The organism is Rhodococcus sp. WS1, from assembly GCF_003797745.1.
GTDB lineage: Bacteria > Actinomycetota > Actinomycetes > Mycobacteriales > Mycobacteriaceae > Rhodococcus_F > Rhodococcus_F erythropolis.
This window is the reverse complement of the sequence record NZ_RKLZ01000002.1, coordinates 76909-134226: the sequence shown is the minus strand read 5'-3', so window position 1 is coordinate 134226 and position 57318 is coordinate 76909. Positions and strand designations below refer to the sequence as shown.

Below are 57318 nucleotides of genomic sequence, written 5' to 3'. Positions count from 1 at the left end.
CATGACACGAGGATTTTCGAGGCAAGCCGCCATCGCCGGGATCGGCGCCACCGAGTTCTCCAAGAACTCCGGCCGCAGTGAATGGCAGTTGGCGTGCGAATCCGTGATCGCCGCGCTCGACGACGCTCACATCGAGGCAGAAGAGGTGAACGGATTTGCACTGTTCACCATGGAGAACAATCCCGAGATTGCGGTCGCACGCGCTCTCGGGATCCCGGAACTGACGTTCTTCAGTCGTATTCCACACGGCGGCGGCGGTGCCTGCGCACCGGTTCAACAAGCCGCGCTTGCCGTCGCCAGTGGTGTCGCCGACGTTGTGGTCGTCTACCGTGCCTTCAACGAAAGATCAGGTCACCGATTCGGCGCCGGGCCACCACCCTTTGCGTACAACGCGTCGACGGACCAGGAGTATCGGAACTGGATCAACCCGTACGGGCTTCTGACGCCGGCGCAGCAGGAAGCCTTCCTCGCCAAGCTCTACATGCACAAGTACGGGGCAACCAGCGCCGACTTCGGTCAGATCTCGGTTCTCTCACGCAAGCATGCCGCGAACAACCCGAAGGCCTGGTTCTACGAACGCCCGATCACCATCGAGGATCATCAGAACTCGCGCATGATCGCCGACCCCATCCGCCTGCTCGACTGCTGTCAGGAAAGTGACGGCGGACAGGCGCTGGTCATCGTCAGCGCGGAGCGCGCCCGCGACCTGCCGCACAAACCAGCGATCATCAGCGGTGCTGCGCAAGGTGTAGGTCCACAACAGATTTCGATGAGCAGCTACTACCGCGAAGACATCGACAGCATGCCGGAAGTCGAACTCGTGGCGCGCCAACTGTGGGACCAGGCCGGTATCGGCCCGGACGACATCGATGCCGCAATTCTCTACGACGCCTTCACTCCGATGGTTCTGCTTCAACTCGAGGAGTACGGATTCTGCGGTCGAGGCGAGGCAAAAGACTTCATCGCCGACGGCAATCTCGAGCTGGACGGTCGCCTGCCGATCAACACCCACGGCGGTCAACTCGGTGAGGGATACATCCACGGCGTCAACGGTATTGCCGAAGGTGTACGCCTGATCCGCGGCACTTCCACCAATCAACCCACCAAAACTCTGGACAACGTGCTCGTGACCGGCGGCTCTCCCGTCCCGCACAGTGCGCTCGTCCTCTCGGCAGATCGCTGAATTTGCCGCCAATTCGAGAAAGCAGGAACCAGATGAGTGAGCGGATCACCTACGCCAGGGCTACACACGGCGAGGAAGAAATACAGGCGGTTGTCGACGTCTTGCGCAGCGGGCATCAAGGATTGCGCATCGGCAAGAACGTCTTCGAGATGGAAGAACGTATCGCGGCCTTGGCAGGCAAGAGGTTCGGCGTCATGTGCAACTCGGGATCCTCGGGTTTGTACTTGGCAGTCGAGCTGCTCGGACTGCCTGCGGGAAGCGAGATCATCACGTCGCCGTTGACGTTCTCCACCGACATCGCACCGATCGTGCGTGCCGGTCTGGTGCCGGTGTTCGTGGACGTGGAACCCAACACGTTCAACGTCGACGTCACCAAGATCGAGGCAATGGTCACCGAAAAAACCGGTGCCATCCTCATGCCGAACCTCGCCGGCAACTGCCCGGACTGGGACGTCATTCGTGATATCGCAGATCGCCACGGGCTCAAGGTGATCGAGGATTCGTGTGACGCGATCGGTGCCACGCTCCGCGGCACTCCCACCGGCTCCCGGGCGGACATCGTCGTCACCAGTTTCTCGATGGCACACATCATCACGTGCGCGGGAACCGGCGGAATGGTGTGCGTCGACGACGAAGCCAGCCGCGACAAGGCGCTCCTGCTTCGCCGCTGGGGCCGTCGCAGTGAGCCGAATCTGTTCGGTAGTACCAAGTCCGGCCGAGTCTTCCGTGAAGAACTCGACGGCGTCGACTACGACAACGACTTCATCTTCGAGCTCATGTCATGGAACTTCGAGCCCTCCGAACTCGGCGCAGCCTACGGTGTCGTGCAGCTCGACAAGCTGGAAGAGAACTACAAGACGCGTAAGGCAACGTTTGCGGCCTTCACGGCGGCATACGGCGCCCATCCTGAATTCTTCACGACGCCGGTAGAACTCGACGGTCTCGATACGGCGTGGCTGTGTTACCCGGTGATGATCAACGAGAACGCCCCATTCACGCGCAGCGACCTGCAGGAAGCCATCGAGGCCGACGGTATCGACACACGAACTGTGTGGAGCGGCAACGTCACTCGTCACCCGATGATGAACAACATCGAGTTCCGTCAGCCGGCCGAAGGATTGCCGGAAGCCGACGCGGTATTTGCCCGAGGAATGACACTCGGCATGAGTCACGGCCTGCGTGAAGACGAAGTTGCACGGATTGCGGAGAGCATCAATCGCTTCGCCTCGAAGTTCAAATAGCATGACGAGGCGCTTTGACGGCCGCCGAGCGCTTGTCACCGGTTCCAGTCGCGGAATCGGTGCGGGCGTCGCAGAGCGACTGGCAGCCGAGGGTGCCGACGTCGCCCTCGTGGCTCGGACGCTCGGCACGCATGCAACCCTGCCGGGCAGTCTCGAAGAGACTGCGGCTCGAATTGCCAAGTACGGAACCAAAGTCGAGATAGTTGTCGCAGATCTGACGGACGAGCAGCAGCGCGACACCGTTGTGCCGCTGGCGATCGAGAAGCTTGGCGGGACGATCGACATCCTGGTGAACAACGCGGCAGCGGCGATCTATCAGCCGCTGTCGGATTACCCACTGCGGCGACGACGTTTGATGTTCGAGGCAAATGTCCATGCACCGCTCGATCTGATGCAAGCCGTGGTGCCGGGGATGGTGGCAAACGGATACGGCTGGATCGTGAACGTGTCCAGTGGCACCGTCAAACCGTGGCAGGGCCCGCCGTTCACGTGGGTCGAACCGGGAACTGCCATGACCGTGTACGGCGCCTCCAAAGCAGCGCTCAACAGGATGAGCAACGGCATGGGCGTGGAACTCTACGGCCAGGGGGTTCGCGTCAACACGGTTCAACCGCGGGCAGCGGTGCTCAGTGAGGGCGCCAAAGTCCTGGTCGGTGAGACTATCCGGCCGGATCAGGTCGAATCTATGGAAGAAATGGTGGAAGCGGTCACAGCGCTGTGTGATTGCGACACCGAGTTCACCGCGCGCTCGAGCGTCAGCTTGGACCTGATCGACGAGTGGTCCCTGACCGTACGCGGTCTGGACGGAACGGCACTACGAACCGAGGAGTTGGCATGAAGCCCGTCATCGTGGACGCAGCACGAACGCCGTTCGGCAAGCGTGAGGGTTGGCTGTCCGGAGTCCACGCGGCGGAACTGTTGGGTTATGCGCAGAGAGGCGTGCTGGATCGGGTGGGCGTGGATCCTGACGCGGTCGACCAGGTCATCGGCGGCTGTGTGACGCCTCTCGGTGAGCAGTTCGGAAACATCGTGCGTACGTCCTGGATGCATGCGGGCCTTCCGTTGAAAGCGGGCTGCACCACGATCGACGCGCAGTGCGGAACTGCACAGCAGTCGGTGCAGTTGATCGCCGGGCAGATTGCCATCGGTGCAGTCGACGTGGGTGTGGCGTGCGGTGTCGAGTTGATGTCCCGAGCTCCGTTGACGTACAAGGTGGGTACCGGCCTGGGAACACCACGTCCGGAGTCGTGGTCACTCGATACCGTCGACCAGTACACCGCGGCCGATCGGATTGCTGTCAAGCGCGGTTTCAGCCGCGAGGATCTCGACGCCTTCGGGCTACGCTCGCAGCAGCGGGCGGCGGCGGCGTGGGAGGCAGGCCGATTCGACTCGCACATCATCGATGTGGTCGCTCCGGGCTCTGACGTTCCGGTTCATCGGGATCAGGGTTTGCGCGAATCGAGTCTCGAAGGGCTCGCGAAGCTGCGCACCGTTCAAGAGGGCGGATTGCACACCGCTGGAACGTCTTCGCAGGTCTCGGACGGTGCGAGTGCAGCTCTGCTGATGTCAGAGGAGCGAGCCAAGGCCCTCGGCGTGCGGCCACGGGCAAAGATACTGGCGCAGTGCGTTATCGGCGGGGACACCGAGTTCATGCTCGACGGTCCCGTCGACGCGGCAAACATCGTGCTCGGACGCGCCGGTCTGACGATCGACGACATCGATCTGTTCGAGGTCAACGAGGCATTTGCTTCGGTACCGATGTCGTTCGCGCAGGTTCACGGCGTCGATCCCGAATTGCTGAACGTCAACGGTGGTGCAATCGCACTGGGCCACCCGGCCGGTGCAACCGGAATCAGACTGTTGGCCAATGTCATCGACGAACTGGAACGCCGGAACAAGTCCATCGCACTGATCGCGATCTGCGCGTCCGCCGCAACCACCTGCCTGATTCTCGAACGCATCTGACAAGAACCGAAGATTGAGGAACCTGCCATGGCACTACCCCTGCTCGAAGATCACCGTGACCTGGCGGAAGCGGTAGCCGCATTCGCGAACCGCTTCGGCGGAATCGCCGATACGCGGAGCAACGTCAAGCGGTACACCGCCGGTGATCGACCGGACTCGTGGGATGGGTTGGTCCGTCAGGGCCTGCACGCAGTGCACCTGCCGGAGCAGTACGGCGGTGACGGGGCGGGTCTTGCCGAACTTGCAGTGGTAGTCGAGCAATTGGGTGATGCGCTCTATCCGGGACCGTACGTTCCGACGGTCATCGCGAGCGGCATTCTCGCAACAGCTGCGGGCCCGGCTGCGGAAACAATGCTGACCGAATTGGCCACCGGTGCAACCGGAGCAGTCTGTACAGGCGCGGGATTGCGCGCGGCTCGAAGCGACGCTGGGTGGACAGTGAGCGGTTCTGCCGACCCAGCTCTAGGTCTGCCCGGAGCTGATGTCGTTCTCGTGCGGGCGAACAGCGAAGACGGCGAGTTGTGGTTCCGGCTCGAACCGTCGACTTCCGCTGCGGTGGTGATCGAAGACGGGGTGGATCTGACACGGTCGATCGGAACACTGACGTTGACCGATCACCAGGTCGAGGCTGGGCTGATCGTCGACGGCCTCCAGGCGCACCGAACCGAACTGATCGTCAACACGGTGTTGGCTGCGGAGGCGAGCGGTATCGCCGGGTGGGCGCTACGGACCGCAGTCGACTATGTGAAGTCCCGGCAGCAGTTCGGCCGTCCGGTCGGAAGCTTCCAGGCAGTTCAGCACAAGGCGGCCATGATGTTGGTTCACTCCGAGATTGCCTGTGCCGCAGCGTGGGACGCCGCTCGATCCGAAGAGCACGACGAGGATCAGCAGAAACTTGTCTCGGCTCAAGCTGCGTTGGCCGCTTTGCCCGTCGGCATCGAGAACGCCCTCGAATGTGTAACTTTGCTCGGCGGAATCGGATTCACTTGGGAGCATGACGCGCATCTGTACTGGCGCCGGGCGATCAGTATCGCGGCAGTGGCGGGTTCCGAGGTGAAGTGGGCACACACATTGGGAGACCGGTCCGCCGATTCGGAACGGGATTTCTCCTTTGTCGACCCGGAAATGCTGCCGGAGTTACGAGAGCAGGTTCGGAGGGTTCTGGACGAGGTTGCGCTGCTGCCCGACGACGGAACCACCAGCGCGAGTTGGGCGCCGGCCAAGGGGAGCGCTCGACGCGCCCGATTTGCCGACGCCAAGCTGGTTGCCCCGCACTATCGGGCGCCGTACGGGCTCGGAGCGGGACCGAGGGAACAGGCCGTCATCGCACATGAATTCGCGATGCGAGGTTGGGCTCAACCGTCCACGGTGATCGGGGAATGGGTGCTGCCCACGATTCTCGAACACGGCAACGCCGAGCAGCAGGACAGGTTCGTCGAGCCTTCGCTGCGCGCCGACATCATCTGGTGCCAGCTGTTCAGTGAGCCGGGCGCGGGATCAGACCTGGCCGGTCTGAGCACGAAAGCGCGCAAGGTCGACGGTGGCTGGGTCCTGTCAGGTCAGAAAGTGTGGAACTCGGGTGCGCACGAGGCAGATTGGGGAGTATGCCTGGCGCGTTCCGACGCGGACGCTCCGAAGCATCGTGGGCTGTCGTACTTCCTGGTCGACATGACCTCGAAGGGCGTCGACGTACGTCCGCTGAAGCAAGCCACCGGCAAGTCGGAATTCAACGAGGTATTCCTCGACGACGTCTTCGTCCCGGACGACTGCCTGGTGGCCGAACCTGGGCAAGGGTGGAAACTTGCTGCGACAACGCTGTCCAACGAACGCTTGAGCATGGGCAGCACGCTGCACCACGGTTCGAGTCGATTGTTCCGTCAGGTGATTGCCGACGCGAGCCACGACTGCCCCCGCGAAGATGCAGTGGAAGGCCTCGGCCGCAGTATCTCTCGTGAGTTGGCACTGTCCGCGATGAATCTGCGCGGAGTGTCGGCGCGACTGGCGGGTCAGGAACCGGGCGCCGAGATCAGCGTGTCGAAGGTGTACAACGCCCTGGCGCAGCGCGAGGGCTCGCGGGACCTGTTGCGACTGCTCGGACCGCGCGCCGCAGTTGTCGACCCGTCGGCGAATTACGCGATAGACCACATCGGACTTCCCTCGATTCTGTTCGGCGGCGGAACCGTCGAAATCCAACTCAACGTCATCGCGCAGCGCGTACTCGGCCTGCCGCGTTCGTAGATCTTAGGAGCTTCACCATGTACTTGGATTTGTCGGAGGAGTCGAAGACTCTGCGCAAGGAATTGCGCGCATACTTCGCAGAGATCATCAACGACGAAGACCGCCGTGCTCTCGTGGATCAGACCGAAGGCGGCCCCGTCTTCGATCGCATCCTGCGCCGGATGGGTAAAGACGGTTGGCTGGGCTTGGGGTGGCCGGAGGAATTCGGCGGTCGGGGTGAGAACCCCGAAGCTCTGTATGTGTTCTACGACGAAGTGATTCGCGCGAATGCGCCGCTGTCACTGGTCACGCTGAACACCGTCGGACCCGCTCTGATCAAGCACGGGACGCAAGCTCAGAAGGACTTCTTCCTGCGTCCGATCCTGGCGGGTGAATTGATCTTTGCCATCGGCTACACCGAACCCAATGCGGGCACCGATCTCGCGGCACTCGAAACACGCGCCCGCATCGAGGGCGACGAGCTTGTCATCAACGGCAACAAGATCTTCACCAGTGCGGGTGTGTTTGCCGACTGGGTCTGGCTTGCCGTTCGCACCGATCCTGACGCGCCGACGCATCAGGGCATTTCCGTGGTCTTGGTACCGACCAATTCGCGGGGGTTCTCGGTCACCGAAATTCACACCGTGGGCGGAATCAGCACTTCGGCAACCTATTACGAAGATGTTCGGGTGCCGATCAGCAATGTCGTCGGTGAGCTCAATCAGGGGTGGAAGCTCATCACCAACCAGCTCAACCACGAACGTGTTGCCCTGGCAGCACGCGGTGGCATCGCCAACGAGCTCTTCGCCGAGGTGGTCGAGTGGGCAAAGACAGAACCCGCCGGTGACGGCCACGTCTACGACATCGGCTGGGTACGTGAGAAATTGGCGGAAGTCTACGCGCTGCTCAGCGCCGCCGACCTGATGAACCTGCGACTGGTGGCGGACGTCGCCGCCAACACCTTGGGCGGCGGGGATTCGGCCGCGGCCAAGATCTTCGGTACCGAAGCCGTCGTCAGTGCGTACGGCATGCTGCAGGAAGTGCTGGGCGCCAAGGGCTTACTGCGCCCCGGTACACCCGGAGCGGTACTGGAAGGGCGGGTCGAGAACCTGGGTCGGCGCGCCCAGAACAACACCTTCGGCGGTGGTACCAACGAAGTGATGCGTGAAATTGTCGCCGCAAAATGCCTGGGCATGGCGCTTGCTGCGCGTCGCCGGCCCGCTGCACAGAACGAAAAGAGCTGACATGGAATTCGAATTCGTCGACAACTTGTCCGCCGTGCGGGATCTGAGTGAATCGATCTTCTCGGCGAAGTCCGGAGTGGACCGACTGCGGGAAGTGGAGAGCACCAGCGGTTTCGACGCCGAACTGTGGAAGCTCCTCGCCGACTCCGACGTTCTGGGAATCGCTCTGCCGGAAGATGTCGGGGGAGCAGGACTCGGAATGCTCGGCCTGGCTGCGGTGCTCGAACAACAGGGCCGCCGGGTCGCCCAGGTGCCGCTCTGGTCGGTGATTTCCACGGCGGCGCTGCCGATTTCCGAGTTCGGCAGCACGGAGCAGAAAGCGTCGTGGCTTCCGGGACTGCTCGACGGCTCGGTGATCGTCACCGGCGCATTCGACACCGGCTACAACGCCGAGACGGCGGTTCGCGCCGAACCGGCGCCTGACGGTTGGGTTCTGTCAGGCCACGTCGACTCCGTGCCTGCCGCGGAGTTCGCGGCCGCGCTGGTCGTTCCGGTGACGATGCCGGACGGCAGTGTCAGCGTCATGATCGTGCCCACGGACCGGGACGCGCTGGTGCGTACACCGCTTGCGGTGACGAACCGCGAGAGCAACAGCGCTGTGCAGTTCGACGGGGTTGCGGTTACTGCAGCTGACGCACTTCCCGCAGACGGCGCGGTGGTTCGAGACTGGACGTTGCGGCGTGCACGGGTGGCTCTTGCGGCCCTGGCTACCGGCGTCTGCGAGGAAGCGCTGGGGATGACGGCGAAATACACCTCCGAGCGAGTGCAATTCGGTCGTCCACTCTCGACCAACCAGGCAGTTGCCGTCCGGGCCGCCGACGCGTACCTCGACACCGAGAGCACAAGGTTGACCACGCACCGCGCTGCCTGGCTGATGGACAGCGGAGTCGAGAGTGAAGCGGAAGCAGCTGCGCTGGTCGCCAAATGGTGGGCGTCGCGCGGCGGCCTGCGTGTGGTGCACGCGACCCAGCACCTGCACGGCGGAATCGGCGCGGACGTCGACTACCCGATTCACCGCTATTTCCTGTGGGGACGGCAGATCGCCTTCACCTTGGGGAGCGCGGGGGCGATAGGCGCCGAACTCGCCGATCAGTTGGAAATCCGAGCCCAGATCGGGGCGTCGGCGTGAATATCTGAGACGACAGGTTGCAGTCACGGGCAGCGCGTCGGCAATCATCGCGCTACTCTGCCCTTCGTGAATCGCACCAGTTCGTTCATCCGGCCGTTGGTTCCGCGGGATCCGCACGAGCCGCATCGGGTGGCGACGCCGCTCGAGCTGCTCACCGACCTCTGCTTCGTCGTGGCGGTCGCTCAAGCGGCCACCGGTCTGCACCACTCGATCAGCGAAGGGCACGCGGCTTCGGGCGTCGGGCACTTCGCGATGGCATTCTTCGCGATCTGGTGGACGTGGCTGAACTTCACGTGGTTCACCTCGGCGTACGACAACGACGACGGAATCGCCCGGCTGCTGACCATCTTCCAGATCCTCGGATCGCTGGTCCTTGCAGCCGGCATCGTCCGCTTCTTCAACGACGACGCCCTGCTCATCATCGTCGGCTACGTCATCATGCGAATAGCCCTGGTCATCCAATGGCTCAGGGTGTCGCGGAACGACCCCGAACATGCGCTCACGGCTCGTCGATACGCTCTCGGAATCGTGTTGGTCCAGATCGGTTGGATCGGTTTCTACTTCGTTCCATCCGCCATTTACGTCCCGACGTTCCTGGTGTTGGTTCTGTGCGAATTCGCGGTACCGATCTGGTCGGAGAAGCCGGGCATGACGCCGTGGCACCCGCATCACATCGCGGAGCGGTACTCGTTGTTCTTCATCATCGTTCTGGGCGAGACGATCCTCTCGACCACCATCGCGATTCAGGACGCGGTCGACGGTGAGCATCCGGCAGCGCAGGTCACCTACGTCGTGATCGGCGGCATTCTGATTGTCTTCAGCCTGTGGTGGCTCTACTTCCAACGCAATGCAGGCGAAGTGATCGGCGGTGACAACGTCTCACCCTTCGTCTGGGGGTTCGGTCACTACTTCATCTTCGCCGCCGCTGCCGCCATCGGTGCGGGGTTGGCCTCGCGCGTCGACTTCTGGACTCATCACGGTGACGGCAGCGCGTTGGTGACGGGTGCTGCCGTCACCGTTCCGGTCGCGGTCATCCTTGCCGCCCTGTGGTTCATCCACATTCGACTACATGACTCCTCGGTACGCACCCTCATGCCGTTCTCGGTCGCGATCGTCGTCGTGCTCGGTGGTACCTACACCGCGGTGCCCGAACTGGTTGCGGGACTGGCCTGCGCCGCGCTGTTGGCCGTGGAACTGGTTCTGACCGAGGGGAAATCCGAAACCGTCTGAGCGCTCATTCGGCGGCAAGGAATATCGCCTTGGTGACGGCGACGGTCTCCAGCGGTCCCTTCGACGGTCCGACCAGCACGGTCCACCGATCTTCGGAACGATCGATCGGATAGGTGCTTTCGGCCCATACGATGGGTGTATCCGTCCCTTGCCCTCGGCAGGAGTAGGCGCCCGCCAGACGGGGGTCGGATTCGGCAGAGGGCCACGAACCGCCGTGCCGGACGCGGCAGAGAAGGCCGTTCTCGAGTTCGAGCCCGAAGGGAGTCGGGTCGGCGGGCGGCGGATAGGCCTCGACGCCGTCCACGCCTCGAGCGGTGATCAGTTCTGTTCCCCAGGGAAATTGCAGGCAGAGAATCGAATCGGGCTCCGGGCCGACCCAACACGCGTCCGCCCCGTCTGCGGTGCTTCCGCAGGTGATGACTCCCGGCGTGACGGCCGACTGAGATGCTCCGTAGCACTCGCTGATCTTCATGGCCGGTGTCTTGACACTCCAACCGGATTTGGGTTTGCCGGAACCGTCGACGGCAACAAGATTCACGATCTCGGTGGGTGTACCGCCCGCCGATGATCCCGCAGTCGCGGGCAAGCACCGGCAGAGGACTATGCGGGTGATAGTTCCCTCATCCGCTTTCTTGCCTTCGGGTGTGAAGGTGATGCGATACCCGGTTCCTGCTTCGGAGTCGGCCGGAAAGACTGCAACCGATTCGCCGTCGGAATTGGTTGTGGCAGTGAAGGGACCGTACAGTTCGGCGGCGCGCTGCATCTTCTGGCCGACGGCCAGTCCGTCCAGTGTGACAGCACCGGTCCGGGGTGCAATTTCGACGAGAACGCCATCGGTAAAGGTCAATTCGCAGTCTTGCCATTCGACCACCACCGTTCCGGTCTTCGATACCGACGCCAGATCGCCGGCCGCTTTCCGTGCGTCCTCCACCGTCATGCCGATCCGAAGGTTACGGAAGCCGCTGGTGGAGAGTCGCTCCCGTGCGGATTCGGGATTCGAGGCAACCGCCAGCCGTGCGGTGAGTTGCGCTGCGTTGGCGGCGTCGATCGCCATGCCCCCGGTCGCGTCGGCGATGCACTTCAACTGGCCGGACGCAGCGGCGTCGAGCTTGAATCCGATTGTGTGGATAGTCAGGTCAGGATCGTGAGGTATCGCTTCCGTGGACTCACATGGAGGTTCGGTTGAGCAGGTGTCCTCTCCATCGGAGACGAGGATGATCGTGCGCTCGCCATCGGTCGGGAGTGCGGCGGCGGCTTGTTGAAGCGCAGCCATGATCGGCGTGTATCCCGACGCGGACAACCCGTCGATTCCCGCTGCGAATGCATTTCGATCGAGCGGTCCGAGTGGCACGACGGTCTTGATGTCGCGGCAACCCGCGTCCTTCTCGGCGTCGCTGCTACCTGTGGCGGTGCCGTACGCGATCAGACCGAGCGCTGTGTCGTCTGGAAGACCACTGACAAGAGTGTGAATCGCGTTCTTGGCGGCATCGATTCGAGGACCGGGAGCGTCGTCCTGCTTCATCGACCCCGAGGCGTCCAGGACGATGATGCTAGGCGCCGTTGCGCTCGCCTCTGAAACCGGATCAGCAGTGACACTTGCCTGCTGGGGCCCGCCTACTTCCTGGGTCCCACCTGCTTCTTTGGGCCCGCCACTGCCCTGCGTCGAACACCCGACGGCAATGATCGCAGTCGCCGCAATACAGATCGCCACACGAAGACGCATGGAATGAGGCTACGAGGTGCCGCCGCCCACCAACAGTCGTCCGAACGGACGACATGCTCAGCGAATCGCGAGCCGCTCCTTGCGGAGCTTGTCGACCTCGGGCAGATGCAGGGGTTCGAGCTCGTTGACGCCCAAGGCCCGCATGAGCAGGAGGTCCGCGAGTTCCGGATTCCGGGCCAAGGCGGGGCCGTGCATGTACGTCCCGATCACCGAACCCTGCACGACGCCTTCGAATCCGTCACCGACGCCGTTTCCGACACCATGGGTGACACGTGCGAATCCAGAGGCTGAGCTACCCAGAGTTGTTCCGCCGCGGTGATTCTCGAAACCTGAGAGAGGCGCGGTGAGCCCGTCGATCAAGGGCTTCGTGATGACCTCGCCGATGGAACGCTTCTCCTGCGGAGAGGTCGTGACGTCGAGCATCGAGACACCGTCGACGCGTTCGCCGCTGGAGGTTTCGTACCAGTTGCCGAGCACCTGAATGGCAGCGCAGATCGCCAGAACCGGTGCGCCGCGCTCGGCGGCGCGTTGCAGGCCAGGGTATTTCGCGAGATGGCGCGTTGCGAGTCGCTGGGCGGAATCCTCGGCGCCACCCAATGTGTACACGTCGAGCGAATCGGGGACCGGATCGCTCAAGGTGATGTCCACGATCTCGGCGTCGTAGCCGCGCATCCGCAGACGCTGACGCAGGATCAGGGCATTGCCGCCGTCGCCGTAGGTGCCCATGACGTCGGGGAGAACCAGTCCGATGCGAATTGTCGAGTCAGACATTGCGAGACTCCTTCGCGATGGCGGTGTTGAGGTCACGGAAGGCTGTGTAGTTCGCCAGTACCTCCACGCGTCCGGGAGGGCAGGAAGCGATGGCGCGCAACGGATCCGGATCGAGGGTGTGCTCGACGCCTGCGTACGTGAGGCGAACGGCGAGATCGGTTCCGCGTTCGCCGGCGGCCACTACCTTGACGCCTTCGAAGTGCTCGAACTTCACGTCCCACAGCCAGGAGAGGTCCTCGCCGTCCGGCACCTGACCGTTCACCGCGATCACCAGTCCGTCCACCGTGGGATCGATCATCGACAGCGCTTCCTGCCAACCGGCGGGATTCTTCGCGAGCAGCATGTGGACGGAGTGCGGTCCGACCTCGACGGTGCTGTAGCGGCCGGCGACTTCCTGGACCGTCGACGCGGCGGCAACTGCCCCGACCGGATCTGCGCCCAAAGCAGCCGCAGCAGCTACGGCCTGAGCGGCGTTACCGCGGTTGGCTTTTCCGGGGAGAGTCAACGTCATCGGAATCTTCAGGCCGTTGGGGCCGTAGAGATTGTCGTCGTCGAGCCACCAGGTCGGCTCGGGCCGCGCGAAGTCGGAACCGGTACTGCGCCAGTGCTTTCCCTCCCACACGATGGGTTCACCGGTGCGCGGGCAGCTGACGGAATCGCCGGCCCAGCCGCCGCCGGCAGCAACCCACACGACGTTGGCGGCGTCGTACGCCACGGAGGTGACCAGTACGTCATCGCAGTTGGCGACGATCACCGCGTTCGGATGCGCATTGACGCACGCGCGGAGCTTCCGCTCGATCATGTTGATCTCGCCGACCCGGTCGAGCTGATCGCGGCTGAGATTGAGCAGCACGATCACTTCCGGGTTCACGGCGTCGGCTACGTGGGGGACGTGCAGTTCGTCGACCTCGAGTGCTGCCAGCGTTGCGTCCGTACGCGCGGCCAGAGCGGCCACGATCCCGGCATCCATGTTGGCGCCGTCGGCCTGCGTGGCGACGTCACCGAGTGTCGCGAGCGCTGCGGCGGTCATACGCGTGGTCGTCGACTTGCCGTTGGTGCCCGTGACCACGACGGTGCGCTTGCCGCGTCCGAGCTGAGTCATGAGCGTCGGGTCGATCTTGAGGGCGATCAACCCGCCGATCATCGAACCCTTGCCGCGACCGGCCTTCTGCGATGCCCAAGATGCTGCTGCGGCAGCTCGCATGGCGAGCTTTCCGCGCGCTGTGATCGATAGTCCAGTTCCCACGGCCCGAGTTTGGCACAGGGCGTCGTCAGACGCCGAGTCGCGCCGGTGGTGAGGCTGCAGGTGTGTCCGAGAAAACAGTGTTCGCGGGCTTGCGCCTCATCTGTGCGGCACTCGCTCCGGCGATCACGATGACTGCCCCGACCAGGGACAACGGGCTCGGATCCTCGTGCAGGAACAGCCCGGATGCGCCGATTCCCACTACCGGTACCAGCAAGGAGAGCGGCGCCACCATGCCGGCGGGATAGCGGCCCATGAGCATCGTCCAGAGCCCGGATCCGGCGATGGTGCCGAGCAGAATGATGTAGGCCAGCCCGACCAGTGACGGCCAGGCGTCGGCGCTGAACGCGGTGCCGAGCGCGTGCCATCCGGCGGTGGGGCCTTCGACCACCGCTGACAGGGCGAGCATCGGCAACGGCGGGATGACGCACATCCACAGCATCAAGCGCATCGGTGCGGGCTCGCCGACGGTGTTCGCCGCGGCCAAGCGGCTGCCGAGATTGCCGAACGCCCAGGACAGGCCGCCGAGGAGCGTGAGGATCACGGGCAGCAGTGCCGCGTGGTGTGAACGGTCCCAGCCGATCAACGACATACCGACTACGGCGACGGCGATCCCGGAGACCTGCCAGACGCTGAGCTTCTCGCGGAGCAGGAACGCGCCGAGTAGGACGGTGAACGGCGCGGACGACTGCAGGACCAGTGATGCGAGACCTGTCGGCATCCCCGAATGCATCGCCCAGAAGAGGAAGACGAACTGGCCGAATCCGAAACCGAATCCGTAGAGCAGCAACCAACGGAGCGGTACCTGCGGACGCGGCACGAAGATGACCACCGGAATCGCGATGATCAGAAACCGGAGTGCAGCGAAGAAGAACGGCGGGAAATGATCCAGGCCGACGCGAATGGCCAGGAAGTTCAGACCCCACAAGACGATCACGGTCAGGCCGAGGAGACGGTCGCGGGGAGTCATGACGTTAATCGTGAGCCGTACGAAGCATCAGAACAAGCGAATATAGATGCACTATCCATGTAGTTTTGCTACATGGATATTCGTCACCGTATGGATGCCACGCGCTTGCGGATTCTCCGCGAGCTCGCCGACCGAGGAACCGTCGGCGCTACTGCTCTCGCTCTCTCGATGACACCGTCCGCCGTCTCGCAACAACTCAAGATCCTCGGCCGAGAGGCGGGGGTCTCGCTCCTCGAACCGGACGGGCGCACGCTGCGCCTCACCGACGCTGGTCGAGCGCTGGTGCTCCGCGCCGACGACGTGGTGGCGGCGCTCGACCGGGCAGCGGACGAGATGGCGTCGTACCGAGGCTCGCCGCGCGGCAAGGTGCGAGTCGCGTTCTTTCCCTCCGGAGCAGCTCTCCTGCTGCCCGGCGTCCTGACGGCGCTGAAGAACTCGGACGTGGACATCGACGCCCACGACGTCGACAAACCGGCGTCGGCCGTCCCTGGACTGTTGGCCGATCACGACGTGATCCTCACTCACCGTGACGAACGCGGCGCCGAGACCTCGTTTCCCCGGGTCAGCGTGCAACCGCTGATGCGTGAACCGATTGATCTGGTGCTGCGGCCTGATCATCCACTCGCCGAGCAGGATTCGGTCCGGTTGGAACAATTGGCCGACGAGAACTGGATCAGCGTGCGCGGCGGGTTTCCGGTCGACGACGTTCTGTTGTCCGTTGCATCCGTCACCGGGGTCCAACCTCGAGTCGCTCATCGGATAAACGATTTCCGAGTTATCGAAGAGTTGGTGGCGGCGGGCCACGGTGTGGCTTTGATGCCGCGTTACGCGATCACACATCCTGGAGTGTCGAGGAAACCGGTGGCAGGCGTGCGCGCTGCACGCGTTTATGAATTGGCAACTCGATTACACATCGACCGCAGCCCGGCTATCGGAGTGGTTCTCGACGCTTTTCGCGACGTCGCCCGGGCGGTCGGTGAATGAACGGCTGTCGGTGCATGAACGGCGGATGGTGAATGAATACGAAACGGGAGCGACACGATTAGTGTCGCTCCCGTTTCGGTAGTGCAATCCTCACTGATTAGTGAGGGCCTGAATCAGGCGAGGGCCTTGGCCTTGAGCGCTGCGAATTCTTCTTCGCTGATGGTGCCGGCGTCGAGAAGTGCCTTTGCATCTGCGATGGACTCGGCCGGGGACTTTCCGGCAACCTCACGGATGTAGCTGTCCTGTGCATTCTTGACCTGCTGAGCAGCCTCCATGGAGCGCTGGGCCATTCCGTCGCTTCGGACGATCAGATAGACGAGCGAGGTGAGCAGCGGAATGAAGAACAGGAAGACGATCCAGATTGCCTTTACCCAGCCGGAAGTCTTGTGATCACGGAATAGGTCGGTGATGATCGAGAAGAGCAGGATCAGGTACGCGATGAACGCGAAGCTGATGATGATCAGCCAGAGGAAGTCCCAAAAGGAATCCATTGTCGAGCCCCATTTCACAAGTCGGATTTGTCTGAGGTGACTATCTCACGTGCCGGGGTCGGCTGCATCATCCTCGATGGGTGAATCCTGTTTGTTAACTTCGCTAAGCGACTCTTTCGGGACCTATGTCATGCCGAAGCGGAAACGCGGACCGAAGAACTTCTGTGCCGTGAAAACAACCCTGGTCTCACCCGAAAATCGGGTGAGACCAGGGTTTGTTGAAGAGCCGGGTTCGTATTGCGTGAGTGTCAGCTCGCGCGGTTCACTGCCGAAACCACGGCGCGCAGCGACGCCGTCGTGATCGACGTGGCGATACCCACACCCCAGACGACGGTGCTCTGACCGTCCGGGCCAGTCACTGCGCACTCGACGTAGGCCGCGGCTTGGGCGTCGTCGCCGGCGGACATTGCGTGCTCGGAGTAGTCGAGGACACGAACGTCGAAGTTGATGCTTCCCAGCGCGTCGACGAAGGCAGCGAGCGGGCCGTTACCGGTTCCCGAGATCTCCTGCTCCTTGCCGTTCACCTTGACGATGGCGGTGATGGCGTCGGTGCCGCCGTCCTCCTCGGAGGCGGTGACCTTCTGCTTCATGCGCTCGAGCGGGGTGACGGGGGCGAGGTACTCCTCGTGGAAGACGTCCCACATTTCCTTCGGCGAGACCTCGCCGCCTTCGCCGTCGGTGATCTTCTGGACCGACTGCGAGAACTCGACCTGCAGACGACGCGGCAGCACCAGACCGTGATCGGCCTTCATGATGTACGCGACGCCGCCCTTGCCGGACTGCGAGTTCACGCGGATGACGGCCTCGTAGCTGCGGCCGACGTCCTTGGGGTCGATCGGCAGGTAGGGGACCTGCCAGAGAATGTCGTCGACGTCCGAGTCCTGGTTGTCGGCGTCGACCTTCATGGCGTCGAGGCCCTTGTTGATCGCGTCCTGGTGGCTGCCGGAGAACGCGGTGTAGACCAGGTCGCCGCCGTACGGATGACGCTCGTGGACGGGCAGTTGGTTGCAGTACTCGACCGTGCGACGGATCTCGTCGATGTTCGAGAAATCGATCTGCGGGTCGACGCCGCGCGTGAACATGTTCAGCGCGAGGGTGACCAGGCAGACGTTGCCGGTGCGCTCACCGTTACCGAACAGGCAGCCTTCGATGCGGTCTGCGCCGGCCTGGTAGCCCAGCTCGGCTGCAGCGACGCCGGTGCCGCGGTCGTTGTGGGGGTGCAGCGACAGGATGACCGAATCGCGGCGGGCCAGGTTGCGGTGCATCCACTCGATGGAGTCGGCGTACACGTTGGGTGTCGCCATCTCGACGGTGGCGGGCAGGTTCAGGATGACCGGGTTGGCAGGCGTCGCACCCAGGGTTTCGGTGACGGCGTCACATACTTCCTTGGCGTACTCGAGTTCGGTGCCGGTGTAGGACTCGGGCGAGTATTCCCAGCGCCAGTTCGTGTCCGGGTACTTCTTCGACTCGGCCAGGACCAGTTCGGCGGCGTCGGTGGCGATCTTCTTGATCGTGTCCTTGTCGGCGCGGAACACGACGCGGCGCTGCAGGATCGAGGTGGAGTTGTAGAAGTGCACGATTGCGTTCTCGGCACCTTCGCACGCCTCGAATGTGCGCTTGATCAGTTCAGGACGCGACTGCGTCAGCACCTGGATGGTGACGTCGGACGGGATCGCGCCGTCTTCGATGATTTCGCGAACGAAGTCGAAGTCGGTCTGGCTCGCGGACGGGAATCCGACCTCGATCTCCTTGTAGCCCATACGGACCAAGAGATCGAACATACGACGCTTGCGCGCCGGGCTCATCGGATCGATCAGCGCCTGGTTTCCGTCGCGCAGGTCAACGGCACACCACTGGGGTGCTCGGTCGATGATCTTGTCCGGCCAGGTGCGGTCGGGCAGCGTGACCGTCTCGACCTCTTCGGCGAACGGGCGGTAGCGGAACGTCGGCATCGACGAGTTCTTCTGCGTGTTCCACGCAGGCTGGTCGGAAGGTGCCGGCTTCGTGGGCGGGGTAATGGTGCGAGTGCCGGTGGTGAATGCGTCAGCGGGGGACATTGGTGTGATCTCCAGGATTGTGGACCTGGCCTGATGACCTGTTGGTCAAGACCATGAGTCCGGAAGGCTTGGTCGACCGGCGCACAAAAACCCCGCGGCGGGAGGCCAGTCTGGATCAGACCCCGTCGCGGCAACCAAGAAGGAGTGCGCGCTGCATGCACAGCACTCTACTCCTGGATTTCGCGAGAAATCGGTGGGGTTCGCCCTCATGTCCAATTTGTCGCCGAATTGTGCTGCCGTTTCGGCCTCGAAAATGGTGGACTGTCGTCCATGGATCCCCGAATCGCCGTGGCGAGCACGTACCTCGACGCGCTCCGTAGCCACGATGGCAGTTCCGTACCGCTGGCTCCGGACGCGGTACGTCACGAGGTCGGGTTGAAGACCGGATTTTCGGGGAATCATTTGCGGCGCAGCCTTTCCGGAGGTCCTCAGTATCGCGTGATCCGCGACATTCGTGAGGTGGAGTGGACGGTCGACGGGGACGACCTGACGGCGGACTACCTCCTTGACGCCGGGTTGTTCGGGCGCAACCTGATGACCGTTCGGGTTACCGAGACCTTCCGGATACCCGCTGACGATCACCGCATTCACCACATCACCGCGAAGATTCGACCGGCGCGCGCCAAGCACACGTGATGCGCTCGATCCGCTGGATCGTCTGTTCACTGCTGATCGTTCTCGCTGGTCTCGGTTTTGCCGGCTCGGTGCTCGCGCTGTTCGTCCACACCCAGGTGAACGACACCGACAGCTATGTCGAGTCCGTTGCCCCGCTGGCTGCCGACCCCGCTGTCCAATCGGCGGTCGTTGATCGGCTGACCGAGGAATTGACGCAGCGGTTGGACGGGTTTCCGCAGGTGGTGACGAGACAGGCCGAGAGACTTGTTCGTGAGGCCGCTCAGTCGTTGGTCTCGAGCGACCAGTTTGCGACGCTCTGGACCGCGGCCAACCGTCGAGCGCACGCGCAACTTGCCGCGATGGTGACCGGCCGAGCCGCCGACGGCATAGTTCGGGCCGACGACAGCGGAACGGTCACCGTCTCCCTCGAACCGGTCATGACGGAACTGAGGACGAACCTGCGCGATCGCGGATTCACCGTGATCGATCGCCTCCCGGCGCTCGATCCGCAGTTCGAGATCCTGCAATCCGACGAGTTGGTGCGGGCCCAGGATTTCTCGAACACTCTCGACCGAGCAGCAGCCTGGTTGCCGTGGGCGTCGGTGGCCTGCGCGATTACGGCCGTCGCAGTTGCACCGGGGCGAATGCGCGCGCTGTCCCTGGTCGGGCTGGCGACGGCGGTGGCGATGATCGCCCTGCTGGTGGCGCTGGCCGTCGTGCGTCGGGTCTATTTACAGAATTCAGACATACCGTCGTCCGAGGCGGCTGTGGCGGTGTACGACGCGCTGGCAGTTTCCCTGGTCAGCAGTATCCGCGTGCTTCTCGCCTGCGGAGTTGCCGTCGCGGTGGTCGGTTACGTTGCCGGTGGTTCGCGTTCTGCGAAGTTGATGCGAGCGCGGATCTCGCAACTGATCCCGCGCGGATCTGAGGCGAACAGCAGTACGCATCGGGAAGTCCCAGGACCACCTCGGTAAGCTCGACCTCTGGTATCTGTAAACAATTTCGACCTGGAGGTAGAAACGCGTGGCTCTCGTCGTCCAGAAGTACGGCGGATCCTCGGTGGCAACCGCCGAGCGCATCCGACGAGTCGCTGAACGGATCGTCGAGACCAAGAAGGCCGGCAATGATGTCGTCGTCGTGGTGTCAGCGATGGGCGATACCACCGATGAGCTGCTCGACCTGGCTCAGCAGGTGTGCCCTTCCCCGCCGGCCCGTGAAATGGACATGCTGCTGACCTCGGGTGAGCGCATCTCCAACTCCTTGGTAGCGATGGCAATTCACTCCCTCGGCGCCGAAGCTCGTTCGTTCTCGGGCTCACAAGCCGGAGTCATCACGACCGGCAGCCACGGAAACGCCAAGATCATCGACGTCACGCCGGGCCGTGTTCGCACCGCCCTCGACGAAGGCTCGATCGTTCTGGTCGCCGGATTCCAAGGCGTCAGCCAGGACAGCAAGGACATCACGACGCTCGGACGCGGTGGCTCCGACACCACCGCCGTCGCGTTGGCAGCTGCACTCAACGCTGACGTCTGCGAGATCTACACCGACGTCGACGGCGTCTTCTCCGCCGATCCTCGCATCGTCCCCGACGCTCACCGCCTCGAGACGGTTTCCTTCGAGGAAATGCTCGAACTCGCAGCGTGTGGTGCCAAGGTGCTCATGCTCCGGTGCGTCGAGTACGCCCGTCGTTACAACGTGCCTGTGCACGTCCGTTCGTCATACACCACCAAGCCCGGAACAATCGTGTCCGGATCGATGGAGGACATTCCTGTGGAAGAGGCCCTGATCACCGGAGTCGCGCACGATCGCGGCGAAGCCAAGATCACCGTTGTCGGATTGCCGGACACACCGGGACATGCTGCCAAGGTGTTCCGCGCTGTCTCCGATGCCGAGATCAACATCGACATGGTGCTGCAGAACATCTCCAAGGTGGAGACCAACAAGACGGACATCACCTTCACGCTGCCGACCGCCGACGGCCCCCGCGCCGTCGAGATCCTGACCAAGCGTCAGGAAGACATCGGCTTCACACAGATCTTGTTCGACGACCACATCGGCAAGGTTTCCCTGGTCGGTGCCGGAATGCGGAGCCACCCGGGCGTCACGGCCACGTTCTGTGAGGCACTGGCCAAGGCCGACATCAACATCGATCTCATCTCGACCTCCGAGATCCGCATCTCCGTGCTGGTCAAGGACACCGAACTCGACGACGCCGTGCGCGTTATCCACGCCGCTTTCGGTCTCGGCGGCGACGAAGAAGCTGTAGTACACGCAGGAACAGGACGGTAATTTCTGATGACAACAATCGCTGTTGTCGGTGCGACCGGTCAGGTCGGCATCGTCATGCGCACTCTGCTCGAAGAACGTAACTTCCCCGCGGACAAGGTGCGGTTCTTTGCATCGGCACGCTCCGCCGGTAAGAAGCTGACGTTCCGCGGCGAAGAGATCGTTGTCGAGGATGCCGAAGCAACGTCCGACGAGGATCTGAAGGGCATCGACATCGCCCTCTTCTCCGCCGGTGCGACGCTGTCTCGTGCGCAGGCTCCGCGCTTTGCCGCGGCCGGTGCGACGGTTGTCGACAACTCTTCCGCATGGCGCAAGGATCCCGAGGTTCCCCTCGTGGTCAGCGAGGTCAACCCGCAGGACACGAAGAACCTGGTCAAGGGCATCATCGCGAACCCCAACTGCACCACCATGGCAGCGATGCCGGTGCTCAAGGTTCTGCACGACGAAGCCGGTCTGCAGCGTCTGATCGTCTCCAGCTACCAGGCTGTGTCCGGTAGCGGAATCGCCGGCGTCGAGGAACTCCTCGGCCAGGTGCGCGCCGTTGTCGGTGACGCCGAGAAGTTGGTTCACGACGGCAGCGCCGTCGACTTCCCGGCCCCGAACAACTACGTCGCCCCCATCGCGTTCAACGTCCTGCCGCTGGCAGGTTCGCTGGTCGACGACGGAAGCGGCGAGACCGACGAGGATCAGAAGCTCCGTAACGAGAGCCGCAAGATCCTCGGACTTCCTGATCTGCTGGTTTCGGGCACCTGCGTGCGCGTTCCCGTCGTGACCGGACACTCGCTCGCGATCAACGCAGAGTTCGCGAACCCGCTCTCGGTCGCTCGTGCGAAGGAAATCCTCGCCGACGCTCCCGGAGTGGAGTTGGTCGAGGTTCCGACGCCGCTGGCCGCTGCCGGCGGCAACGCGTCGCTGGTCGGTCGTATCCGTCAGGATCCGGGTGTCCCGGAGGGACGCGGACTCGCGCTCTTCGTTTCGGGTGACAACCTCCGTAAGGGCGCCGCTCTCAACACGATTCAGATTGCCGAGCTGTTGGTCGGCTAGATCTTTCCTTCGGTACCGGCCCCGCACCTAGGTGTGGGGCCGGTGTCGTTTCAGCAGGAGCTCTAGTCGAGTTCGGAAATGGCGACCAGGCCGCCGAGGTACTCGGCATCCGAATACGCTTTGGCGAGAAGCACTCCGAGTTCACCAAGAGCTTCGTTGTCGCTGCCGTACGCAACAAACATGCCCGCTTCGGGATCGGTGCCGAAGCGGCCGTCCAGATGCGGTGCATCGCGGCCTACCACTGCGTGGGCGACCGACGCCCAGTCGTAGCCGGAGCCTTCGAAACCCTCTACCTGCTCGAATACCGCTGCTACCTTGCCGAAATGCTGGTCGGTGAGCATCAGTGACCAGTTGCCCGGAGACGTTTCGAAAAGCTGTAGCGGTTCGATCAATGGTGATGTCATGCGTGTATTGAAGCAGATCCGACCGACAGGTTTCAGTCGGCAGCTAACGTCCGACCGATTGGGCGAGGGCCACGGCAAAACTGGAAAGTCTTTCTCGGGTATAGGTTTCGGGGTCGCTGACGGCCAGTCGTCCGAGCATTTCGGCAAACGACATCATGGTGTGTGCGAGGAGAACCGGATCAAGGCCTTCGAGCTTCGGTTCGAGGGCAATCCCGGCACGCGCCAGTTCTTCGGCGCGGGCGAAGACAGCTCCGCGAGAGAGCTTCAGCAAGCCGTGATACTCGCTGGGGGCGTTCTCGACAGACGTCAGAATCAGGCGCCAGCGCGTCGGGTTCTCCAGTACGGCGTCGACGAAGGCGCCAACGGTTCCGGTGTATGACGCCGCTGGGCCGAGTTCGCTCAGATCCGTCGGCATGGTTTCGAGCACCTGAGCGATGGCTCGCTCGTGCTCGCGGCGCAGGAGTGCGGCGACGAGATCGGTCCTGGTATCGAAAATCGTGTAGAGGACGGGCTTGCCAACGCCGGCTTCGGCAGCGACGGATTCCATGCTGAGGTTGTGCAGGCCCACGCGGCCGGTGACCTCGAATGCTGCGTCGAGCAGCTGTTCGCGTCGTTGCTCGGGCGCCATGCGAGGGGCGTATTTGCGTCGCGGTGTATCCGTTGCGTCAGCTTGTGACCTGGTCATCGTGTGCCTCACCTCCGCTCCCACCCTAATCTGCCTGCCAATTCTTCGTGAATCATACGCAACCGTTGTATTCGTCGTCATCAATTGTTACGGTGGCGTTGTATTCGAAGAGGCGGTCAGTGAGGCGCCTCTGCCGAGATCTCTAGGAGAACAACCGCGATGACAGCGTCGACCTCTTTAGTGCCGAATGATCTGTTGCTCCATCCCTCGACTTACGATCGGCCGGAATTCGACGCGACCACGCGGAGACTGCTGGACGCGACCGTCGACTGGTTCGAGGCGCGTGGAAAGAATCGACTTCTGGCCGACTATCACGACAAGACCTTTTACTCGGACTTCCTCGACTTCGCGGCAAAGGAAGGCCTGTTCGCGACTTTCCTGACCCCCGCCCGCGACAGCGGCGGTGACTCCGACAAGCGCTGGGATACCAGCCGTATCGCCGCGCTGTCCGAGATCCTCGGTTTCTACGGACTCAACTACTGGTACCCGTGGCAGGTGACCATTCTCGGCCTGGGGCCGGTGTGGCAGAGCGACAACGAGACTGCAAGGGCGCGAGCAGCTTCCGCTTTGGCTTCCGGAGGCGTTGCGGCATTCGGATTGTCCGAGAAAGAGCACGGCGCCGACGTCTACTCCACCGACATGGTCTTGACGCCGAACGGCAGCGGCGGGTACCTGGCCAGCGGTTCGAAGTACTACATCGGAAATGGCAACTGCGCCAACACGGTCTCTGTCTTCGGTCGCGTCGACGGAGTGGAGGGCGCCGATCAGTACGTCTTCTTCTACGCCGACTCGGACCATCCGGCATTTACCGTGGTGAAGAACATCGTTCCGGCCCAGATGTACGTAGCGGAGTTCTCACTCGTCGACTATCCCGTTGCGGCAGAGGATATCCTGCATACCGGCGAGGCCGCATTCAGTGCCGCACTCAACACCGTGAACATCGGAAAATTCAACCTGTGCTTCGGCGGAATCGGTATGTCGACTCATGCCTTGTACGAGACGATTACCCACGCGCACAATCGAATCCTGTTTGGCAATCCCGTCACGGCGTTCCCACACGTACGACGTGAATTCGTCGACGCGTACGCGCGCCTGCTGGCGATGAGGCTCTTCTCGGATCGTGCGGTGGACTACTTCCGCACCGCATCGCCCGAGGACCGCCGCTACCTCTTGTTCAATCCCGTCACCAAGATGAAGGTGACAACCGAGGCACAGAAGGTGATCGGACTGCTCTCCGACATCGCTGCGGCAAAGGGCTTCGAGAAGGACAGCTACCTCGCGGTGGCCAAGATGGATGTCGACGGGCTGCCCAAGCTCGAGGGGACCGTCGCCGTCAATCTCGCCCTGATCGCCAAGTTCATGCCAGCGTACCTCTTTGCCCCCGAGTCATTTCCGGCGATTCCGACGCGTAACGACGCAGCCGACGACGAGTTCCTGTTCCGTCAGGGCCCGGCGCGGGGGTTGTCCAAAGTTCGATTCGACGACTGGCGAGCGGTGTACGCGAAGTTTGCGGATGTTCCCAACGTCGCACTGTTCGTGGAGCAGGCCGAAGCTCTCGTGACCCTCCTTGCCGAAGCTGCACCGGATGCGGCGCAGCAGGTCGACTTGGACTTCGGCCTGGCGATCACCGAACTCTTCACCCTCGTCGTCTACGGCCAGTTGATCCTCGAACAAGCCGAGATCTTGGGATTGGACGAGGGGCAGCGGAGCGATGGGGTGCTGGATCAGATCTTCGACGTCCTGGTCCGCGACTTCAGTGCTGCAGCGGTGGAGTTGCACGGAAAACCCAGCGCCAGTGAAGATCAGCAGCGGTTGGCTCTCGCATCTATTCGGCGCCCCAAATTCGCGGCCGAGCGATTCGAGTACGTCTGGCAGCAAGTAGTCGCCTTGTCTGGTGCCTACGAAATGAACGGTGCAGGGTCAACGAACGGGGAGGAATGAAATGTCTGAACTGACGATGAATCGACCGCGTGAGGATTACGGCTTCTTCGGCCCAGGATCACCCAGTTGGAAGATCTGGGCGGCTCCGACAGCATTGATCGGTTTCCAGCGGTCAGTGGTGCTCGAGCACTTCGACCCCTTCCTTGCTGCCGCGGTGGCAGATATGAGCGGGATCTACAGCGATCCCGCCGGGCGACTCGACCGAACCTTGGCGTACTTCCTGACCGTCGCCACTGCCGACGGGCGGACGGCACTGGCGTTGTCCGACCATCTCATGACGGTTCACGCTCAGGCCACGGGTATCGAACCGATCACCGGAACTCGTTACAGTGCAAACAATCCGGCGTCACAACTGTGGATCCACGTGACGGGTTGGCATTCGGTGCTCAAGTGCTACGAGATGTATGGGCCGGGCCCGCTCTCCGCCGTCGAAGAGCAGCGGTACTGGGAAGAATGCGTGATCGCTGCCGAACTGCAGACATGCAAAGCGTCCGACGTTCCGCGCTCGCGAGACGAGGTACGGGAGTACTTCGCTGAAGTCAGGCCCAGATTGTGTACCTCCGAACGTGCCAACCGGGCGATGCACTACTTGTTGAGAACGCCAAGAACGCAGGGGAAGACGAAGTTCGCGGCGTTCAGCCGATTGGTCGCGCCGGCCACTATTGCAACATTGCCGGGCTGGATGCGAACCATGGGCGGCTTCGATCAACCCGCTTTGTTGGACAGGGCAATTGCGCCCGCGGTGCGAACTGCGGTCCGGGTCGGCAGTTCACCGAAGAACATGACCACTGCTCTGAAGGTCATCGCGCCGATGACTGGCAAGGTGTTGGAGCGCCACCTGCGTGACGAGCAACCCCTCGACCCGAGAGTTGTCACCCCGGCGGAGATTCGGGAGCGATTCCCACGCGCCACCAAAGTTCCGCAAGCGGTCTGACGGAATTCACGGCTTTCGGCACCGCATCGAGATCTGCTCGATGCGGTGCTGGCCCGTGTTCTGTTGTGCCCGAGGAGTACTACCTCAGGTTTTGAAGGTGGTGTTCGCCGGCCGTGGGTGCTGGCCGGGGTCGATCGAGGGTGGTGGGATGAACCAGGGTTTGTTGTCGGTGCCTATTCGGATTTCCCATTTCCCGACGAATCCGGTTTTTCGGTGCATCAATCGATGATGCGAACGGCACAGCAGGACAAGGTTGCTCATCACGGTCGGCCCGCCGTTCGCCCAGTGCCGGATATGGTGCGCATCGGTCCAGGCCGGCTCACACGTGCAGCCCGGGAACGCGCAGCCTTTGTCCCGGGCGATCAACGCCACTCGCTGCTCCGCGGACACTAATCGTTTCCCGGGTTTCGCATCGAGCGGCGCCCCGTGACCGTCGAGCAGAACAGTCGACAGGAAACAGTCACACCCGAGGAGTCTGGTCTGCGAAACGGACAGCGGCCCCAGCCAGGGCATGTGCCCGACATCAAGATCCGACACAGCCACAGCCACTCCGTCACCAGAAGCAGCGGGTGTTGCGGCGCAGTCCCGGTGCTCCGCGAGATCGCGGGCGTTGATGTGCACGTTCACGTGCGGCCGCTGACCACCATTGACACCGGTTTTGGCGCAGTCGAGGTAACGGCGGATCAGTTCGGTGAACCCATCCGCCGTCCTCTTCGCCGCCGACCGGGCGTCGGGGGTTCCATCGGGTGCCGGGGTGGGCATCGTCAGATTCGACAGGGCGGAGAGCAGCATTTCGCCGGTGAGGGCGTCGAAATCGCCGCGCACCACCACCCGACCGTTCAACGTCGACGCGATCCGGAGCTCGTTGCGATCCACATCTTCGGCGGGTGGAATTTCATCGGATTCGAAGATTCGCTCCAAGGTCGCGATGACATTCCGCACCTTCGTGGTCGTCGCCTCCACACCGGATGCCGCAGCCAACAACAAATCGATACAGCGAGGGAGCGCTTCCTCCGGCATCCCCTTCGGTGGTGACTCGCAGAACGCCACGATCAACACGGCATGATCGAAGGAGCAGTCCCCGACATCAAAGCGAGCCGCCACTGCCGGAAACGGCCGTAGCGCAGCGCCGAGGGCGGCGATCTTCTTCCCGTCCCGGATTTGCAGCATCGTGTTTGCCGCCAACCAGGCACCGACGCCGCGGCTGGCGATCACCTGATCATCGGGACGCATCGAGAGTTCGTCGACCACTGCCACCCGCACAGCCTCGAGACGAAGAATCTCCGCACTCGCCGACACCGCAGCAGCACGCAACTCAGAAGCCGTCAACTGCCACAGTCGTCCGCGCAACCCCACCGCAGAACCCGACACCACATCCGACAACAAGACGCTCATTGAATCCCCCGATCCCCTACACACAAGAATACTCGAACATTCGTTCGAGTCAAGAGTGTTTTCGAATCCTCGATTCGATCCCGTCAAGGAGGATCTGTAGGCCCTGAGTAAATGACTCTTCGGTTTCTCGTTCGAGATAGAAGTCGCCGCCCGGTACCGGTGGGGCCTCCCGACCCAACTGCATCGTGTGGGGGAAGTCGTCCGCGAAATCCGGTGCAGCATCGGCCAGTGCAGCAGAAGACTCTGCCCACCAATGAAATTCGGAATCTCCGATGGTCGAGGCGCTCCGGATCTCAGCTAGGGTCCGCGCGGACCCCCGGATGAAATGGAAAATCATGCTCACCGATCTGCGGATGATCGGAGCGTCGAGACCCGTGGAGTAGAGAATGGACAGGAGTGATTCGAGTCCTGCCTGCTCGTGCGGACCCAGGACGGGGCGCGCCAACGAGACATCCAATGTCCACGGATGGCGTGTATGTAGGGCGAAGAGTGCGGCGGCCCAGTCGGACAGTGCCATGCGCCAGTCGCCGGTGTCTGCGATCGGCGGTAGCTCGGCATGCACCCGGTCGTACATCAGGTCCAGTAGTTCATCCTTTCCCGGTATGTAGGTGTACAGAGACATCGCAGTGCGGCCGAGGTGGTCGCCGATCATGCGCATCGACAACGGTGTCGTGGGGTTGGCGTCGGCGACTTCGATCGCGGCGTCAACAACTGAGTCCGTGGACAGCGCGGGCTTCGGTCCTCGGCGGCCGGAAGGCGTCTCGGGTTGACGCCACAGAAGTGAAATCGTGCGTGCGATATCGCGTCGGCCTGCCTGTTTATTCATCTTGTCGCTTTCGTGGAGTCGCGCTATTCTTAATTACTTTACAGTGTAAAGATTTGGGAGTGGGCATGGTTGAGGCAAGACTTCACGACGGGACAACTATCGATGTCGAGGTTCTCGGACATGGCCCCGCCGTGCTGATGCCCGTGAATCCGATTTCGGCTGCCGGCATCAAGGCTGACGAACTGCGCGCCTGGGGCGTTGACCCCTCGCTCGGTCGAACATTCATGGAAGGGTTGGCGTCGAACTTCACTGTGGTTGCCTTCGACTACGAAGGGCACCGGATGGCGTCGCCCGCTCCGGACACGCTCACTCCCGACAACATCACGTCCGACATTCTGGCTGTGGCGAATTCGGCTGGGATCGACCAGTTCGCCTACTACGGATACTCCTGGCTGGCTCTGTGCGGATTGCAGTTGGCGCTGCGCACCGATCGTCTGACCGCACTGGTCATGGGTGGTTTCCCGCCGGTGGATGGGCCGTACAAGGCGATGCTCCAGGTTACCGAAGCTACACACCGCATGACGAGTGAACCGCCCCAGCGCACATCGCAACCCACGGCATCATCAGACGAGTTCGATTGGAACTCCATCGACATTGCGTTGACCGGAGCGCAGACCCGGCAGTTCGTGACGCTGTACCGCGCACTTGGTGAATTCGACGATCGAACAATTCAAGGGCGCATCCTTTGTCCGCGAATGTGTTTCGTCGGTTCGCAAGACGTCATCGAATACGGTGACCGATGGGGTGGGGTACGGGTCGCGCCGGCCGATCTCGACCTCGACGCCGCTCGGTCAGCAGGGTGGGATATCGAGGTACTCGACGGTCTGGATCACACGCAGGCAATGCAACCGGCTCATGTTCTACCCATTCTCAAACCTTGGTTGGAGAAGGTGGTCGGTGTTTGACCGTGCGAGCACACGGGTAACCCGCTCCGGATGCCGTCAGCGTGAGGGGGCCGTGAGTGGACGAGTCACACAAGATCCGTCGACGATCGTTTGTTCAAGGGCTTGGCTTGCTGGCCGGCCTGAGTGCATTGTCCGCTGGATCAGCGACAGCTCGACCCCCTGACATCGATCCGCTACGCCCATTCCAACTTCCGTCACCCCGGCTGGAACCGTTTCGGGAGACCCTTCCTGTCCTGCCGGGCATTTCGGGTGGCAACCTGGAGCTTCGCGCGGCTTCGTCGATGCACCGTTTCCATCCGGACCTACCGTCGTCGCCGTCGCTGGGTTACGGCGGAATGGATTATCTGGGCCCCACCATCGAAGCTCACGTCGATCAGCTCGTCACAGTCCGATATGCCAATGACATTTCTGCGTATCCGCTTGCCGCGGATGTCGATCCGGGTCTGCACGGCGTCAGCGACCTCGACCGCACACAGGTCCCCACCTCGCTTCACCTGCACGGAGGAGTTACTGCACCACAGTTCGACGGACATCCGGAGTTGATCCAGCGTCCGGGCGAAGGTTTGGTCCACGAATACACGAATGGTCGTGCCGCCGGCAATCTCTGGTACCACGATCACGCCATGGGAATGACGCGCCTCAACGTCTACGCCGGATTGGTCGGGATGTATTTTCTCCGTGACGACGTTGACACGGGCGCCGCCGGGAATTCTCTCGGCCTGCCGACCGGTGAGTTCGAACTCCCGATGATTCTGCAGGACAAGGTATTCACTTCCGACGGTCAGCAGAGTGTCCGTTCCACGTGGCTCACTCCGCAAGGTTCATGGGATCCAGCGACCCCCGGTGACGTTGGCGTGGTGAACGGCGTCGTGTGGCCGAAAGTGGAGGTTGCCCGCGGCCTGTATCGATTGCGACTGCTCAACGCCGCAACCTATTCGGTGTGGAATCTGCATTTCGCAAATCGTATGCGGTTCTGGGTGATCGGGTCCGAAGGCGGTTTACTGGCCGCTCCGGCGCCGACGGATCACGTCCGGTTGAGTCCGGGTGAACGCGCTGATCTGCTGGTCGACTTCAGTATGCTCGAGCCGGGCACGACGGTGGAATTTCGCAACGACGAACCGGTACCCCTTGCGGTGGCTCAACGCGGCACGCAGGTGATGCCGGTGTTCTGTCGGTTCGACGTGGGCAGCGCAAAGGGATTCACCGGCTCGATCCCGCAGCAGCTGAATTCCGTTGCCGCCGAACCGGCGTCCCCGGATGTGGTGCGAAATCTCACGATCATGCAGCTGTCGCGTCCGTCGGACTACCCGTCGATCACTATGTCGCTCAACAATTTGAGGTTCACCGATTCGGATATCGAACTGCCACGTCAGGGGGCCGTCGAGCAATGGAATCTGATCAACATCACCACGGAACCACATCCGATTCATCTGCACCTGGTGGCGTTCCGCGTTGTGGGACGCCAGAGCCTCGACACTGCAGCACTGATGCAGCGGTATCCGGTGCCTGACTTGGGGGTCCGGTGGACGCCGTCGGCGGAGGAATTCGTGACCTCTTCGCTGCGGCCTCCCGAAGTGTGGGAAACGGGGGAGAAGGACACGGTCATCGTGGATGCCAACTCGATCACCCGCGTGATCGTGCGCTTTCCGATGGCCGACGAGTTGGGCTTCGATCCGGATGCAACTTTCGCGAGAGGTTCCATGGCAGATCACTCGGCGCACGGAGAAGCTGGCATGGGGGACTTGCAGGGGTACGTCTGGCACTGCCACATGCTCGATCACGAAGACCACGACATGATGTTGCGATACCGGGTGGTGACGTAGCCTTCAAAGGGAGAAAAGTTCCCAGAGGAGGCAGCTGTGTCGGAAGGTGCGCCCACCGGGCCCCTGGACGGATATCGGGTGATTGAACTCGGAACCTTGATCGCCGGGCCCTTCGCCGGGAAATTGCTCGGCGACATGGGAGCCGACGTGATCAAGATCGAATCACCGGACCGCCCAGACCCGCTTCGTACCTGGGGTCAGGCAGAGCAGGACGGTCATCGATTCTTCTGGACGGTTCACGCCCGCAACAAGCGGTGTGTGACGTTGGACCTTCGCGTCGACGCGGGCCGCGACCTGTTTCTGAATCTGATCGAACATGCCGACGTGGTGGTCGAGAACTTCCGGCCGGGCACCCTCGAGAAGTGGGGTCTGGGATTCGACGTGCTCAGCGCGCGCAATCCGAAGTTGGTGTTGGCCAGGGTATCCGGCTACGGGCAGAGCGGACCGCAAGCCAAGAGCGCCGGCTACGCCTCGGTTGCCGAAGCAGTCAGCGGATTTCGGCATCTGAACGGTTATCCAGGGCAGGCACCCCCGCGTATTGCCCTTTCACTCGGAGATTCTCTCGGTGGAATGTTCGCCGTTCAGGGAGTGCTGGCGGCGTTGCTCTCGCGAGAGCGGACCGGCCGTGGTCAGGTGGTCGACGTCGCCCTCACGGAATCCTGTCTGGCGGTGCAGGAATCCACGATCCCGGACTACGATCGGGGCGGGATCATCCGGCAGCCCTCGGGAACGAGGTTGGAGGGTATCGCACCGTCCAACATCTACCAGACCTCTGAAGGAAACTGGGTGGTGATCGCGGCCAATCAGGACACGCTCTTCGTGCGTCTGTGCACCATCATGGGTCGACCGGAACTAGCGCAAGACGACCGATTTTCCAATCATGTTGCGCGTGGCAAACATCAGGACGAGCTCGACGAATTGATCAGCGCCTGGGTTGCGCTCCAAGATCCCACCAGTCTCGTGGAACGCCTCACCGAAGTGGGAGTTGTTGCCGGGCCGATCAATACGGTTGAAGATGTGGTCAAGGATCCGCAGCTGATCGAACGGGGGATGCTCGTCGACCACTACGACGAGCGGATCGGGGAAAACGTCCTCGGCCTGGGCGTCGTGCCTACATTCAGTGAGACACCCGGATCCGTGCGCAACGCGGGAGCAGCGTCGCCGGGGTACGACAACGCTTCGGTCTGGGGTGGGCTCCTCGGACTCTCGGGCGACGAGCAGACAGAACTGAAGAAGAAGGGCGTGATCTGACGTGTCGGTACCTGAAGCAGGTGTTCCCGCGGTCAGCATTCGTGAAGTCGGGCCACGGGATGGGTTGCAGATCGAAGACCCGGTCTCGCTGGCGGAGAAACTTCGTCTTGTCGAAGCTCTGGCTGCGACAGGTGTTTCGCGCATCGAGGCGACGTCGTTCGTGTCACCGCGTGCGGTGCCGGCACTGGCCGACGCGGAGTTGTTGGCCGCAGAGTTACACCAGTGGCCAGGCATCGAGTTCTCGGCATTGGTCGCCGGAATCGGTGGAGCGAAACGGGCCGTTGCTGCAGGAATGAAAACCGTCGAATATGTTGTGTCGGCATCGAATAGCCACAGCGAGGCCAATACTCGGTCGACGACGGAGCAAGCGACCGAACGTATCGGAGAGGTCGTCCGGATCGTCCACGAGGCTGGTGGACGGGTGGAGGTCATCGTGGCCACAGCCTGGGACTGTCCGTTCGACGGTCCAACCGATCCGGACCGTGTTCTGCGGATTGCGGAGCAGGCCAAAGAGTTCGGCGCTGATCAGTTCTCGATCGCGGATACCATCGGCACTGCCACACCGGGACGCGTCGGACGGTTGATCGACGCTGTCGGCGAAAGAGTGGGTGACTTCGGCTTGGGCGTGCACTTCCACAACACGCGTGGCGCTGGTCTTGCCAGTGCGTTGGCGGCTGTGCAGCACGGAGTTCGAAACCTGGATGCGTCCACCGGTGGCCTGGGCGGTTGCCCGTTTGCTCCTGGTGCCAGTGGCAATATCGCGACTGAGGAACTGGTCTACATGCTCGAAGACATGGGCATTGCGACAGGTATCGACCTGGATGCGAGCATTCGTGCCGCTGCCGTTGCAGAGGAGATAGTGGGCCATACGGTTCCCAGTAATCTTCTCCGCGCCGGCGATCGGAAGCGATAGGGACCTTTACTCTTCTCGGTTGGGTGATGCCAGCTGCAGTTTGACCAGCTGCTCGTGTGCCGCCGGCGGCCAACCGATGCGCTGTTTCTCCAGATACCATGCACCGGCGGCACATGCGATCGCGAGGACGATCCAGATCGCTACGCTTCCGATCTGAGAGCCCAGGTCGCTCGATGAGGATACTTCGCCCGTGCTGTAGTCGTATTCCGTTGTCGTGGTGATTCCCTCGACTGCGAAGGTCCACAGAATCGGAAGGGCACACAGTGCGGCAAGGGCGCGTGCAACATGTGCTGGACGCAGTTCGAAGATCATTCATTTCTCCTGGTGATCGACGCGGTGAATCTCACTCTCCTCGAAAGCTATTCGGGATAGACGGCGCTGTCTGTAGTCGGATCGACGGACATGGACGAGGCGCCGAGTTCCCTCTGCTCTCCCTGCCGTAACAGCTGCATTCCGTTGTGATCGAACTCGATTCGTCGAACGTCTTCAGTGTCGACCAGCATCGTGGCCATAGCGGTGCGCCGAGGTGGAAGGATCCGAATGGTCACTTTGCCTCGCGTGATCGCGGTGAGTTCCCGGACGATGCTCGCGTGGATTCGGTCGCGCACGGCGGGGTCAGCGCCATCCATTCCGTGGTCGTCGAGCAGGACTACCTCGACGCCGCGGTTTCGAATGGCATGCACAGCATCGATGACATCTGTCTGTTGTAAGCCAGGCGCCCTCAGCGAATCTCGGAGTTGCGCCTCGAGGAGTTCGCATTCTTGCCGCTCGGCGGTTGTCAGCGGAATCCCGGAAGCGACCCGTTCGAGGAGTGGGCGCGCAAGTAGATCGAGCCTGTCGAGTTGCGCGTCGCGTTCCTCGAGAATCGCAGCGCTAGCGGATGCGGAGGCAATTCGTTGGGTGGACTGCTCCCGAAGTTCGTAGATAACCCTGGCTTGAGGACGGATGGTGTACGCGAAGAAGGTCGACATCAGAACAGGGCCCGCGTTGATGACCGTCAACGACACTCCGTACATGGCCCCCTGGCCGGTAGTGGAGGACCAGATGGCGGTCACCAACACCATGAGCCCAAGCCCGAGCCACGCGAGTGCTGTACGCCCGCGAACGCACATGAAGGTGAAAACGGCCGTAGACATCCCGAACATCCACAATTGAGTCATGTCGTTGACGGGCACTGGAACCACTGACAACACCAGGCCACTCGTGACGGCGCCGGTCAGAGACACCAGAACGCTCTGCCCCAGCGGCATCGGGTCGCCTCGGCTCAGAACGAGTGTGAAAGCCGCAGTCGAGCACACGATAATTGCCAAGACCATCGGCCAGACTGCGCGGACGTCGGAGGAGGTGTACGCGACCGAGATCACGCAGGTGAGCGCGAAGCATGCAGCCATGAATCGAGCAGCACGGCTGTGCATGCCGAGGAGATCGCGGACATCTCGTCCGTCCGGTCTGGTCATCTCATCACCGCTGCGGGCAAGCTCAGGGTCAGAGTCACCGAAGTGCCGCGGCCGGGTGACGATCGAATGGTTGCCGATCCGCCGTCGAGTTGGCGCATTCTGCCGCGGATGCTGACAGTGATTCCGAGGCGATGCGTCTCGACGGAGCTCGGATCGAAGCCGACGCCGTCGTCCGCGACGACTACTTCGAGGTGGGTGGTGGTTGCCGTGACCGTGACCGAACGCCGTGCACTGCTTCCGGCGTGCTTGACGCTGTTGCGCAGCGCCTCGGCCATCGCACCGGCCATCGCACGAATCGAGTCGGGCGCGTATCCGCTCGGATCGGACCCGACTGACAGGGCGGTCTCGAACGTGATGTTTTCGTCCACTTCCGAAGCGGCTGAACGCAACTGAGCGAGGATTCCGTCGAAGTCGAAACTCGTCTCGTGATCGGTTCCGGAGCGGAGTTCGTCAAGCCTCTCGACAGTCCTTCGTGCCTGAGCGATGACCGAGGGATCGGCATCGTTTCTCGAAGCAGCGAGCAGGGTGGACATCACGGTGTCGTGGATGAGTGCGTCGAATCTCTCGCGTTCGACGGACTTGGCCTCGGCCGCGGCGGCGCCTGCCGCAGCGGCATGAGTGGTGGCGATAGTTGCATCCAGCACTCGACCGGTACGCAAGGCCATGACGGCCGCTGCGACGAATACCGCGCAAAATGTCCAGGCGAAGGCGAGGTCGGGAACAAGCAGGTGCGTCGTGGGACTCGTCCGGATTATGTGATTGGTCAACTGTGCGAGTGTTGCCGCCACGAAAAGGTGCACGACGGCAGCGGCCGGTCGCCAAGCCGCAGCTGCCGCAAGGCTGGCGACGCCGGGGAAATTGGAAATCCACAAGGTGAAATCCGTGACGTGCTCACCATTCCAGGCCGGCCACCACAGGAGGATGACCACGACGTAGAGGAGCGCATTTGCACTCGCGGCTCGTTTCACCCACCGGGTGTCTGCGTGAAACGTCGATGCTCCCAATACCAGTCCACTACCGAAAGTTGCGACCACTGCCAGCGGGGTCCACCAAGACGCGGACATCGCAGTGGCTTCGGCAATGGCAGGGGCGAGCAATATCAGATAGCAGACATAGCCTGCGCCGATGAAACGGCCGAAGAGCCTGAGAATTTCGTCAGAAGCAGTGGCTGTTTTGTCGAAAGCAACTTTGTCGATCAGAGTTCGTCGATCGTCACTATCTGATCTTGTATCGCTCGCACGAGTAGTTCGCATTTCGTCGGTGCGTTCCTTCCAACGTCGGCATACTTCTCGCGAATCCGGGACAGGTGGGTTCCCACCGTTCCCACGCTTATGTAGAGGTTTTGAGCGACGCGGGACTTCGAATCACTCAGTAGCCATTCCCTGAGAACCTCGACTTCGCGCTCCGAAAGGTGCGGTCCGACAGGGACTTGTGTCATGCAGTTTTCCACAGTGACGGTCATGAGTTTCGTCTTTCTTTCGTCTAGCGGAATGACAGACTCCCCGACAGCGCCGTCTTCTTACCAGGTGAATGTAAGTCGAAGTTGGCCATTTTTCCCAGACATCAATTCCTCTGCCCATATTTCCAGGGGCAGCCTTAGCGAAAGCAATCGTTACCGAACTTTTTCATTACTGAAGGTCATTGTTAGTCAAGGTCAGATTTCTACCGAGATTCCTGCGTTCCGGAATCGGTAACACCCCGTCCTCGACCGCGCGTTTGTACAGATCTGTCTTTGTGGGGGCCGGCCGTCCGGCAGCCGCATATTTCTGCCTGATGCGTTGGAGGTAATCGTTGACCGTCTGCGGCGCCAAACCGGTGAGTCGCGCAACACGATCTGCCTTCTCTCCGGATGCGTAAAGTTCGAGGACCTCGAGTTGTCGAGGGCTCAGACCCACCTCGTCGAGACCTGGATCCCCGTCGATTGCGGCAGCCCACTCTGTCGTCACCACCTGCCTTCCCGACGCGGCGGCGCGTATTGCATCAATCACGACGGCAGTCGGTTCTGACTTGCGCACGACGCCCAGTACACCGGCACGGGCAGCCGAGCGAACGAGGAACGGGTTTTCCGCCCCGGTGAAGATCAATGTCTCGAGCCCCGCGGCCCGCAGTTCCTCGACGTTGCTCTTGGGTGATGAACCGTCGGCCAGTCGGAGGTCGAGAATTGCCAGATCCAAGCTGACGTTCTGAGCGAGCATCTCGGACACAGTGGTCGCGATGCACACCAACTCGATATCCGGCTCGTCCTTCAGCATCACGGACAAGCCGATAGCCACCGACTCGTGGTCTTCCACCAGTCCGACACGGCGGTGTGGAAATGCAGTTTGCTCTGGCATAGCGATTGTTTCCCTCCGCTCGATGCGAGGACGTTATCAGGCAGAGCTGACTGATCGGTATGTTACGTATCAAGATTTGAAGTCAGCCTGGACTGTTTTACGTTTCGGCTCTACAGTTGTCTTGTGACCGAGACCACTTCCGATGCGAAAGTAAGCCGTACGCAGGCCGAACGAACTGCCGTGATGCGTGGGCGCCTGCTCGACGCCGCTGTCGAATCGCTTGTCGAACTGGGCTACGCCCGGACCAGCACCCAGGAGATCGCCCGCCGCGCAGGGGTCTCGCGAGGTACGCAACTGCATCATTTTCCGACCAAGGAATCGCTGGTCGTTGCGGCCGTCGAGTATCTGGTCGACAAGCGACTGGAAGAAATCCTCACCGCTGAAGTGGATCGCGGCCGAGGTCTCGAGGTCCTGGCGGACGCGTTCTCCGGGCCACTGTTCCATGCCGCCCTCGAATTGTGGGTCGCGGCGCGAACCGATCCTGTTCTGCATGCGGCGACGGTGCCCCTCGAACGCAAGGTCAGTGAGGCACTCGAGTTCGGTAGCGCCGAGTTGTTCGGCGATCGATTCGATTCCGAGTCGGTCGAACTCACCATCGAACTCGTCCGCGGTCTTGCAGTCTCAGCCCTTTTCCGTACACCCGAAGCCGACGACGCGCTCAGAGCGCGACTGTTGCCGGCCTGGCAATCCCGAGTGGAGAAGAAGTGAAGCTTCCCGAACATGTCGAAACATTGATCGTCGGTGCCGGATTCGCCGGTATGGGCTTGGCGGCCAGAATGCTTCGTGACAACCGAACGGCGGACGTCGTGTTGATCGAGCGCGGAGCTGATATCGGTGGCACCTGGCGAGACAACACCTACCCAGGTTGTGCCTGTGACGTGCCGACGGCGCTGTACTCGTATTCTTTTGCGCCGAGCGCTGATTGGAGTCATACCTTTGCTCGTCAGCCCGAGATCTACGACTATCTGAAGAAAGTGGCCGCAGACACCGGCATCGGGGATCGCGTAATCCTGAACTGCGAACTCGAAGCCGCTGTGTGGGACGAGGATGCGGCGCTGTGGCGTGTCCGGACATCCCTGGGGTCGTTGACAGCCAAAGCGCTGGTCGCTGCGACCGGGGCGTTGTCGACACCCAAGATCCCGGATTTTCCCGGTCTCGACCAATTCTCCGGTACCACTTTCCATTCGGCGACGTGGAACCACGAACACGAACTGCGTGGTGAGCGCGTAGCCGTGATCGGAACGGGAGCGTCGGCGGTTCAGTTCGTTCCCGAAATTGCCGACCCTGCTGCCCATGTCACCGTGTTCCAGAGAACTCCGGCCTGGGTGATTCCGCGAATGGATCGCACCCTGCCTGCGGCGCAGAAGGCCGTCTACTCGCGGATTCCCGCTACGCAGAAAGTTGTTCGCGGAGCGGTTTACGGTTTTCGCGAGTTGCTCGGTGTCGCGATGTCACATGCGACGTGGGTCCTGCCGGCCTTCGAGGCGGCCGCGCGCCTCCATCTGCGCAGACAGGTGAAAGATCCGGAGTTGCGCCGGAAACTGACTCCCGATTTCACGATCGGTTGCAAGCGCATGCTTCTGTCCAACGACTGGTTGCGCACCCTCGACCGCGCGGACGTGAGCCTGGTCGACAGCGGGCTCGTCTCGGTCACCGAGGGCGGGGTGGTCGACGGGCACGGAGTCGAGCACAAGGTCGACACCATCATCTTCGCCACGGGGTTCACGCCGACGGAACCGCCTGTGGCGCATCTGATCACCGGAAAACGTGGCGAAACGCTGGCCGCGCATTGGAACGGTAGCCCCAATGCCTACAAGGGCACTGCGGTCAGCGGGTTCCCGAATCTGTTCCTCATGTACGGTCCGAACACCAACCTCGGACACAGTTCGATCGTGTACATGCTCGAGTCCCAGGCCGAGTACGTCAACGACGCGTTGAACACCATGAAACGTGAGCGACTGGACGCTCTTGATGTCAACGAGTCGGTACAGGTGCACTACAACAAGGGAATTCAGCACGAGTTGCAGCACACGGTGTGGAACAAGGGCGGATGCTCGAGTTGGTACATCGATCCGGAGGGGCGCAACTCGGTGCAGTGGCCGACGTTCACATTCAAATTCCGTTCGCTGCTGGAGCATTTCGATCGTGAGAACTACTCCGCTCGCAAGATCGAAAGCGTCCAGGCATGACCACGACGCACTACGACGTGGTGGTAATCGGATCGGGATTCGGTGGCAGTGTCGCCGCTCTTCGCCTGACGGAGAAGGGCTACCGTGTCGGGGTGCTCGAAGCCGGTCGACGGTTTGCCGACGACGAGTTGCCCGAAACCAGTTGGCGGATGCGAAAGTACCTGTGGGCGCCGTGGATCGGATGTTATGGGGTTCAGCGTATCCACCTTCTTCCGGACGTACTCGTGATGGCGGGAGCCGGCGTCGGGGGCGGATCGTTGAACTACGCCAACACGTTGTATCAGCCACCCATGCGGTTCTTCGAAGACCGTCAGTGGGCGCACATCACGGACTGGCACGACGAACTGGCGCCGTACTACGACCAGGCCAAACGGATGTTGGGTGTTCGCACCAATCCGTCCTTCACTCCGGCCGATGCGGTGATGAAAGACGTAGCCGAAGAGATGGGCGTGGGGGAGACCTTCACGTCCACCCCCGTCGGTGTTTTCTTCGGGGAGGCAGGAGTTTCCGTGCCGGACCCGTTCTTCGGCGGAAAAGGGCCCGAACGCGCCGGTTGCACCGAATGCGGGGGATGCATGACCGGGTGCCGAGTCGGGGCGAAGAACACGCTGGTCAAGAACTACCTCCATCTCGCCGAGCAAGCGGGCGCCAGGGTTCATCCGCTCACGACCGTCACCGAACTTCGGCCGAGCGCAAGCGGTGGTTATCACCTGCTCGCGAGGCGAACGGACGGCGTCCGCCGGCGAGAAGTTCGGTTCACCGCCGATCAGGTGGTGGTAGCCGCCGGAACCTATGGAACGGCGAGACTGCTGCTCGGGATGAAGGAATCCGGTGCACTGCCTGACCTGTCGGACACTCTCGGCACCGTAGTACGTACCAATTCCGAAGCCGTACTGGCCGCAACGTCGAAGTCGCGTCGACGGAACTTCACGCAGGGCGTAGCGATCACATCGTCCTTTCATCCGGATGATCACACGCACATCGAGCCGGTGCGATACGGCAAGGGCAGCAATGCAATAGGACTTCTGCAGACCGTCCTGAGTGACGGCGGCGGGCGAACTCCCCGGGTGCTGAAGACTCTGGCGGTCGCGGCACGGCACCCCGGTGCGTTCTTCCGGTCCTTGTCGGTACGGAACTGGTCCGAGCGAACCGTCATCGCGCTGGTGATGCAGACCGACGACAACTCCCTCGAGCTTTCCAAGAACACCAAACGATTCGGGCGTTCCCTCACCAGTAGGCCGGGACCGGGTGATCCACCTCCCCAGTGGATTCCGCAGGGCCATACAGCTATTCGCAAGGTCGCCGAGAAGATCGACGGTGACCCGGGCGGTTCCATCGCCGAGATCGTGAATATCCCGATGACGGCGCACTTTCTGGGTGGCTGCGCAATCGGTGACAGCGCGGCGAGTGGCGTCGTGGATCCGTATCTCCGTGCTTACGGACATGCCGGCCTGCACGTCATGGACGGTTCGGTGGTGAGCGCGAATCTCGGCGTGAATCCTTCCCTGACCATCACTGCGCAGGCGGAACGAGCGTGCGCGATGTGGCCGAACAAAGGTGCCGCAGACGCCCGCCCGAAGACCGGCGAACCATACGTACGTATCGATCCGACGTTGCCGTCCAACCCGGTGGTGCCGACGCATGCACCAGGTGCTTTGCGGCTTCCCCTGACCGTTCGAGCTGAGAAGGTGTCCGATGTGGAGCGTGCCTGAATCGACAAGTGACCGCGTCGACTGGCCGGTGAGCGATCCGCCGCCGTGGCCTGCTTCCGTTCGCGCAACACTGTGGTGGCACCGCAGTACGCAGGCGGCGCGGGAACTCGGGCCAGACGATCGAACGATTCCGGTGACGGTGGCCATGATGGTGGACTACCTCGATTCGCCGGTCGGCCCGTATCGCGAGATCCTCGCCAGTCCGGTCTTGCATGCGCCAGGGAAACGGATCGGGCCTATGCCGCGGATGGCGGTCCCTTTCATCGCGGTGGATTCGGAACCGTCGGTGCACGGCGGGCGAGTCCACTGGCAATTGCCCAAGGTTCTGGCCGAGTTCGACGGAGACGTGCAGCAGAAATTCATTGCAACCGGCGACGAATGGCGGGTGCGTTCGGACACGCGGATGCTCGGGCCGCGTCTGCCGATTGCCGGGGCGTTGGGATTTGCGCAGCCGGAATCCGGTGGAGGTCTGGCGATCGCGTCGGCCAGGCTGACGGGGTCGTTCCGATATGCGCGCGTGAGCGTCGAGGCAGAGGGGCCGACACTGCCGAACTGGTTGGCATCGGGCACTCATCACGGCGTCGTGATTCTGGGCGGAAAAATGACTACGGGAGCAGCCAAGCACCGGTAACAGGGTTTTGACCTGCGAAAGAACGAGCAAGGCCGCCCAGTCGGTGATTGGGCGGCCTTGCTCGTGTTGTGTAAATAAGTTAGGTGTCGACGTCCCACAGGCGCCTCTCGGCGGGTGGTCGCTCGCAGCGACAAAAGGGGTGGGGCCCGGGGCTTGTTCGGACGCCGACAGGGTGTTCAACGGTGGTCTCCCCGGATTTGTTCCCGCCCCAGGTATGTGACGCCGGTCTCGATTCAACTTAGGCAATCCTTTTCTTGACTAATTCCAGAAAAGCGGCATACTGGGAAACATGCGAGACGGAGAGCATGACTTCGACCCCCGAGCGCAACTGCGCGCCGTCGGGTTGAGGATCACTGCTCCGCGCCTCGCCGTGCTGGATGCGGTTACAGCCCAACCGCATTCAGACGCCGATTCTGTTGCAGCACTCGTGCGGCAGCAGCTCGGATCGGTATCCACACAGGCCGTTTACGACGTGCTCAAGGCATGCGTGAACGCAGGATTGCTGCGACGCATCGAGCCGGCGGGTTCACCCGCACGGTTCGAGACGAGAACTGGTGACAACCACCATCACCTCGTCTGTCGCGGCTGCGGCAAGGTCGTCGACGTCGATTGTGTTGTCGGCCAAGCTCCCTGCCTCGAACCTTCCGATAATCACGGCTTCGAAATCGACGAAGCCGAGGTCGTGTTCTGGGGCCGTTGCGAAGATTGCCTGAAGAATTCTGCCGAATCCGACACCGCGTCGGACACGGTCTCGCAGAATCGAATTGATGCGTCCAGAACCTCCGAGCCGGCCCCTTCGCATGCAGCCCATGCGTTCGGCTCGGATGCAGCCCCGCTCCTCTGACGCCCAGCCCACAACGCTAGGAGGCTTCGCCATGACCAAGCCCACCACCAACAATTTCGGTATCGCGGTCGCAAGTGATGACGAATCGCTGACCGCGGGTATTCAGGGGCCGGTGCTCCTTCATGACCACTACCTGATCGAGAAGCTCGCGCAGTTCAACCGCGAGCGTGTCCCGGAGCGCATCGTCCACGCCAAGGGCGGCGGCGCTTTCGGTGAACTCGTCATCACACACGACGTCAGCAAGTACACCAAGGCCGCGTTCCTGCAGCCGGGTAAGAAGACCGAGTCGCTCGTCCGCTTCTCCACCGTCGCCGGTGAGCAGGGCAGCCCGGACACCTGGCGCGATCCGCGCGGTTTTGCGATGAAGTTCTACACCGAAGAGGGAAACTACGACCTCGTCGGCAACAACACCCCGGTGTTCTTCATCAAGGACGCCATCAAGTTCCCCGACTTCATCCGTTCGCAGAAGCGACTGCCAGGCTCCGGTCTTCGTGACCACGACATGCAGTGGGACTTCTGGACTCTGCGTCCCGAAACGGCTCACCAGGTGACCTGGTTGATGGGTGACCGCGGTATCCCGAAGACCTGGCGCAACATGGACGGCTTCGGATCGCACACCTATCAGTGGGTCAACGCTGCGGGCGAACGCTTCTGGGTGAAGTACCACTTCAAGACCGATCAGGGCATCGAGTTCCTGACGCAGGCAGAAGCAGACAGCCTCGCCGGTAGCGATCCCGACTACCACCGCGCGGATCTGTACAACGCCATCGAGGCCGGTAATTTCCCGAGCTGGACCCTCAAGGTTCAGATCATGCCGGTCGACGAGGCCGAAGGCTACCGCTTCAACCCGTTCGACCTCACCAAGGTCTGGTCCCAGAAGGACTACCCGCTGATCGAGGTCGGCAAGTGGACGCTGAACCGTAACCCGGAGAACTTCTTCGCGCAGATCGAGCAGGCATCCTTCGAGCCGTCGAACGTGGTGCCCGGCATCGGATTCAGCCCGGACAAGATGCTTCTGGGTCGCGTCTTCTCCTACGCCGACGCACATCGTTACCGCATCGGCACCAACTACGCCGACCTGCCGGTCAACGCCCCGAAGAACGAGGTGAACTCCTACTCCAAGGAGGGCGCCATGCGTTACAGCTTCAATTCCCCGTCGACGCCGGTGTACGCACCCAACTCGTACGGCGGACCTCACGCCGATCCGTCTGTTGCCGGTGACGAAGGCCTGTGGTCGTTCGACGGCAAGGCAGTGCGCGCCGGATACATCGAGCACGCCGAGGACGGCGACTTCACGCAGGCCGGAACGCTGGTCCGTGAAGTTCTCGACGACGCAGCTCGTGAGCGCCTGGTGAGCAACATCGTCGGCCACGCCCTTGCCGGCGTCAGCGAAGAAGTTCTACTGCGTGTCTTCGAGTACTGGAAGAACGTCGACGCAGATTTGGGCAAGCGCGTCGAAGAAGGTGTACGCGCAGGTCAGTGACCCGCTGACATGAGCATCGCCTAGGTTTACCGAATGCGGACCGCTGCAAGGGAAATCACTTCCCGGCAGCGGTCCGTTTTTGTCTGCCCAACTACAGCAGTGCGAACCAGTAGACGAAGCATGCCAGAAGGAACACAACCACTGACTCCATGACGACACCCCTGTTCGACGTGCACTTCTGCTGTTCGCACTCTCCATGATCCGCTTCTCGAGCGGAGAATGCTCGGGGCACAAGTTTCGCGAACCGAGGTGTTGGGCAGTCAATTCCCATGGCAACAGGTGCAGTTCTCTTCGACATCGACGGAACGCTCGTCGATTCCAACTATCTGCATGTAGAAGCGTGGTCGCGAGCCTTCTTCGAGGTGGGTCGCCCGGTTGACGCGTGGCGGGTGCACCGCTGCATCGGCATGGACGGAGACCAACTACTGGAGACGTTGCTCGGCGAAGACATCGACGGGTGCGGGCCACGGGCCAAGGAACTTCACACCAAGTACTACCGGCAGTCGGCTGACCGTCTCCGAGTACTGCCGGGAGCGCGAGAGTTGATCCGCCGAGTTCACTCGCTCGGACTGCACGTCGTGCTCGCTACCTCGGCGCCCGACGACGAACTGGAGTTGTTGCGCCAGACGCTCGACATCGACGAAATGATCTACGCCGCCACCTCTTCGGAATCCGTCGACGAGGCCAAGCCTGATCCGGACCTGATCGAGATCGCGCTCGCGAAGGCAGGTGTCGACGCTGGCGATGCGGTCATGGTGGGAGACGCCGTCTGGGACATGAAGGCTGCGACATCGGCGGGCGTTGTGGCTGTGGGAGTGCGCAGCGGCGGCATGTCGACCGACGAACTCGACGGCGCGGGTGCGGCGGAGGTGTACGACGACGCCCGCGACCTTCTCGACCACCTCGACGGCAGTGTGATTTCCGAACTCGTTTCAGGCCAAGATACCGGGAGTTGATCAGTGATGGCACGATTCGGCTATACCTTGATGACCGAACAGGCCGGCCCGAAAGAACTGGTCCGCCATGCAGTTCGGGCCGAAGAAGTCGGCTTCGACTTCGAAGTGATGAGTGATCATTACTCGCCGTGGCTGACCGAGCAGGGGCATGCGCCTTACGCCTGGTCGGTGCTGGGAGCAGTTGCCCATGCCACCGAGCGAGTCGGGTTGATGACGTATGTGACTTGTCCGACCGTCAGGTACCACCCTGCCGTGGTCGCGCAGAAAGCCGCGACGATCCAGATCCTCGCGGACGGGCGCTTCACACTGGGATTGGGAAGTGGCGAGAGCCTTAACGAGCATGTGGTCGGCGAGGGGTGGCCGTCCGTCGACACCCGGCACGACATGCTGCAGGAGGCAGTGAGCATCATTCGCGCACTGCTTGCCGGGGATCTGGTGAGCTGGAAGGGGGAGTACTTCGACGTTCAGTCCGCGCGGATCTGGGATCTCCCGGAGAACCCGGTTCCCCTGGCGCTGGCCATGTCCGGCGACAAGTCCGTCGAGCGTTTCGGTCCGATGGCCGATGACCTGATTGCCGTGCAACCGGATTCGGATCTGGTGCACCAGTGGAAGCACGTTCACGGCCGGGCGTACGGGTTGGCTCCAGCAGGCCGGACCATCGGTCAGATTCCGATCTCGTGGGATCCTGATCGCGACACGGCCATCGCTCGCGCTCATCAGCAGTTCCGGTGGTTCGGTGGAGGGTGGTCTGTGAACTCCGAACTACCCACACCGGCGAGTTTCGCAGGTGCGACTCAGTTCGTGCGCAAAGAGGATGTGGCGGAAAGTATTCCGTGTGGTCCTGATCTCGATGTCATCGTGGAGGCAGTCAAGGCGTACACCGATGCCGGGTTCACCGATGTGGCGCTGGTACAGATCGGTGGAGATACCCAAGACCGATTCTTCGACGAGGCAGCCAAGCCACTGCTCGAGGCTCTGCACGTCGAATTGGGTTGATCGAGAAAATCAATCGAGTTCCGCCGAGGGGGCTCGCGTCGAGTCGCGCGCTACCGCCGTGCAGCCGCGCCTGCTGCGCGACGAGGGCCAACCCCAAACCGCTTCCGGCGTCGCCGGCGCCGGTACCACGAACAAATCGTTCGAACATCGCTTCGCGTTCCGACGGCGCGATCACGGTGCCGTTGTCGTCGACGTATACCGTCGCCGAACCGGTGGCAGCCCCTGATCGGACGGTGATCTCGACTTCGTCGGCATTGCCGTGCCGAACGGAGTTGGTGACGGCGTTGGTCAACACCAGACGGATGCCCGCGGGAAAGGCCTGAACCGAAAGTTCTTCCGGTGCTTTCAAACGAACGTCGACCTGAGGGTGCAGACGGCCTGCGTCAGCGACGGCACGATCGGCAACCTCCACGAGATCGACGTCGGCACAATCCTCCGGATCGGCCACTTCACCCAGGGCGAGCGTCTCGAGATCGGTCAGGGTGCGCTCGATCTGGCGCTGCGCCTCCAACAACTCGCTGGACAGTTCGCGGCGTTGGCTTTCCGTGAGATCCAGTGTTGCGAGAACTTCGAGATCGGTACGCATCGACGTGAGAGGTGTGCGTAGTTCGTGGGCGGAGACGCGAGCGAAATCGCGTGCCGACTCCAACGCCTCTTCGGTGCGGCTTCTATCGGTTTCGATGCGGCTGAGCATGCTGTGGATTGCCTCCGACAGTTCTTCGGCTTCGCGCGTTCCGCGCACCGACGGTGCCCGGCGCGAGAGTCCTTCGACGTCGAGGTTGTTGCCGATCGAACTGGTGGTCTCGGTCAATTGCTGTAGGGGCCGGACGGCTCGGCCTGTGAGGAACCAGCCGAGCCCGGCCGCGGCAAGGATGGCGACCACTGCCGCAGCGGCCACTTGGAACTGCTGTTCACGGATTGCCTGGGTCAGTGGATCTTCGGGGATGCTGACGGCCAATGCGGCGCCGCTGTCGCCGGGCACGAGAACATCCCGACTGCGAACATCGGTGGTAGCCAAGGCGCTGACGGTCGTGGCGTTGAATCCAGGGCTGACCACGAATGGTTCTGTTGTTGCAGTTGGTGTTTCGATGAACAGGGGGCTCGGTGCACTCGCTGCGACGCCCAGGGTGACGGAATCGAGAGTGCGTTCGAGTTGTTCGGATCCGTTGACGCGCAGGAAGACCGCGAACGCAATTCCGATCGCGGCAATCACGATTCCGGCGGCCAGGCCCGACGCGATGGCTACCCGGGTCTGAAGTGACAGCGGCCGCTTCATCGTTCGGCCCTCAGGACGAAGCCCACTCCGCGCACCGTGTGGATCACGCGGGGCGCCCCGTCGACTTCGAGTTTCTTGCGTAGGTAGGTGACGAAGACGTCGACGACATTGGTGTCGGCAGCGAAGTCGTAACCCCAGACGAGTCGCAGGAGTTGTGCGCGACTGAGTACGACACCGGCATGCTCGGCGAGTACCGACAACAGGTCGAATTCTCTTTTGGTGAGTTCGATTCGCCTACCGTCGATGTGTGCTCGATGGCCACGGAGATCGACCGTCAGCGGTCCCACCGTGATCGGATGGTCGACCGACGGAGTGGCTCGCGTCGTGCGTCGTAGTAATGCGCGCAGTCTGGCGACGAGCTCGGCCAATTCGAAGGGCTTGGTGAGGTAGTCGTCGGCGCCCGCCTCCAGCCCCGCGATGCGGTCACCCACGGAGCTTCGGGCGCTGAGTACGCAGATCGGAACCTCGTTGCCGATCGCGCGCAGGGCGGTTACCACTCCGACGCCGTCGAGGCCGGGCATGTTGACGTCGAGAACGAGTGCGGCCGGGCATTGCTTGTTCACCGATGACAAGGCCGATCGTCCGTCGACGGCAGTTGCCGTGTCGAAGCCCGACAATCGGAGTCCACGTTCGAGCGAATTCAGAACCTTCGCGTCGTCGTCAACGATCAGGATGCGCTCGCGTGTACTCACTCCAGCCATGGTGCCATCGGATTGCGACCTGGGGCGTCGCTCGGAGCGAGGGCCGCCGCATTCTCATCAACTCCTAAGAAACCGACAACAGATCTGCAGTGTTGGCTTCATAACCTCGGGTTTCTCGGATGCGACCGCGCCGAGAATTCGAGAACGTTCGATCAAGGAGAACAACGATGACGCGATTGAAAGTGAACGGCAAGCGGGCCAGCCGGACCGGTGTGGTGGTGGCGTCGGTGGCGGTCCTCGGTATGGCCGTGGCGCCGGGAATCGCCTGGGCTTCCAACCCGATTTCCGAAGGGTCGCCGGTGGCGGTGCGATCGATCGCGACCGCTCCGTCAGAGGCAGGTGTGGCACCGGAAGTAGCGTGTGGTGCCGCGACGCCGATTTCCGACGAGGAGCTGCAGAAGCTCATCGACGAGGGCAAGGTTGTGCGCGCCGAGGAGGCGGGCACAGCCGCAATCACGATCGAAGTCCCTGGCGACGCCGCGACATTCATTGCGCGTGAAGGGGTGCCGGCGTTGCCGACCGTCGAATGGGCTCCGGCGATCGAGGGTGTTCCGGCAGAGGTGCTCAACATGGCAGGCGTCGCTCCGCTGGAGGAAGGCGTTGCCCTGTCATGCGCGGTTGCTGCGGGCTGACGAGCGAAAAAAGCTCCGCATGAACCGCTTTGACCTGGAACGGTACGGCCGTACTCAACCGGGTCCGGAGGTTGGTCAACCCTGTCGGTAGCACTTGCTACGTTCGGGGCGGTCTCGGCGAGCATGCCGGGGCCGTCGCCGACGGCGTCATGTGTGTGGTGTCTTGCAGAGGGTCCGGTACGGCCTGATGCGGGGCGCGTTTCGAAAGGTGTTGTGTTTCATGGTCATGGGCCCCACCCACGCGATGTCCGGTGCTGCTGTGGGGTTGGTGGTTGCAGAGTTGTTGCCTCTCGATTGGGGAGGGCCCACATCCACCGCTGAAACCTTGACTTTTGCCGGTGTGTGCGCGGGAGCCGCCTTGCTTCCCGACCTCGATACCGGTCAGTCGACGGTTTCCCGATCATTCGGTCCGCTCAGCAAAGCGCTGGCCAAAGGTATCGACGCAATTTCGGTGACCTTCTACCGCATCACCAAAGGCAAGAAGGACGGCAAGCGTCGTGGTGGACATCGGACGCTCACGCACACCGCGCTGTTTGCCGCCGGTCTTGGGGCCGGGGTCTCGGCGCTGGTTGTTCAGTTCGGGAAGCCCGCCATCATCATCACGCTGTTCTTCTGCCTCGGGCTGGCGATCCGAGGATTGGCGGGTGAATTGGCCAAGGAGAAGGGGTGGCTCGCCGTCTCCGCCGTTGCGTTGGTGCTCTCGGCCCTCACCTGGCAGTGGTATCCGAGTGAGGCCGGATCCACCGGGCTAGGTGTTGCAGTGGCACTGGGCTGCGCCACACACTGTCTCGGCGATGCGATCACCAAGGAAGGGGTGCCGTTTCTCGCGCCCCTGATTCCGCTCGGCGGCAAGCGGTGGTGGGAACAACGGCTGCCGTCATTTCTGTCCATCCGCGCAGGTGGGAACCTCGAGAAGATTCTGATCGGGCCGGCGCTGACGGTCCTGACTGTCTGGTTGATCATCAGTGCTTTCGACGGCGCCCCGGAAGCGATCTACGCCGTCTTCGCTCCGATGGTGCAGTGAGCATCTAAATCTTTTATTACGGAACCACTGGCATCGTAATCATATTTGTTCTACGTTCGTCCCTGACATGAACCGAGTCGGCTGACGGAGTGAGCAGTGGTGCATCAAGCAGAGCGCAAGGCGGAGCACAGCTCGAGAGAAAACGGTGTGAGCCGGCGCGGATTTCTCGCAGCGAGTGTCGGCGCAGCTGCTCTCGCGGGTATTTCCTGGGCACCGGCGGGAGCTGTTCCCTGGGGCTCGGCATCGACCATCGCGCCACCGCCCGGATTTCCGTCGGACATTCCGTTGTCACAGCAGGCATACGCGAACTGGTCGCGAGAAATCATGCTCGACAGCGTGTGGACGGCGACGGCGCGGCACAGCGACGACGTCGTCGCCCTCGCCAACTGGGCGTTCGACAACGGGTACACAGTGCGTGCGAAGGGAACGATGCACGGGTGGAGTCCGTTGACGGTGGTGCCCGGCGCGCCTTCGGATCGAGTTCTGCTGGTCGGTACGATGGCGAACTTGAATTCGGTTGTGGTGCAGCACGGCACGCCCGCAACAGTCACGGCGGGCGCCGGCGCCAGTATCGAAGCGATTCTGACAGCGCTCGAGCGCGAGGGGCTCGGGTGGGCCAACTCTCCGGCGATCGGTGAGCTGTCCATCGCCGGGGCACTGGCGATCGGCGCTCACGGGGCAACGTATCCGGCGGTGGGGGAGACGATTACCCCTGGCCAGTCGTACGGGTCGCTGAGCAACCTGATCACCGAGATCACGGTGGTGGCGTGGGACGAAGGCAGCAATCGCTACGGGCTGAAGACTTTTCACCGATCAGATGACGAGATCACGGCTTTCCTGACTCACCTGGGCCGAACCTTCGTCACCTCCGTGACGCTGCAAGCCGGGGAGAATTATCGGCTGCGGTGCCAGAGTTTCACCGACATTCCGTGGCAAGAACTCTTTGCTGCTCCCGGTTCGCCAGGGCGTACCTACGAGAGTTTTGTCGAGAAATCCGGACGGGTGGAGGCGATCTGGTTCCCGTTCACGCAAACACCGTGGCTCAAGGTCTGGACGCCGACCCCGGTCAAACCACCGGAGTCCCGAGAGGTGAGCGGGCCGTACAACTACTTCTTCTCCGACGCGATTCCCGAAGAAGTCACCACCCCGTTGGGGATGGTGGCGCAGGGCCTTCAAGCTGCGACACCGCTGTTCGGCGCCTCTCAGTTCGGAGCTGTAGCAGCAGGATTGGCGCTGACCGACACCGACGATCTGTGGGGCTGGTCAAAAGATGTTCTGTTCTACCTGCGGCACACGACGTTGCGCGTAGTAGCGGGCGGCGGCGCGGTGATCACCAAGCGGTCCAACATCGGCCGAGTCGTCCACGAGATGACGAGTTGGTTGAACGAGCGAATGACGCACTACGCGTCGCTGGGGCAGTATCCCGTCAACATGCCGTTCGAAGTGCGTCTCTGTGGTGTCGATGACAGTGGCGAAGTCCTTGTCGACAGCGCCGGCGTGCCGGATCTGTCAGCGGTGCGGCCCCGGGCGGATCGTCAGGACTGGGATACGGCGATCTGGATGAACGTGGTCTCGATTCCCGGCACCGCGGGATTGCCCGCGTTCCTTCGCGAGATGGAACGGTGGATGGTCGCGAACTACTCCGGCGATTACGCGACTTTCCGTCCGGAGTGGTCCAAGGGATGGGCATTCACCGATCAAGCTGCGTACCAGGACGACGAATTCCTCACCAGCACAGTGCCTGCCACCTTCCGTGCCGGTGGCGACGGGAACTGGGACTTCGCTCTCGCCACTCTGGACGAACACGACCCGCACCGCGTCTTCAGCAATACGTTCATCGACCGCGTCTTGCCGCCCAGCTGAATCTCCTACTGCGGTAGTGGTTTGCGCCAGCGCACGTCGGAGATGCGGATGCGCTGATTGTTGTCACCGTTCCAGTCGACGCTCAGTCCCTGGGCTCGGAGTGCGTCGGCTACCTGGCGCCCGACGGTCTGATCGGTGTGCGCGATCATCTGTGCCTTGGCGGTTTCGTCGCCGCCGAACGCGGCGGAGACCAGCGCGGGATCGAGATCGTGGGCCGGACGAAACGCACTGTAGGACAAGTAGAGATCGGACGGCTCGTCGCCGAGACGCTCCGCATCTTGCATGTGGAAGAACGTGTACGCCCACTGAGCAAAGGGATACCCGTTCTCGTCCGGTTCGGACGGCGTGCGTTCGTCGTCGATTTCGGTAGTGCCGCACTGCATGCAGCAGGTGAAGTTCATGCGGGCCACGATGCCGTTGCGCTCGAGTTCTGCGAAGGCGGCGGATACGCGCTCGAAGTCGCCGGGACCCGTCCACTGGGTCTGCTCCCCGAGCCTTTGGTCCCAGACCTCACGCACTACTGCGTCGATCTGTCTGCCGAGTTCATCGTTCTCGAAACCGCCCTCGACACAGTCTCGGGCGGCTTCGCAGATTTCGTCGAACGTCGCGAAACCGGGGACTACCAATTCGCGTGCTTGCTCACGGACGGCCACGATGTCGGCCGCGCTGAGCACCGTTGCAGGCTGACGTGACCGTGCTGACCGACGTGACTGTGCTGACCGTGACCAGGGCAATCGCATACCGGCACCGTACTGCACCGATCCGGCCGTCAGGCGTCGGCTGCTGCCTTTGTTTCCTCCTCGGTCGACGGGGCAGGCTTGTTCGGGATGAGCGCGGTGGCGATCAGGCCGACCACGACAAATCCGGCCGCAAGGTATCCGCCGAGTGTGATCCCGTGAGTCATTGCAGACTGTGCAGCGTCGGCGACGAAAGCGGTGCTCGGTGACCCGGCCAGCGAGTCGATGGCGGCGCCCGCGCTGTCGGTGACAGCACGCGTCAACTGATCAGCCTGAGCTTGGTCGACACCGGATTCGGTGAGGTCGTTGTTCAGCGTGGAATTGAGAGTGCTGAAGAACACCGTGGTGAGGACAGCGATGCCCAGTGCGGATCCGAGTTGGCGGAACGCACTCTGAATGCCGGAGCCTTGACCGGCGCTCTGCTCGGGAATCTCCTCGAGCACGACGTTGGTCACCTGCGCAGTCGCAAAACCGACACCGATGCCGTAGAAGAAGAGCACTGCGGCGATAGTCCACCAGGGGCTGTCTGTCGCCGCGATGAATCCGAGACCGGCGAGACCGAGCGCTTCGAGGGCCAAACCGATACGGACCAAGCCCAACGGCGAGACCTTCGACGCCATTCCGAAGCTCGCACCACTGGCGACGAAGCTGCCGATGGCAATGGGAACCAGCGCGAGCCCTGCCTGGAGTGCGCTGTACCCGAGCGTGAACTGAAGCCAGAGAGGAAGCACCGCAACGATTCCGAACTCACCGAGTCCGATGATCAGCGTCGCGATGTTGCCGTTGCGGAACGACGAGATGGAGAACAGCCGTACGTCCATCAGCGCCCGCGACGGATCGTCGCTGCGGGTGAGCATGGTTTGGCGGTAGGCGAACGCACCGAGCGACAGAACGGCGAGAACCAATGCCACCAGAACCGGCGACGGTCCGCTGGACCATGACAGGCCGAACAGATCGAAGGGTTCCTTCGTCGTCAGCCACCCATACGTACGTCCCTCGACGAGGCCGAAGGCGAGCAGGCCCAGGCCGGCGATGGACAGTGCCGCTCCGGTGGCGTCGATGCGTCCAGCGGTGCGGGGTGAGGGCGCGATGAACAGCACTGCGCCGATCAGAATGAGCGCAGCAAGCGGAATATTGATGCCGAATGCCCAACGCCATGAGGCATGTTCGGCAAGCCAGCCGCCGAGCAATGGGCCGAGAGCGGAGGCTGCACCGATGGTGGAACCCCAGACTGCGAAGGCCTGGCCGCGGGCTTTGCCGGTGAACATCGCGTTCAGAAGTGACAGTGAGGTGGGCAGGATCATGGCCGCGCCGGCGCCCTGCAGGAATCGCGCCAGGATGAGCAGGCCGCCGTTCGGTGCCAGTCCGGCCAGTAGGCTCGTTGCGCCGAACACGACGACACCGGCGATGAAGATGCGACGGGCGCCGACCAGGTCCGCAACTCTGCCGACCAATAGCAGGAGCGCCGCGAACACGATTGCGTAGGACTCTTGGATCCATTGAGCCTGAACGGAGTTGATCCCGAGATCTTCGATGATCGAGGGAACTATGACGTTGACGATAGTGGTGTCGACGACGATCAGTGCCACGCCGAGTGCGATGGCGATCAGGCCCAACCACTTGCGAGTGGTGGGTGAGATGTTCACGAATAAACCTCCATTGTGAAGTAACTTCACAGTGAAGGTATATTTGAGGCGGTAAGTTGTCAACGTGCGCGCTGGGCTCGACCGGCCGCCGTCTGGCACAGGAAAGGTGGGATCACGGGGTGGAAGCACCGCGCGACATCTCCGTGGAGCGGGAGCGGCTGATGGACGAATTCCGCGCGTACGGTGGGACGTTCACCGAATTCAGTCATCGATTCGCGTCGTGGCTCGGCCTGCATTCCACCGACGCGACTGCCTTGATGGAAATCACAGCTGCCGAGGAGAAGGGGGCGCCGCTCTCGCCCGCCCGCCTCGGAGAGCGGATCTCGCTGACGTCGGGCGCAACCACCGCGTTGCTCAACCGCCTGGAGAAGGCGGGACATATCGTCCGGACCCGTGAGAATGCAGACCGTCGCGTGGTCACGCTGCACAGCAGTGCGCATGTGCAGGACCTCGCGGACGAGTTTTTCGGCCCACTTGCCGTGCGACTCGACGCCATGATGGAGAAATACCCGCCCGAACTGCTCAGTCGATTCGAGGAATTTCTCGTCGACCTGCACTCGACGATGAACGAACACCTCGAGCAGGACAACCGCTGAACAAAAAAGCCGCCCGACTCCGGAGAGTCGGGCGGCTTTTTTGTGTCGGTGACGGCTACTTGCCGAGCTTGGCCTGCAGGTCGTCGAGAACCAGGCCTGCGCCTGTCGGGCCGAGGCCCAGGAACCAGGTCTCGTCACTCACCTCGGTGGCGCGGCCTTCCTTGACTGCGTCCATGCTTGCCCACAGCGGGCCGGCGACAACGGTGGTCTGACCGGTGTCTGCGGGATTTCCGTAGCTGGAGTAGAAGATTCGGTCACCCTCTGCCTCGGTGATCGTTTCCGGGCTGACCTCGACGGCCAACTCGTTGATGTCCTGGATCGCCGGGCGTGGCAGGCCGACATCCTTCAAGATGACGCCGATGAACGACAGGTTGCCGTACAGGCGCAGCTTCCCGGACATGAAGCGAACCAGCGAGATGGTCGGCGAACCGTCGATCGACTCACGGACCTGATCCGCGTGCGTCTGGTAGTCGTTGAGAACCTGCTCGGCCTTGGTCTCCTCGCCGAGTGCGTCACCGGCAAGGAGGAAGTTCTCCTTCCACGGGAAGCCGGGGCGGATGCTGAAGACCGTCGGCGCGATTGCCGCGAGCTGCGGGTAAAGCTTGTCCTGGCGCAACTTGCTGCCGAGGATCAGATCTGGCTGCAGTGCGGTGATCGCCTCGAGGTTGAGGTTGTTGGTCGTGCCGACATCGGGAACGCCGACCAATTTGTCAGCCAGGTACGACGGCTGACCGGCGGCACTTTCCGGGCTGGCGATGCCGACCGGGGTGATCCCGAGCGAGAGGACCTCGTCGAGTTCGCCGCTGTCGAGGACGACGACACGGGTCGGCTTGGCCTCGAGGGTGGTCTCGCCCAGAGCATGGGTGATGGTGCGTGGGAACTCGCCGGGCGCAGCATCGCTGCCGAGCTTCGCGGTTTCCGTGTCGGCGGTGCTGAACAGCTTGCCGCCGGTTGCGACATCGGTGTTGCCGTTTGCGTTGCCGCCGGCGTCGGAAGAACCGCAGGCCGTAGCGGCAAAAACAGTCGCCAGGGCAACCATGGCGACCCGGACCGACGTGCGGCTCCGGAGAGTGGTGCGTGAATGCATTAGGCTACCCTACCTTCCGGCTATCGGGCTTGGTCAGAGAGGTATCCGCACCGTTGATGTCAGGTGAGCAGCGCGTCAGGTCTCGCTCAGCGGGACCGCTACGCAATTCGGACTACAGGGTGCGACCAACGTGTTAGCTTCGCGAAAGACCTGTACTGGTAAGCGAAGACGCGTGTAGTGAGGATTTCGATGACCCTGAACATTGCCGATCTGTTCGAGGCCGTTGCCGATGCGATCCCCGATCGGGTTCCCTTGATTCTGGAAGACGCGCGGTTGAACTACGCCGAACTCGAACTGCGATCGAACCGACTCGCACATCATCTGCAGTCCGTCGGCGTCGAGCCGGGGCAGCACGTCGGTATTCATATGCGCAACTGCGTCGAGTACGTCGAAGCGCTCCTGGCTTGCTTGAAGATCAGAGCAGTGCCGATCAACGTCAACTTCCGCTACACCGATGCAGAACTCCTGTACATCTACACCAACTCTCAAATGGTGGCATTACTCGTCGAAGAGGAATTCGCGCCGACGGCATTGGCCGTGGTTCCGCAGTGTCCGGAGATCTCCCACGTGCTGATCGTCGGCGACGACTATGAGAACGCCCTTGCCGCGCAGACTGACACCCGCGACTTCGGCCCGCGAAGCAACGACGACCATTTCATCATCTACACCGGCGGTACAACCGGAATGCCCAAGGGCGTGGTGTGGCGGCACGAGGACTTCTTCTTCGCCGCGCTGTCCGGAGCGAACCTCAGCGGGCCGCCGCGTCGGAGTCTCGAAGAGGTTGTGGATGCGGCGGTGGCGAACATCAATCCAACTGTGCTGCTACTCATCCCGCCGCTCATGCATGGAGCCGCGATCTATTCGCTGCTCACGGCTTTCCTCATGGGAGCGCCCCGAGTACTGACCCGCAGCTTCGATCCGATGGAAGTGTTGCGACTGGTCGAGGCCGAGAAGATCACCGGAATCACGGTCGTCGGCGACGCGATTGCTCGGCCGATCGCCGACGCCATCGCTGCAAGCGAAGGGCGCTACGACCTTTCGACTCTCAAACTGATCGGGTCGGGTGGCGCATTGTTCTCCCCGAACCTGAAGGCAGAACTGACAACCCGATTACCGGGACTGGTGATCAAGGATGCCTTCGGTGCTTCGGAATCCGGCAACGACGGCGTCGTCGAATTCGGTGAGGACGGTTCAAAGCGAATTCGATCCAACCCCAACATGATTCTTGTCGACGACGAATTTCGTCGCATCGAACCAGGCTCGGGCACAACCGGTTTCATCGCCAGGGCCGGCCATGTCCCCGTGGCCTACTTCGACGACCCCGCCAAGACTGCTGCAACTTTTCCTGTCGTCGACGGGGTGCGTCTGGCGGTACTCGGGGACATGGGCACGATGGAAGCCGACGGAACCATCGTGCTGCTCGGGCGCGGTTCGATGTGCATCAACTCCGGCGGCGAGAAGGTCTACCCCGAAGAAGTGGAGCAGGCGCTCAAAACTCACCCGGCAGTTTTCGACGCTTTGGTAGCGGGCGCGCCCGACGCACGATTCGGTGAGAAGGTTGCCGCTGTCGTGCAGGTTCGGCCGGGGTTCGAAGATGTTGCGACGGAATCATTGTCGGAACACTGCCGCACCCACGTCGCCGGGTACAAGATCCCCCGGTCGATCGTGCTGGTACCCAGCATCCT

General features: G+C 62.3%; 53 protein-coding genes (2 of these 53 cut by a window edge). 33 read left to right on the top strand and 20 right to left on the bottom strand.

Annotated features, from left to right (window positions below):
• The 9 genes from EEB12_RS13145 to EEB12_RS13105 all read left to right on the top strand — a co-directional run.
• Positions 1–5, top strand: the end of a protein-coding gene (locus tag EEB12_RS13145; protein WP_019746551.1) for a beta-hydroxyacyl-ACP dehydratase. Its footprint begins 409 nt before the window's first position; 5 of the gene's 414 nt are visible here — the last part of the coding sequence; its start codon lies off the left edge, out of view; it ends in the stop codon at positions 3–5.
• A complete protein-coding gene (locus EEB12_RS13140) occupies positions 2–1183 on the top strand; it encodes a lipid-transfer protein (protein ID WP_020905910.1) in 1182 nt (393 codons plus the stop codon). Before EEB12_RS13145 ends, EEB12_RS13140 begins: the two co-directional genes overlap by 4 nt.
• A gap of 32 nt (positions 1184–1215) precedes the next feature.
• A complete protein-coding gene (locus tag EEB12_RS13135) occupies positions 1216–2424 on the top strand; it encodes a DegT/DnrJ/EryC1/StrS family aminotransferase (protein WP_019746553.1) in 1209 nt (402 codons plus the stop codon).
• A gap of 1 nt (position 2425) precedes the next feature.
• A complete protein-coding gene (locus EEB12_RS13130; protein ID WP_019746554.1) occupies positions 2426–3262 on the top strand; it encodes an SDR family NAD(P)-dependent oxidoreductase in 837 nt (278 codons plus the stop codon).
• A complete protein-coding gene (locus tag EEB12_RS13125) occupies positions 3259–4389 on the top strand; it encodes a steroid 3-ketoacyl-CoA thiolase (RefSeq protein ID WP_019746555.1) in 1131 nt (376 codons plus the stop codon). Before EEB12_RS13130 ends, EEB12_RS13125 begins: the two co-directional genes overlap by 4 nt.
• 27 nt (positions 4390–4416) lie before the next feature.
• Positions 4417–6627: an acyl-CoA dehydrogenase gene (locus EEB12_RS13120; RefSeq protein ID WP_019746556.1), complete on the top strand. Its 2211-nt coding sequence runs from the start codon at positions 4417–4419 to the stop codon at positions 6625–6627.
• 17 nt (positions 6628–6644) lie between these two features.
• Positions 6645–7850: an acyl-CoA dehydrogenase family protein gene (locus EEB12_RS13115; protein ID WP_019746557.1), complete on the top strand. Its 1206-nt coding sequence runs from the start codon at positions 6645–6647 to the stop codon at positions 7848–7850.
• Between the two features lies 1 nt (position 7851).
• Positions 7852–8979: an acyl-CoA dehydrogenase family protein gene (locus EEB12_RS13110; RefSeq protein WP_019746558.1), complete on the top strand. Its 1128-nt coding sequence runs from the start codon at positions 7852–7854 to the stop codon at positions 8977–8979.
• A gap of 66 nt (positions 8980–9045) precedes the next feature.
• Positions 9046–10209: a low temperature requirement protein A gene (locus EEB12_RS13105; protein WP_084325680.1), complete on the top strand. Its 1164-nt coding sequence runs from the start codon at positions 9046–9048 to the stop codon at positions 10207–10209.
• A 4-nt stretch (positions 10210–10213) separates the two neighbouring features.
• Here EEB12_RS13105 and EEB12_RS13100 read toward each other — a convergent pair whose 3' ends face one another.
• Genes EEB12_RS13100 through EEB12_RS13085 form a run of 4 tightly spaced genes read right to left on the bottom strand, consistent with a single transcriptional unit; the run spans position 10214 to position 14916 of the window.
• Complete coding sequence (locus EEB12_RS13100; RefSeq protein WP_135000151.1) at positions 10214–11932, bottom strand: vWA domain-containing protein; 1719 nt, start codon at positions 11930–11932, stop codon at positions 10214–10216.
• Between the two features lie 57 nt (positions 11933–11989).
• A complete protein-coding gene (locus EEB12_RS13095) occupies positions 11990–12703 on the bottom strand; it encodes a type 1 glutamine amidotransferase (protein WP_019746560.1) in 714 nt (237 codons plus the stop codon).
• Complete coding sequence (locus EEB12_RS13090) at positions 12696–13949, bottom strand: MurT ligase domain-containing protein (RefSeq protein ID WP_141487920.1); 1254 nt, start codon at positions 13947–13949, stop codon at positions 12696–12698. The genes EEB12_RS13095 and EEB12_RS13090 overlap by 8 nt, the downstream gene beginning before the upstream one ends.
• Before the next feature lie 25 nt (positions 13950–13974).
• On the bottom strand, positions 13975–14916 hold the full coding sequence (locus EEB12_RS13085; protein WP_020905919.1) for an EamA family transporter: 942 nt from the start codon (positions 14914–14916) through the stop codon (positions 13975–13977).
• A 90-nt stretch (positions 14917–15006) separates the two neighbouring features.
• Between EEB12_RS13085 and EEB12_RS13080 the strand changes: the two genes are divergently transcribed.
• Positions 15007–15900 (top strand): LysR family transcriptional regulator, encoded by an 894-nt coding sequence (locus EEB12_RS13080; protein WP_020905920.1) that lies wholly within the window; start codon positions 15007–15009, stop codon positions 15898–15900.
• 113 nt (positions 15901–16013) lie between these two features.
• Here the strand turns inward: EEB12_RS13080 and EEB12_RS13075 are convergent, their stop codons facing one another.
• Together EEB12_RS13075 and leuA are read right to left on the bottom strand one after the other, a co-directional pair.
• Positions 16014–16391, bottom strand: coding sequence for an SHOCT domain-containing protein (locus EEB12_RS13075; RefSeq protein WP_020968226.1), 378 nt, complete (start codon positions 16389–16391; stop codon positions 16014–16016).
• A gap of 248 nt (positions 16392–16639) precedes the next feature.
• A complete protein-coding gene (gene leuA, locus EEB12_RS13070; protein WP_019746565.1) occupies positions 16640–18448 on the bottom strand; it encodes a 2-isopropylmalate synthase in 1809 nt (602 codons plus the stop codon).
• A gap of 270 nt (positions 18449–18718) precedes the next feature.
• Here leuA and EEB12_RS13065 point away from each other — a divergent pair, with 270 nt between their 5' ends.
• From EEB12_RS13065 to EEB12_RS13050, 4 genes are read left to right on the top strand one after another with little or no spacing between them, the layout of a single operon-like run.
• Positions 18719–19084, top strand: coding sequence for a hypothetical protein (locus EEB12_RS13065; RefSeq protein WP_003943492.1), 366 nt, complete (start codon positions 18719–18721; stop codon positions 19082–19084).
• Positions 19084–20037: a hypothetical protein gene (locus tag EEB12_RS13060; protein WP_141487919.1), complete on the top strand. Its 954-nt coding sequence runs from the start codon at positions 19084–19086 to the stop codon at positions 20035–20037. The genes EEB12_RS13065 and EEB12_RS13060 overlap by 1 nt, the downstream gene beginning before the upstream one ends.
• A gap of 49 nt (positions 20038–20086) precedes the next feature.
• Positions 20087–21352: an aspartate kinase gene (locus EEB12_RS13055; RefSeq protein ID WP_019746567.1), complete on the top strand. Its 1266-nt coding sequence runs from the start codon at positions 20087–20089 to the stop codon at positions 21350–21352.
• A 6-nt stretch (positions 21353–21358) separates the two neighbouring features.
• Positions 21359–22393, top strand: a complete 1035-nt coding sequence (locus EEB12_RS13050) for an aspartate-semialdehyde dehydrogenase (RefSeq protein ID WP_019746568.1) — start codon at positions 21359–21361, stop codon at positions 22391–22393.
• A gap of 62 nt (positions 22394–22455) precedes the next feature.
• Here the strand turns inward: EEB12_RS13050 and EEB12_RS13045 are convergent, their stop codons facing one another.
• Complete coding sequence (locus EEB12_RS13045) at positions 22456–22797, bottom strand: Imm51 family immunity protein (protein ID WP_019746569.1); 342 nt, start codon at positions 22795–22797, stop codon at positions 22456–22458.
• Positions 22798–22840: 43 nt separating this feature from the next.
• Positions 22841–23482, bottom strand: a complete 642-nt coding sequence (locus EEB12_RS13040; protein WP_020905924.1) for a TetR/AcrR family transcriptional regulator — start codon at positions 23480–23482, stop codon at positions 22841–22843.
• A gap of 159 nt (positions 23483–23641) precedes the next feature.
• Here EEB12_RS13040 and EEB12_RS13035 point away from each other — a divergent pair, with 159 nt between their 5' ends.
• Complete coding sequence (locus EEB12_RS13035; protein WP_181447629.1) at positions 23642–25423, top strand: acyl-CoA dehydrogenase; 1782 nt, start codon at positions 23642–23644, stop codon at positions 25421–25423.
• A gap of 1 nt (position 25424) precedes the next feature.
• Positions 25425–26357, top strand: a complete 933-nt coding sequence (locus tag EEB12_RS13030) for an oxygenase MpaB family protein (RefSeq protein ID WP_141487918.1) — start codon at positions 25425–25427, stop codon at positions 26355–26357.
• A gap of 84 nt (positions 26358–26441) precedes the next feature.
• Here EEB12_RS13030 and EEB12_RS13025 read toward each other — a convergent pair whose 3' ends face one another.
• A complete protein-coding gene (locus EEB12_RS13025) occupies positions 26442–27752 on the bottom strand; it encodes an HNH endonuclease signature motif containing protein (RefSeq protein ID WP_141487917.1) in 1311 nt (436 codons plus the stop codon).
• Positions 27753–27801: 49 nt separating this feature from the next.
• On the bottom strand, positions 27802–28578 hold the full coding sequence (locus EEB12_RS13020) for a TetR/AcrR family transcriptional regulator (RefSeq protein ID WP_042950467.1): 777 nt from the start codon (positions 28576–28578) through the stop codon (positions 27802–27804).
• Positions 28579–28643: 65 nt separating this feature from the next.
• Here EEB12_RS13020 and EEB12_RS13015 point away from each other — a divergent pair, with 65 nt between their 5' ends.
• From EEB12_RS13015 to EEB12_RS13000, 4 genes are read left to right on the top strand one after another with little or no spacing between them, the layout of a single operon-like run.
• On the top strand, positions 28644–29483 hold the full coding sequence (locus tag EEB12_RS13015) for an alpha/beta fold hydrolase (RefSeq protein ID WP_141487916.1): 840 nt from the start codon (positions 28644–28646) through the stop codon (positions 29481–29483).
• A gap of 56 nt (positions 29484–29539) precedes the next feature.
• Entirely contained in the window at positions 29540–31306 is a 1767-nt protein-coding gene (locus EEB12_RS13010; protein WP_141487915.1) for a multicopper oxidase family protein, read from the top strand.
• Between the two features lie 36 nt (positions 31307–31342).
• Complete coding sequence (locus EEB12_RS13005) at positions 31343–32557, top strand: CaiB/BaiF CoA transferase family protein (RefSeq protein WP_019746577.1); 1215 nt, start codon at positions 31343–31345, stop codon at positions 32555–32557.
• Position 32558: 1 nt separating this feature from the next.
• Entirely contained in the window at positions 32559–33470 is a 912-nt protein-coding gene (locus tag EEB12_RS13000) for a hydroxymethylglutaryl-CoA lyase (protein ID WP_019746578.1), read from the top strand.
• A 6-nt stretch (positions 33471–33476) separates the two neighbouring features.
• On the opposite strand, the gene EEB12_RS12995 is transcribed toward EEB12_RS13000, so the two are convergent.
• The 5 genes from EEB12_RS12995 to EEB12_RS12975 all read right to left on the bottom strand — a co-directional run bounded on the left by EEB12_RS12995 (position 33477) and on the right by EEB12_RS12975 (position 37260).
• The gene (locus EEB12_RS12995) at positions 33477–33782 is read right to left on the bottom strand and encodes a hypothetical protein (protein WP_019746579.1); all 306 of its coding nucleotides are present in this window, start codon (positions 33780–33782) and stop codon (positions 33477–33479) included.
• A gap of 47 nt (positions 33783–33829) precedes the next feature.
• Positions 33830–34927, bottom strand: a complete 1098-nt coding sequence (locus EEB12_RS12990) for a hypothetical protein (protein ID WP_141487914.1) — start codon at positions 34925–34927, stop codon at positions 33830–33832.
• Complete coding sequence (locus EEB12_RS12985; RefSeq protein ID WP_046379749.1) at positions 34924–35991, bottom strand: sensor histidine kinase; 1068 nt, start codon at positions 35989–35991, stop codon at positions 34924–34926. Before EEB12_RS12985 ends, EEB12_RS12990 begins: the two co-directional genes overlap by 4 nt.
• A gap of 131 nt (positions 35992–36122) precedes the next feature.
• On the bottom strand, positions 36123–36365 hold the full coding sequence (locus EEB12_RS12980; protein ID WP_141487913.1) for a LuxR C-terminal-related transcriptional regulator: 243 nt from the start codon (positions 36363–36365) through the stop codon (positions 36123–36125).
• Positions 36366–36555: 190 nt separating this feature from the next.
• Entirely contained in the window at positions 36556–37260 is a 705-nt protein-coding gene (locus EEB12_RS12975; protein WP_019746583.1) for a LuxR C-terminal-related transcriptional regulator, read from the bottom strand.
• A 183-nt stretch (positions 37261–37443) separates the two neighbouring features.
• Here EEB12_RS12975 and EEB12_RS12970 point away from each other — a divergent pair, with 183 nt between their 5' ends.
• From EEB12_RS12970 to EEB12_RS12935, 8 genes are all read left to right on the top strand, one after another.
• Positions 37444–37968, top strand: coding sequence for a TetR/AcrR family transcriptional regulator (locus tag EEB12_RS12970; RefSeq protein ID WP_257207300.1), 525 nt, complete (start codon positions 37444–37446; stop codon positions 37966–37968).
• Entirely contained in the window at positions 37965–39449 is a 1485-nt protein-coding gene (locus tag EEB12_RS12965) for a flavin-containing monooxygenase (protein WP_141487911.1), read from the top strand. The genes EEB12_RS12970 and EEB12_RS12965 overlap by 4 nt, the downstream gene beginning before the upstream one ends.
• The gene (locus EEB12_RS12960) at positions 39446–41161 is read left to right on the top strand and encodes a GMC oxidoreductase (protein WP_141487910.1); all 1716 of its coding nucleotides are present in this window, start codon (positions 39446–39448) and stop codon (positions 41159–41161) included. Before EEB12_RS12965 ends, EEB12_RS12960 begins: the two co-directional genes overlap by 4 nt.
• Positions 41145–41792 carry a hypothetical protein gene (locus tag EEB12_RS12955; protein ID WP_141487909.1) on the top strand — a complete coding sequence of 216 codons (648 nt, stop codon included), beginning with the start codon at positions 41145–41147 and terminating at the stop codon, positions 41790–41792. Before EEB12_RS12960 ends, EEB12_RS12955 begins: the two co-directional genes overlap by 17 nt.
• 289 nt (positions 41793–42081) lie before the next feature.
• Positions 42082–42636: a Fur family transcriptional regulator gene (locus EEB12_RS12950; RefSeq protein WP_019746588.1), complete on the top strand. Its 555-nt coding sequence runs from the start codon at positions 42082–42084 to the stop codon at positions 42634–42636.
• Between the two features lie 31 nt (positions 42637–42667).
• Positions 42668–44119, top strand: a complete 1452-nt coding sequence (locus tag EEB12_RS12945; RefSeq protein ID WP_019746589.1) for a catalase — start codon at positions 42668–42670, stop codon at positions 44117–44119.
• 269 nt (positions 44120–44388) lie between these two features.
• Positions 44389–45075: an HAD family hydrolase gene (locus EEB12_RS12940; protein ID WP_030535692.1), complete on the top strand. Its 687-nt coding sequence runs from the start codon at positions 44389–44391 to the stop codon at positions 45073–45075.
• Between the two features lie 6 nt (positions 45076–45081).
• Positions 45082–46071, top strand: coding sequence for an LLM class F420-dependent oxidoreductase (locus EEB12_RS12935; protein WP_020723628.1), 990 nt, complete (start codon positions 45082–45084; stop codon positions 46069–46071).
• On the opposite strand, the gene EEB12_RS12930 is transcribed toward EEB12_RS12935, so the two are convergent.
• Positions 45968–47347, bottom strand: coding sequence for a sensor histidine kinase (locus EEB12_RS12930; protein ID WP_019746593.1), 1380 nt, complete (start codon positions 47345–47347; stop codon positions 45968–45970). The two genes, EEB12_RS12935 and EEB12_RS12930, sit on opposite strands and share 104 nt — an antisense overlap.
• On the bottom strand, positions 47344–48048 hold the full coding sequence (locus EEB12_RS12925) for a response regulator transcription factor (RefSeq protein ID WP_003943475.1): 705 nt from the start codon (positions 48046–48048) through the stop codon (positions 47344–47346). Before EEB12_RS12925 ends, EEB12_RS12930 begins: the two co-directional genes overlap by 4 nt.
• A gap of 167 nt (positions 48049–48215) precedes the next feature.
• On the opposite strand from EEB12_RS12925, the gene EEB12_RS12920 reads away from it, so the two are divergent.
• From EEB12_RS12920 to EEB12_RS12910, 3 genes are all read left to right on the top strand, one after another.
• Complete coding sequence (locus EEB12_RS12920) at positions 48216–48680, top strand: hypothetical protein (RefSeq protein ID WP_029254320.1); 465 nt, start codon at positions 48216–48218, stop codon at positions 48678–48680.
• Positions 48681–48900: 220 nt separating this feature from the next.
• Positions 48901–49704, top strand: a complete 804-nt coding sequence (locus EEB12_RS12915; RefSeq protein ID WP_141487908.1) for a metal-dependent hydrolase — start codon at positions 48901–48903, stop codon at positions 49702–49704.
• Between the two features lie 96 nt (positions 49705–49800).
• Positions 49801–51567, top strand: coding sequence for a cholesterol oxidase substrate-binding domain-containing protein (locus EEB12_RS12910; RefSeq protein ID WP_141487907.1), 1767 nt, complete (start codon positions 49801–49803; stop codon positions 51565–51567).
• A gap of 5 nt (positions 51568–51572) precedes the next feature.
• Here EEB12_RS12910 and EEB12_RS12905 read toward each other — a convergent pair whose 3' ends face one another.
• Together EEB12_RS12905 and EEB12_RS12900 are read right to left on the bottom strand one after the other, a co-directional pair.
• Positions 51573–52241 (bottom strand): DUF6891 domain-containing protein, encoded by a 669-nt coding sequence (locus tag EEB12_RS12905; protein WP_041814577.1) that lies wholly within the window; start codon positions 52239–52241, stop codon positions 51573–51575.
• A 95-nt stretch (positions 52242–52336) separates the two neighbouring features.
• Positions 52337–53950 (bottom strand): DHA2 family efflux MFS transporter permease subunit, encoded by a 1614-nt coding sequence (locus EEB12_RS12900; RefSeq protein WP_029254323.1) that lies wholly within the window; start codon positions 53948–53950, stop codon positions 52337–52339.
• Positions 53951–54069: 119 nt separating this feature from the next.
• On the opposite strand from EEB12_RS12900, the gene EEB12_RS12895 reads away from it, so the two are divergent.
• Positions 54070–54546 (top strand): MarR family winged helix-turn-helix transcriptional regulator, encoded by a 477-nt coding sequence (locus EEB12_RS12895; RefSeq protein ID WP_020905958.1) that lies wholly within the window; start codon positions 54070–54072, stop codon positions 54544–54546.
• A gap of 55 nt (positions 54547–54601) precedes the next feature.
• On the opposite strand, the gene EEB12_RS12890 is transcribed toward EEB12_RS12895, so the two are convergent.
• Positions 54602–55633 (bottom strand): ABC transporter substrate-binding protein, encoded by a 1032-nt coding sequence (locus EEB12_RS12890; protein WP_020968250.1) that lies wholly within the window; start codon positions 55631–55633, stop codon positions 54602–54604.
• A gap of 189 nt (positions 55634–55822) precedes the next feature.
• On the opposite strand from EEB12_RS12890, the gene EEB12_RS12885 reads away from it, so the two are divergent.
• A protein-coding gene (locus tag EEB12_RS12885) for an acyl-CoA synthetase (RefSeq protein ID WP_030535686.1) crosses the window boundary here: on the top strand, positions 55823–57318 show its 5' portion. It continues 61 nt past the right edge of the window; only the first 1496 of its 1557 coding nucleotides appear in the window; the start codon lies at positions 55823–55825; the stop codon falls past the right edge of the window.

Excerpts from the sequence above, each read along its gene's own strand:
- EEB12_RS12975 (WP_019746583.1), bottom strand. The coding sequence starts at position 37,260 with ATGCCAGAGCAAACTGCATTTCCACACCGCCGTGTCGGACTGGTGGAA.
- EEB12_RS13115 (WP_019746557.1), top strand. The coding sequence starts at position 6,645 with ATGTACTTGGATTTGTCGGAGGAGTCGAAGACTCTGCGCAAGGAATTG.
- EEB12_RS13035 (WP_181447629.1), top strand. The coding sequence starts at position 23,642 with ATGACAGCGTCGACCTCTTTAGTGCCGAATGATCTGTTGCTCCATCCC.
- EEB12_RS13060 (WP_141487919.1), top strand. The coding sequence starts at position 19,084 with ATGCGCTCGATCCGCTGGATCGTCTGTTCACTGCTGATCGTTCTCGCT.
- EEB12_RS12970 (WP_257207300.1), top strand. The coding sequence starts at position 37,444 with ATGCGTGGGCGCCTGCTCGACGCCGCTGTCGAATCGCTTGTCGAACTG.
- EEB12_RS13030 (WP_141487918.1), top strand. The coding sequence starts at position 25,425 with ATGTCTGAACTGACGATGAATCGACCGCGTGAGGATTACGGCTTCTTC.
- EEB12_RS13120 (WP_019746556.1), top strand. The coding sequence starts at position 4,417 with ATGGCACTACCCCTGCTCGAAGATCACCGTGACCTGGCGGAAGCGGTA.
- EEB12_RS12995 (WP_019746579.1), bottom strand. The coding sequence starts at position 33,782 with ATGATCTTCGAACTGCGTCCAGCACATGTTGCACGCGCCCTTGCCGCA.
- EEB12_RS13045 (WP_019746569.1), bottom strand. The coding sequence starts at position 22,797 with ATGACATCACCATTGATCGAACCGCTACAGCTTTTCGAAACGTCTCCG.
- EEB12_RS13125 (WP_019746555.1), top strand. The coding sequence starts at position 3,259 with ATGAAGCCCGTCATCGTGGACGCAGCACGAACGCCGTTCGGCAAGCGT.
- EEB12_RS12955 (WP_141487909.1), top strand. The coding sequence starts at position 41,145 with ATGTGGAGCGTGCCTGAATCGACAAGTGACCGCGTCGACTGGCCGGTG.
- EEB12_RS13065 (WP_003943492.1), top strand. The coding sequence starts at position 18,719 with ATGGATCCCCGAATCGCCGTGGCGAGCACGTACCTCGACGCGCTCCGT.
- EEB12_RS12925 (WP_003943475.1), bottom strand. The coding sequence starts at position 48,048 with ATGGCTGGAGTGAGTACACGCGAGCGCATCCTGATCGTTGACGACGAC.
- EEB12_RS12990 (WP_141487914.1), bottom strand. The coding sequence starts at position 34,927 with ATGACCAGACCGGACGGACGAGATGTCCGCGATCTCCTCGGCATGCAC.
- EEB12_RS12985 (WP_046379749.1), bottom strand. The coding sequence starts at position 35,991 with ATGTCCGCGTCTTGGTGGACCCCGCTGGCAGTGGTCGCAACTTTCGGT.
- EEB12_RS13080 (WP_020905920.1), top strand. The coding sequence starts at position 15,007 with ATGGATGCCACGCGCTTGCGGATTCTCCGCGAGCTCGCCGACCGAGGA.
- EEB12_RS13085 (WP_020905919.1), bottom strand. The coding sequence starts at position 14,916 with ATGACTCCCCGCGACCGTCTCCTCGGCCTGACCGTGATCGTCTTGTGG.
- EEB12_RS12940 (WP_030535692.1), top strand. The coding sequence starts at position 44,389 with ATGGCAACAGGTGCAGTTCTCTTCGACATCGACGGAACGCTCGTCGAT.
- EEB12_RS13140 (WP_020905910.1), top strand. The coding sequence starts at position 2 with ATGACACGAGGATTTTCGAGGCAAGCCGCCATCGCCGGGATCGGCGCC.
- EEB12_RS12915 (WP_141487908.1), top strand. The coding sequence starts at position 48,901 with ATGGTCATGGGCCCCACCCACGCGATGTCCGGTGCTGCTGTGGGGTTG.
- EEB12_RS12945 (WP_019746589.1), top strand. The coding sequence starts at position 42,668 with ATGACCAAGCCCACCACCAACAATTTCGGTATCGCGGTCGCAAGTGAT.
- EEB12_RS12930 (WP_019746593.1), bottom strand. The coding sequence starts at position 47,347 with ATGAAGCGGCCGCTGTCACTTCAGACCCGGGTAGCCATCGCGTCGGGC.
- EEB12_RS13020 (WP_042950467.1), bottom strand. The coding sequence starts at position 28,578 with ATGAATAAACAGGCAGGCCGACGCGATATCGCACGCACGATTTCACTT.
- leuA (WP_019746565.1), bottom strand. The coding sequence starts at position 18,448 with ATGTCCCCCGCTGACGCATTCACCACCGGCACTCGCACCATTACCCCG.
- EEB12_RS13100 (WP_135000151.1), bottom strand. The coding sequence starts at position 11,932 with ATGCGTCTTCGTGTGGCGATCTGTATTGCGGCGACTGCGATCATTGCC.
- EEB12_RS12980 (WP_141487913.1), bottom strand. The coding sequence starts at position 36,365 with ATGACACAAGTCCCTGTCGGACCGCACCTTTCGGAGCGCGAAGTCGAG.
- EEB12_RS13110 (WP_019746558.1), top strand. The coding sequence starts at position 7,852 with ATGGAATTCGAATTCGTCGACAACTTGTCCGCCGTGCGGGATCTGAGT.
- EEB12_RS13050 (WP_019746568.1), top strand. The coding sequence starts at position 21,359 with ATGACAACAATCGCTGTTGTCGGTGCGACCGGTCAGGTCGGCATCGTC.
- EEB12_RS13040 (WP_020905924.1), bottom strand. The coding sequence starts at position 23,482 with ATGACCAGGTCACAAGCTGACGCAACGGATACACCGCGACGCAAATAC.
- EEB12_RS13015 (WP_141487916.1), top strand. The coding sequence starts at position 28,644 with ATGGTTGAGGCAAGACTTCACGACGGGACAACTATCGATGTCGAGGTT.
- EEB12_RS12920 (WP_029254320.1), top strand. The coding sequence starts at position 48,216 with ATGACGCGATTGAAAGTGAACGGCAAGCGGGCCAGCCGGACCGGTGTG.
- EEB12_RS13135 (WP_019746553.1), top strand. The coding sequence starts at position 1,216 with ATGAGTGAGCGGATCACCTACGCCAGGGCTACACACGGCGAGGAAGAA.
- EEB12_RS12890 (WP_020968250.1), bottom strand. The coding sequence starts at position 55,633 with ATGCATTCACGCACCACTCTCCGGAGCCGCACGTCGGTCCGGGTCGCC.
- EEB12_RS12950 (WP_019746588.1), top strand. The coding sequence starts at position 42,082 with ATGCGAGACGGAGAGCATGACTTCGACCCCCGAGCGCAACTGCGCGCC.
- EEB12_RS13095 (WP_019746560.1), bottom strand. The coding sequence starts at position 12,703 with ATGTCTGACTCGACAATTCGCATCGGACTGGTTCTCCCCGACGTCATG.
- EEB12_RS12960 (WP_141487910.1), top strand. The coding sequence starts at position 39,446 with ATGACCACGACGCACTACGACGTGGTGGTAATCGGATCGGGATTCGGT.
- EEB12_RS12935 (WP_020723628.1), top strand. The coding sequence starts at position 45,082 with ATGGCACGATTCGGCTATACCTTGATGACCGAACAGGCCGGCCCGAAA.
- EEB12_RS13075 (WP_020968226.1), bottom strand. The coding sequence starts at position 16,391 with ATGGATTCCTTTTGGGACTTCCTCTGGCTGATCATCATCAGCTTCGCG.
- EEB12_RS13025 (WP_141487917.1), bottom strand. The coding sequence starts at position 27,752 with ATGAGCGTCTTGTTGTCGGATGTGGTGTCGGGTTCTGCGGTGGGGTTG.
- EEB12_RS13130 (WP_019746554.1), top strand. The coding sequence starts at position 2,426 with ATGACGAGGCGCTTTGACGGCCGCCGAGCGCTTGTCACCGGTTCCAGT.